General features: G+C 37.0%; 48 protein-coding genes (1 of these 48 running past the window's edge). 20 read left to right on the top strand and 28 right to left on the bottom strand.

Translation table 11 applies throughout. The features are described from left to right. A protein-coding gene (locus Q4503_RS14060) for an NCS2 family permease (RefSeq protein WP_303602645.1) crosses the window boundary here: on the bottom strand, nt 1–1031 show its 5' portion. It extends 409 nt beyond the left edge of the window; the window shows 1031 of its 1440 coding nt (coding positions 1–1031); it begins with the start codon at nt 1029–1031; its stop codon lies off the left edge, out of view. Between the two features lie 569 nt (nt 1032–1600). Between Q4503_RS14060 and Q4503_RS14055 the strand changes: the two genes are divergently transcribed. The 6 genes from Q4503_RS14055 to Q4503_RS14030 all read left to right on the top strand — a co-directional run bounded on the left by Q4503_RS14055 (nt 1601) and on the right by Q4503_RS14030 (nt 10504). Then, the gene (locus Q4503_RS14055; protein WP_303602644.1) at nt 1601–3073 is read left to right on the top strand and encodes an adenosine deaminase; all 1473 of its coding nucleotides are present in this window, start codon (nt 1601–1603) and stop codon (nt 3071–3073) included. Between the two features lie 10 nt (nt 3074–3083). Further along, nucleotides 3084–4055, top strand: coding sequence for a hypothetical protein (locus Q4503_RS14050; protein WP_303602643.1), 972 nt, complete (start codon nt 3084–3086; stop codon nt 4053–4055). Nucleotides 4056–4348: 293 nt separating this feature from the next. Beyond that, on the top strand, nt 4349–6763 hold the full coding sequence (locus Q4503_RS14045) for a TonB-dependent siderophore receptor (protein ID WP_303602642.1): 2415 nt from the start codon (nt 4349–4351) through the stop codon (nt 6761–6763). A 121-nt stretch (nt 6764–6884) separates the two neighbouring features. Then, nucleotides 6885–8006, top strand: a complete 1122-nt coding sequence (locus tag Q4503_RS14040; RefSeq protein ID WP_303602641.1) for a purine nucleoside permease — start codon at nt 6885–6887, stop codon at nt 8004–8006. Nucleotides 8007–8274: 268 nt separating this feature from the next. After that, nucleotides 8275–9150 carry a 5'-methylthioadenosine/S-adenosylhomocysteine nucleosidase gene (locus Q4503_RS14035; protein WP_303602640.1) on the top strand — a complete coding sequence of 292 codons (876 nt, stop codon included), beginning with the start codon at nt 8275–8277 and terminating at the stop codon, nt 9148–9150. Between the two features lie 52 nt (nt 9151–9202). After that, nucleotides 9203–10504, top strand: a complete 1302-nt coding sequence (locus tag Q4503_RS14030; RefSeq protein WP_303602639.1) for a nucleobase:cation symporter-2 family protein — start codon at nt 9203–9205, stop codon at nt 10502–10504. A gap of 267 nt (nt 10505–10771) precedes the next feature. On the opposite strand, the gene Q4503_RS14025 is transcribed toward Q4503_RS14030, so the two are convergent. The 14 genes from Q4503_RS14025 to Q4503_RS13960 all read right to left on the bottom strand — a co-directional run bounded on the left by Q4503_RS14025 (nt 10772) and on the right by Q4503_RS13960 (nt 27324). Next, nucleotides 10772–11398 (bottom strand): TetR/AcrR family transcriptional regulator, encoded by a 627-nt coding sequence (locus Q4503_RS14025; protein ID WP_303602638.1) that lies wholly within the window; start codon nt 11396–11398, stop codon nt 10772–10774. A 273-nt stretch (nt 11399–11671) separates the two neighbouring features. Then, on the bottom strand, nt 11672–12859 hold the full coding sequence (locus Q4503_RS14020; RefSeq protein WP_215971999.1) for a urate hydroxylase PuuD: 1188 nt from the start codon (nt 12857–12859) through the stop codon (nt 11672–11674). 182 nt (nt 12860–13041) lie between these two features. Continuing rightward, nucleotides 13042–14328, bottom strand: coding sequence for a guanine deaminase (gene guaD / locus Q4503_RS14015; RefSeq protein ID WP_303602637.1), 1287 nt, complete (start codon nt 14326–14328; stop codon nt 13042–13044). A gap of 54 nt (nt 14329–14382) precedes the next feature. Further along, nucleotides 14383–14889: an ureidoglycolate lyase gene (locus Q4503_RS14010; RefSeq protein ID WP_303602636.1), complete on the bottom strand. Its 507-nt coding sequence runs from the start codon at nt 14887–14889 to the stop codon at nt 14383–14385. A gap of 5 nt (nt 14890–14894) precedes the next feature. Further along, nucleotides 14895–15239 carry a hydroxyisourate hydrolase gene (uraH, locus tag Q4503_RS14005; RefSeq protein WP_252727373.1) on the bottom strand — a complete coding sequence of 115 codons (345 nt, stop codon included), beginning with the start codon at nt 15237–15239 and terminating at the stop codon, nt 14895–14897. A 7-nt stretch (nt 15240–15246) separates the two neighbouring features. Beyond that, nucleotides 15247–15747, bottom strand: coding sequence for a 2-oxo-4-hydroxy-4-carboxy-5-ureidoimidazoline decarboxylase (uraD, locus tag Q4503_RS14000; protein WP_215971996.1), 501 nt, complete (start codon nt 15745–15747; stop codon nt 15247–15249). A 19-nt stretch (nt 15748–15766) separates the two neighbouring features. Next, nucleotides 15767–16819, bottom strand: coding sequence for an allantoicase (gene alc / locus Q4503_RS13995; protein WP_303602635.1), 1053 nt, complete (start codon nt 16817–16819; stop codon nt 15767–15769). Between the two features lie 85 nt (nt 16820–16904). Beyond that, complete coding sequence (gene allB / locus Q4503_RS13990) at nt 16905–18275, bottom strand: allantoinase AllB (protein WP_303602634.1); 1371 nt, start codon at nt 18273–18275, stop codon at nt 16905–16907. A gap of 70 nt (nt 18276–18345) precedes the next feature. Further along, nucleotides 18346–19236, bottom strand: a complete 891-nt coding sequence (xdhC, locus tag Q4503_RS13985) for a xanthine dehydrogenase accessory protein XdhC (RefSeq protein ID WP_303602633.1) — start codon at nt 19234–19236, stop codon at nt 18346–18348. A 56-nt stretch (nt 19237–19292) separates the two neighbouring features. Further along, a complete protein-coding gene (xdhB, locus tag Q4503_RS13980) occupies nt 19293–21689 on the bottom strand; it encodes a xanthine dehydrogenase molybdopterin binding subunit (protein ID WP_303602632.1) in 2397 nt (798 codons plus the stop codon). Next, nucleotides 21682–23142 carry a xanthine dehydrogenase small subunit gene (gene xdhA, locus Q4503_RS13975; RefSeq protein WP_303602631.1) on the bottom strand — a complete coding sequence of 487 codons (1461 nt, stop codon included), beginning with the start codon at nt 23140–23142 and terminating at the stop codon, nt 21682–21684. The genes xdhB and xdhA overlap by 8 nt, the downstream gene beginning before the upstream one ends. 479 nt (nt 23143–23621) lie before the next feature. Continuing rightward, nucleotides 23622–24080, bottom strand: a complete 459-nt coding sequence (locus tag Q4503_RS13970; protein ID WP_215971991.1) for a thioredoxin family protein — start codon at nt 24078–24080, stop codon at nt 23622–23624. Between the two features lie 246 nt (nt 24081–24326). Then, nucleotides 24327–26720, bottom strand: a complete 2394-nt coding sequence (locus Q4503_RS13965) for a Lon protease family protein (RefSeq protein ID WP_215971990.1) — start codon at nt 26718–26720, stop codon at nt 24327–24329. A 118-nt stretch (nt 26721–26838) separates the two neighbouring features. Beyond that, a complete protein-coding gene (locus tag Q4503_RS13960; protein WP_215971989.1) occupies nt 26839–27324 on the bottom strand; it encodes a zinc ribbon-containing protein in 486 nt (161 codons plus the stop codon). Nucleotides 27325–27536: 212 nt separating this feature from the next. Between Q4503_RS13960 and leuS the strand changes: the two genes are divergently transcribed. The 10 genes from leuS to Q4503_RS13910 all read left to right on the top strand — a co-directional run bounded on the left by leuS (nt 27537) and on the right by Q4503_RS13910 (nt 39033). After that, on the top strand, nt 27537–30179 hold the full coding sequence (gene leuS / locus Q4503_RS13955) for a leucine--tRNA ligase (protein WP_303602630.1): 2643 nt from the start codon (nt 27537–27539) through the stop codon (nt 30177–30179). A gap of 1 nt (nt 30180) precedes the next feature. Next, nucleotides 30181–30729, top strand: a complete 549-nt coding sequence (gene lptE / locus Q4503_RS13950; protein ID WP_252727370.1) for an LPS assembly lipoprotein LptE — start codon at nt 30181–30183, stop codon at nt 30727–30729. A 36-nt stretch (nt 30730–30765) separates the two neighbouring features. Beyond that, the gene (gene holA, locus Q4503_RS13945; protein WP_215971987.1) at nt 30766–31830 is read left to right on the top strand and encodes a DNA polymerase III subunit delta; all 1065 of its coding nucleotides are present in this window, start codon (nt 30766–30768) and stop codon (nt 31828–31830) included. 75 nt (nt 31831–31905) lie between these two features. Then, entirely contained in the window at nt 31906–32577 is a 672-nt protein-coding gene (nadD, locus tag Q4503_RS13940) for a nicotinate-nucleotide adenylyltransferase (RefSeq protein ID WP_303602629.1), read from the top strand. A gap of 116 nt (nt 32578–32693) precedes the next feature. Further along, a complete protein-coding gene (gene rsfS, locus Q4503_RS13935; RefSeq protein ID WP_215971985.1) occupies nt 32694–33017 on the top strand; it encodes a ribosome silencing factor in 324 nt (107 codons plus the stop codon). 17 nt (nt 33018–33034) lie between these two features. Further along, a complete protein-coding gene (gene rlmH, locus Q4503_RS13930; RefSeq protein WP_215971984.1) occupies nt 33035–33505 on the top strand; it encodes a 23S rRNA (pseudouridine(1915)-N(3))-methyltransferase RlmH in 471 nt (156 codons plus the stop codon). 114 nt (nt 33506–33619) lie between these two features. Beyond that, complete coding sequence (gene mrdA / locus Q4503_RS13925) at nt 33620–35593, top strand: penicillin-binding protein 2 (RefSeq protein WP_215971983.1); 1974 nt, start codon at nt 33620–33622, stop codon at nt 35591–35593. After that, on the top strand, nt 35583–36698 hold the full coding sequence (rodA, locus tag Q4503_RS13920; RefSeq protein ID WP_215971982.1) for a rod shape-determining protein RodA: 1116 nt from the start codon (nt 35583–35585) through the stop codon (nt 36696–36698). The genes mrdA and rodA overlap by 11 nt, the downstream gene beginning before the upstream one ends. Before the next feature lie 131 nt (nt 36699–36829). Next, nucleotides 36830–37678 carry a septal ring lytic transglycosylase RlpA family protein gene (locus Q4503_RS13915; RefSeq protein WP_252727369.1) on the top strand — a complete coding sequence of 283 codons (849 nt, stop codon included), beginning with the start codon at nt 36830–36832 and terminating at the stop codon, nt 37676–37678. Nucleotides 37679–37836: 158 nt separating this feature from the next. After that, on the top strand, nt 37837–39033 hold the full coding sequence (locus Q4503_RS13910) for a serine hydrolase (protein ID WP_303602628.1): 1197 nt from the start codon (nt 37837–37839) through the stop codon (nt 39031–39033). Between the two features lie 95 nt (nt 39034–39128). On the opposite strand, the gene Q4503_RS13905 is transcribed toward Q4503_RS13910, so the two are convergent. From Q4503_RS13905 to Q4503_RS13885, 5 genes are all read right to left on the bottom strand, one after another. Next, a complete protein-coding gene (locus tag Q4503_RS13905; RefSeq protein ID WP_215971979.1) occupies nt 39129–40247 on the bottom strand; it encodes a beta-ketoacyl-ACP synthase III in 1119 nt (372 codons plus the stop codon). A gap of 146 nt (nt 40248–40393) precedes the next feature. Next, nucleotides 40394–40744, bottom strand: coding sequence for a ribonuclease E inhibitor RraB (rraB, locus tag Q4503_RS13900; protein WP_215971978.1), 351 nt, complete (start codon nt 40742–40744; stop codon nt 40394–40396). A 1-nt stretch (nt 40745) separates the two neighbouring features. Then, entirely contained in the window at nt 40746–41336 is a 591-nt protein-coding gene (locus Q4503_RS13895) for a 1-acylglycerol-3-phosphate O-acyltransferase (RefSeq protein ID WP_252727368.1), read from the bottom strand. A gap of 458 nt (nt 41337–41794) precedes the next feature. Further along, nucleotides 41795–42292, bottom strand: coding sequence for a YcxB family protein (locus Q4503_RS13890; protein ID WP_215971977.1), 498 nt, complete (start codon nt 42290–42292; stop codon nt 41795–41797). 268 nt (nt 42293–42560) lie between these two features. Beyond that, nucleotides 42561–43370, bottom strand: a complete 810-nt coding sequence (locus tag Q4503_RS13885; protein WP_303602627.1) for a crotonase/enoyl-CoA hydratase family protein — start codon at nt 43368–43370, stop codon at nt 42561–42563. 336 nt (nt 43371–43706) lie between these two features. Here Q4503_RS13885 and nagB point away from each other — a divergent pair, with 336 nt between their 5' ends. Beyond that, nucleotides 43707–44513: a glucosamine-6-phosphate deaminase gene (gene nagB, locus Q4503_RS13880; RefSeq protein WP_215971975.1), complete on the top strand. Its 807-nt coding sequence runs from the start codon at nt 43707–43709 to the stop codon at nt 44511–44513. Nucleotides 44514–44663: 150 nt separating this feature from the next. On the opposite strand, the gene Q4503_RS13875 is transcribed toward nagB, so the two are convergent. From Q4503_RS13875 to rppH, 5 genes are all read right to left on the bottom strand, one after another. Next, complete coding sequence (locus Q4503_RS13875) at nt 44664–45515, bottom strand: thymidylate synthase (RefSeq protein ID WP_215971974.1); 852 nt, start codon at nt 45513–45515, stop codon at nt 44664–44666. Next, on the bottom strand, nt 45515–46375 hold the full coding sequence (gene lgt / locus Q4503_RS13870; protein ID WP_215971973.1) for a prolipoprotein diacylglyceryl transferase: 861 nt from the start codon (nt 46373–46375) through the stop codon (nt 45515–45517). Before lgt ends, Q4503_RS13875 begins: the two co-directional genes overlap by 1 nt. Nucleotides 46376–46416: 41 nt before the next feature. Beyond that, complete coding sequence (locus Q4503_RS13865; protein WP_215971972.1) at nt 46417–47208, bottom strand: sulfite exporter TauE/SafE family protein; 792 nt, start codon at nt 47206–47208, stop codon at nt 46417–46419. Then, entirely contained in the window at nt 47208–49526 is a 2319-nt protein-coding gene (gene ptsP, locus Q4503_RS13860) for a phosphoenolpyruvate--protein phosphotransferase (RefSeq protein WP_303602626.1), read from the bottom strand. Before ptsP ends, Q4503_RS13865 begins: the two co-directional genes overlap by 1 nt. Nucleotides 49527–49604: 78 nt before the next feature. Then, complete coding sequence (rppH, locus tag Q4503_RS13855; RefSeq protein ID WP_215971970.1) at nt 49605–50132, bottom strand: RNA pyrophosphohydrolase; 528 nt, start codon at nt 50130–50132, stop codon at nt 49605–49607. A 138-nt stretch (nt 50133–50270) separates the two neighbouring features. Between rppH and mutH the strand changes: the two genes are divergently transcribed. Further along, nucleotides 50271–50960, top strand: a complete 690-nt coding sequence (mutH, locus tag Q4503_RS13850) for a DNA mismatch repair endonuclease MutH (RefSeq protein WP_303602625.1) — start codon at nt 50271–50273, stop codon at nt 50958–50960. Nucleotides 50961–51278: 318 nt separating this feature from the next. On the opposite strand, the gene Q4503_RS13845 is transcribed toward mutH, so the two are convergent. The 3 genes from Q4503_RS13845 to Q4503_RS13835 all read right to left on the bottom strand — a co-directional run bounded on the left by Q4503_RS13845 (nt 51279) and on the right by Q4503_RS13835 (nt 55546). Then, nucleotides 51279–52157: a D-hexose-6-phosphate mutarotase gene (locus Q4503_RS13845; protein ID WP_303602624.1), complete on the bottom strand. Its 879-nt coding sequence runs from the start codon at nt 52155–52157 to the stop codon at nt 51279–51281. 80 nt (nt 52158–52237) lie between these two features. Continuing rightward, a complete protein-coding gene (locus Q4503_RS13840) occupies nt 52238–54448 on the bottom strand; it encodes a patatin-like phospholipase family protein (protein ID WP_303602623.1) in 2211 nt (736 codons plus the stop codon). A 255-nt stretch (nt 54449–54703) separates the two neighbouring features. Next, nucleotides 54704–55546 (bottom strand): HDOD domain-containing protein, encoded by an 843-nt coding sequence (locus Q4503_RS13835; RefSeq protein WP_303602622.1) that lies wholly within the window; start codon nt 55544–55546, stop codon nt 54704–54706. Nucleotides 55547–55792: 246 nt separating this feature from the next. On the opposite strand from Q4503_RS13835, the gene yegQ reads away from it, so the two are divergent. Together yegQ and Q4503_RS13825 are read left to right on the top strand one after the other, a co-directional pair. After that, nucleotides 55793–57199 carry a tRNA 5-hydroxyuridine modification protein YegQ gene (gene yegQ, locus Q4503_RS13830; RefSeq protein WP_303602621.1) on the top strand — a complete coding sequence of 469 codons (1407 nt, stop codon included), beginning with the start codon at nt 55793–55795 and terminating at the stop codon, nt 57197–57199. Nucleotides 57200–57202: 3 nt separating this feature from the next. Then, nucleotides 57203–57451, top strand: a complete 249-nt coding sequence (locus Q4503_RS13825; RefSeq protein WP_215971964.1) for a YfhL family 4Fe-4S dicluster ferredoxin — start codon at nt 57203–57205, stop codon at nt 57449–57451. Nucleotides 57452–57671: the final 220 nt, after the last annotated feature.

Genomic DNA, 57671 nt, shown 5'->3' with positions numbered 1-57671 from the left:
CCAAAGGCAGTACCAATAACTGATGAGATAGAATCAGCCTTTAAAGATTTATTCAATCCTTGAATTTTACCGTTTTTATCCTGTAAATTGGCGCGTTCAGCAACCCCCATAAGAGTTCCAGCTGTATCAAAAATATTAACAAATAAGAAGGTAACGATCACAGGGATTAACGCAACTTGAAAAGCGCCAGCAATATCAGCTTTCCACAAAATAGGTTCAAGCGCTGCAAAATCAGGAATAGCTAACAAGCCGTTATAGCTCATAAAACCTGAAGTAGGAGCAAATGATTTAGCCGCTTCAGCAACAACAAAAAAGTCTGTTGGTAAAACCCAAGTCATTATAAATGCAACCAATGTAGTCACGGCAATACCAATTAATACAGCACCAAAAACGTTACGATAACTAAGAATAGAAATAAGTAAAAAACTTAAAAATCCTAATGCTGGTGCTTCTGGCCCAAAAGCACCAAAGCCAAAATGAGTTAAGTCTGCAATCGCTACAATATTATCAGGATCAGCAACAACTAGGCCGGTAAAACGTAAACCAATAAAACCAAGAAAGAGCCCAACACCAGCAGTCATCGCCAACCGTAAGCTCATCGGGATACTCTCTAGCATCCATTCTCTAAGCCGAGTAACACTCATTAACACAAAGAGCACACCTGAAAGGAACACTGCTCCTAATGCAATTTCCCAGCTGTATCCCATACTACCAACGACAGTAAAGGTAAAAAATGCATTCAACCCCATACCTGGTGCAAGGCCTACCGGCCAGTTTGCGTACATCCCCATTAAGATTGTCGCTATAGCAGCCCCAAGACATGTTGCTAAAAATAACCCATCAAAGGGCATGCCAGACTTAGACATAATTATGGGGTTTAAAAACATAATATAAGACATAGTTACGAAGGTGGTAAAACCTGCCATAACTTCTATTTTGACTGTAGTTTTATGGGAAGATAATTTAAACCATCGCTCTAAAAAACCGACACTTTTTACTTGTTTTTCATTAGTGTTACTAACTTTTTCCATAACTACAATTCTCTTATTTATTTGTAAAGAATATTTTATTTTTAAAGTGATTTTTTATTGCAAGGATAATTATAAAAGAGTAATTTTAGTTTAGGATCATTATATAAATGAATCTGAGTATAACTATCTTCTTAGTAACCGAAATAAAAATCAATAATTTATAAATACTCGTTAAAGTGCTACATAGCAAACCAATTCAGATGGCACTAAGAAATAAAATCTGATTAAGCAATGACTACTTATTAATAAATGCTCATGACTCATGTAACATGACGGGTGAAGTATCTACTTGTGAGAGTAGTAATCGACACAACTTAAGACATAACCATTGCTTATCCCACTAAGTAATCACAACAAAGTCACAAAATCTGACAAACATGTCAACATTTTTGTCGCGCAAACGAATGAATAATATTAACTTGTAGCATGAAATTAAATCACCTATAAACATTTATACACGTGATAACTTATCGAATACTATCCGGTGCTCGCAAATTAAATACTATACCGTGCCCAATATAAGTAAGTAACCAAGGTATAGTGCCTTAAAAAATAATTAAAGGAAAAATATGCATCCATCATTAAAAATATTAGCTAGCGTAATATTATTCACTGCACAATTAATACTTTGTCAAGAAAGCTCAGCTAAATCATGGGCTGAAGTAAACCAAAATAATGATAAATGGTTTGATGACTTCAAAAGCAAAGCAACAGATAAGCAACTATATCAATTTCTATATAATATGCCTAAAGGGGCTGATTTACATCAACACTCTAGTGGTAGTAACTTTCCTCGTTGGTGGTACGAAATCGCCACCAATAGTGAACTTAATGGTGGCTACAGTTATTACACCAAAGTCGCATTAAATTTATGCCAAGGTTATGGTCAAAATGCATTTGGTTTCAGCTCTCCTATGCTAACGTTCGTTAATATAAGTGCCCATACGTATCATCAGCTAAGTAAATGTGAGCAAAAAAATTATAAAGCTTTGTCATCATTAACAGCTTCCGAGAAAGAAGCATGGCAGCAAAGCTTATGGTTAGATAAAGATTTTGAAGGACGTGATGAGTTTTTTCAAGCTCACTGGCAACGCTTAAATGAGCTAACCAGTAACCCATATATCGCTGCTGAATTGTTTGTTCGTAATATGAAATCGTTTTCTGCAGAAGGTGTTATTTATCTTGAAAGTCAATTCAATGTATCTGCCTTTATGACGCCTGACGGTAAGCCACAAACACAAGAAAAAGCCCTAACAATTCTTAAACAACGATTAGCTCAAAAAGATGCGAAGGAAACAGGTGTCACAGTCAAATTGATCTATCAACTTTTACGATTTTCACCTATTGCAGAACAACAACTAACCGACATTTATAAGTTTGTTGATAAACATAGAGACATTTATGTTGGTATTAACATGGTCGGCAGAGAAGATAATGGAAAAGGCCATCCACTAAGGTTTTTATCGACTTTACGTGAATTAAGACAACAATACCCAGCCATTGCATTAACCATTCATGCAGGCGAAGTTGATGAACCCAATTTCCATATTAGAGATACCTTACTATTGGGCGCAGATAGAATTGGCCATGGTGTTAATTTATTAGGTGATTCCCAAACGCTACTGTTAATGCGTCATAACCATTACTTAATTGAAATTAATTTGATTAGTAATTTATTATTAGAATACATTGACGATTTTAAAAATCATCCCTTCCCTGAATACTTGCGCACTGGAATACCGGTTGCTTTATCAACAGATGATAGAGGTATGTTTCATTCAAACTTAACTGATGAGTTTTTTGTTGCGGTTAAATCGTTTAATTTATCTTGGCAGGAAGTTCTAAAATTGAGTAAAAATTCGCTTGAATATAGTTTTTTGAATATTGCAGACAAGCAACAAGTTAGTGATAAGTTTAACCAAAATATAAAATCGTTTGAGCAAAGCTTTAAAAAGGATGGTGTTGATAGTTTAACTAAACCAGCAGTCTTAAATGAATTTATTCGTCGTCAATACCCACAACTAAACAAATCTATCAATTAGGATCTTTTATATGTACAAGAGACTGCACTACAACAAACTAATTCTTAGCTTATGTTTTACCTTACTTTCATTTACGACTGTACAAGCCAAACAACCATATTCACAGGTAGTGGCTGCAGCAAAATTAACAGAAGTATCTGAGACCATTACTCTTAAAGAAAATAAAGCATCACAAAAAATAACAGGCAGCACTGAATATAATAGCGAAGAAGAAAAGTCAGCTATATTATTATCTAAACTAGGTTGTCTCCCCCAAAAAGAGGTCAATCAATTACAACAAAGCACTGCATTAGAAAATTGTGCTGCTCTTAAGCCGTTAACAATTGATTACCCAACAGTACCTACGTCACTGACATCATTATTGAATCAGCTATTAGCTGAAAATATAGTTGAAGGTTATAACATTAAAGCTCAAACAATGGCGACATCGAGTGACTCAGGTGACAATGTAATCCTTTACGGTCATAGTTCTTTGGTGCATGCAAAGCAACTCATTAGTTTATTAACCGTTAACAATGTTGACTTCACCTGGCAATTAATCGCAAAAAGTTCAGCCTTCAACATTCGTGAAAATTGGCAAGATACTAAAACAGAGGAAAAAACATCAAACATTAGAACAGCGCAAGAGTATGACTTAAGATTCAACTTCGCTAATCAAGCTGAACAAAATACTTTCATGCCGCTAATCAATCAATTTGCCAAAAAAAATAGTGAAGGTCAAACGGGCTTAATTATTGATGCTTGGTGGCAACCGTTTTATCGTACTTTTCATCCACAAGCCTCTTTTATTGCAGTAAAAAGGATATCGCTGCAAGCCGATGGGTTTATCGCTTCAACACTTGTATTACCCCCTAATGTAGATAGTGTACTTAAGAAAATTAATAACACCTTATCTCAAGCAAAAATGAACGTTTCGCTTTCAAGCGAGGATGTTTGGGTCAATCCTGCTTTTTATCGCTACCTTAATGGCGACTATAAATAGTAATCCCCTTTTATAAATTAACGGTTATCAAAACAATTGCACCAGCATAAGTTGGTGCAATTGCTCCAATCTAGTGCTGTATAAATTTCCCTCAATTGTTCATTACCCATAAAAAATTTCACAAATAAAATAAAATACAATAAAAACAATAGATTAAAGCGGGATAAAAAACTGACACTTAAGTCAACTACTTGGCATTAATTCTGCTTTATTAGTTCATATAATAATAAAAAATAAATACTGCTAATAATTGAATTAGCGTTCTGAACAAATTTTAAGGGAAACACTCTGACATGACACTACGTAACTACAAAACCACTTACCTTGCTTCTGCAATTGCATTAGGTCTTAGCTTAACTTCGAATGTATTCGCAGCAGATGAAGAAACTAAAAAAGTTGATGAGAATATTGAAAAAATAGAAGTAAGAGGTTCCCTAGGAAGCTTACCTGGCCAAGCAGTTGAATCTGTTTTTGGTTTTGGTGAATCAATACTAGAAACGCCACGCTCGGTATCAACAATTAGTAATCAGCAAATGGAACGTTTTGCTATCACTGATCTTGATGAGTTAGTTGCATTTTCACCTGGTACATTTACACAATCGTTTTTTGGCGTCGCTGGCTCTTTAGATGTTCGTGGTACACCTGGTGAAAACTACTTCAGAGGAGTTAAACGTCTTGATAACCCGGGTAACTTCCCGACCCCTATTGGTGCATCAAGTAGTGTTGATATTGTTAGAGGCCCTGCTTCTCCAATTCATGGCCCATCAAAAATTGGTGGTTATTTAAACTTTACCCCTAAGTCTTCTCGTGCCACTGGCGGACAATACTTAGATGAGAATAAAGGTGAATTTTCTATCACAACAGGTAGCTGGGATAAAAGTGTCATAACAGCTGAAGTTGGTGGCCCTGCCAAAATAGCAGGGAAAGAAATGGGCTTCTATCTGTATGGTGAAATTGAAAACTCAGGTAGTTTCTATGATAACTCTGGTACGGATCAAACTATATTTCAAGCCTCTTTTAATGGCGACATTACCGATAATTTCCGTTTTGAAGTAGGTGGCATGTACCATAAATACGATGGTAATCAAGTTGCAGGTTGGAACCGTTTAACACAAGACCTTATTGATAACGGTACTTACACTACTGGTACATCGAAACCTTTAGATACTAATGGTGATGGCTCTATTTCACACCAAGAATATGGTGCTGTTAACTTAGCCGGTAATAGCTTCTTTTATGTACCAGCAACTTCTTTTAATGACGCTGAAGTAACTGAAGCGATGATGTTAGAGAATGTAGGTACAGCAACATTATCACATAACCAAGTATTAACTGCAGCTGATGATCAATTAGCGAACATTGCTACTACATTATACTTAGATATGTTTTATTACACCGATAGTGGTTGGGAAATAAAAAACCAACTATTTTATGATGCCTACGACAATATCAATGAAAACGCATACGGCTTTGCTCAAAAACATGATAGTTATGTTGTCGAAAATAAACTCGTATTTTCAAATGAATATGAATTCGATTCATTGATCGCACAAGTACAAATATCACCTTCAGTTCGATACACCAACTTTAAACATGCTGATGATTTTACTAATGAGTATTTTAACCGTCGTGATCTAACCATGCCTTCTACTGCATTAGATCGTCGTTTACTCGCCACAAGAATTGATAAAGATTATGATAATTATGATATAGGAAGTTATACCGATTACGGTATTGCCGCTATGTCAAATTTAAGTTGGGATTGGGGTTTAAATGTTCTATTAGGCCTTCGTTATGACACTATTGATATTGACAGTACAAGCCTTGATTATAAATTATTAGGCTCTGCTGATTCATATGATACTTCTGATGTAAGCAAAGCAAGTAAAACTGAAGACGGCGTTTCTTGGAATACCAGTATTTCATACAAATCAGACTTTGGTTTAGTGCCTTATATTACTTTAGCTGAACAAGGAACACTGGTTGCAGGTCAAGGCGCAGAAATTGGTGTTGCTCAATTAGAAAGTGGTGCTTTTGATGTTTCAAAATTAACCGAATATGGTGTAAAAGGTAGCTTTTTAGATGACAGCTTATACTTTGCATTATCATTCTATGAGCAAGAACGTACTGATTTTAATGCTCAGTCAATAACCACTAACGCCACTACGCGTAATGAAGGAACAGAATTTGAATTACGCTGGGTATTTAACGAACAACTTGTGTTAAGTGCAGGTTATACAAATCTTAAAGTTTATAACTTAACAGCCATACAAGATGGCAGTCAGTTTGGCTTCTTAGGTGCTGAAGATTTAGTTAACTTAAGTGATCCGGCTCTTATCTATGGTGGTAATGTTATTGGTTTAACATTAGTTGGTGATGAAGAAGGCGGACGTAAAGCGGGTATGCCTGAAGATATATACAGCGTGACCGCAACTTATGATTTCCAAAATGGCTTTGCCGCAAATGCTAGTGTGGTTAATGCCAGCTCAACTTACTCAGGTTTCTCACAAGCAGTAGAACTACCTTCATATACATTAATGAATGCTGGTGTGTTTTATGATGCCGAAACTTGGACTGCAAGTTTTACCGTTAAAAACTTAACCGATGAAAAATACTACCGTGCTAACTTCCCAGATCTATTTGGTGGACAAGTAGTATTACCTGAACTTCCACGACATGTTCAAGCAAAATTCAGCTACAAGTTCTAAAATTAGCTAGCTCACAAAAATGTCGTAAAGACTCATACTCAGTATATGAATATGAGTCTTTTTTAAGTTTATATAAAGCAAACATATTCCTGTTATTTTATCTTTATCATAGAGAGACCCAATGAAGTATTTATTAGTTCCAATAACCTTACTCGGTTTAATGTTCACCCTATCTAGCTGCAGTGCAGTAAAAACAGCTACACAAAATTCTGCCACGCAAACCATAGAAGAAACTAAGCCAATTCAAGTAAAAGTTGTTGTTGTTAACATGTTTGAAATTGGTGAAGATTCGGGCGATAAAGCCGGTGAATTTCAGCTATGGAAAGAAGGACAAGCCTTAAATACCAAGTATGAATTTCCACAAGGTTTCCACGATTTATACTTAAATGAAGAAACAGGTGTTTTAGGTATGGTAACGGGCATGGGCACAGCGCGTGCAACTGCTGCTATTATGGCTTTGGGCTTAGACCCTCGCTTTGATCTTACTCAAGCCTATTGGTTAGTCGCAGGTATTGCAGGTGTTGATCCTCATGATGCTTCCATTGGCTCTGCAGTATGGGCAACATGGTTAGTTGATGGTGATTTAGCACATCAAATAGACGCTCGCGAAGCACCTAAAGACTGGGCTACCGGATACTTTCCTCTTTTTTCACATGGGCCATATAAAGATGAAACAGTGTCAGACACTAAACATCAGCCTGCTGGTGAAGTCTATAAAATAAATGGTGAGCTTGCTGAATGGGCCTATCAACTAACTAAAAACACTCCACTGACTGATTACCCGGCAATGCAAAAATTAAGAGCTAAGTATGTTAACTACCCTAAAGCTCAATTACCGCCCTTTGTATTAAAAGGTGATCACATGGCTGCTTCTACATTCTGGCATGGTAAATTACTTAATGAATGGGCTAATTCATGGACAAAATTTTGGAGTGACGATCAAGCAAACTTTGTTACTTCAGGTATGGAAGATACGGGTAGTTACCAAGCATTAACTTATTTAGATAGCGCCGGAAAGGCAGATAAAAACCGCTTTATGGTACTTCGCACGGCAAGTAATTACAGTATGCCACCAGACAGTTTAACTGCTGCTGAAAACTTAGCAATGGAAAGTGGTGAAGAGGGTTTTGCTGGCATGTTATCGTCTTTAGAGTCTGCTTATTCTGTCGGCAGTATAGTCGTTGACAATATAGTCGCTAATTGGTCTGTATATAAAGAGACTCCTCCTTATCAAACGAAATAGACTAACTAAGCTCAGGCTAATGAGTAAATTCTGTAATTAATAAACTCTATCGCCTGATGCAACAATAAAGACAGCAATGAATAAGTCTAACTATTGCTGTCTTTATATTATTCGTCAATGCAACTATTCAACGGTACAACAATATCAGTTGAACATAAATTAGCGTAAACCATGTCGCGCAATGTGCTTTGATATAAATTAAAAGTTTAAATAGTTCATCTTTATTTATTTTTAAGCATTATGCTACTGCCCCATTAAGGACTGCCCTATGAATAAACTACTTACCCAATTCATATTACTGTTTACAGCGCTATTCATTCAACTGAATGCTAACGCAACAACAATGAACAGTACGATTACAGAAAGTGCAGTGTTAGCACCACAACCAATTTTAATTGAAGCACCAATGCCAATTGAAGCCGAGTATCTAGCTAAAAGACTGTCAAATGTTCGAATAGAATACTCAGGTTATTTTACTTTTTATATTGGCACATTAGATAACTACCCTGTTATCGTCGCAGAAACAGGCAAAGGGCTAGAAAATACTGCCGCAGCAACAGCTATTGCCATAGAGAGATACCGGCCTTTAGCCATCATTAACCAAGGAACATCAGGCGGACATGATCCTGCGCTAATGGTTGGAGATATAGTGTTAGGTAAAAGAACCGTAAATATTGGTAACTTTAAAACATCACATAAAAAAAACGGCCAAGGCTCAGATCCATTTTCGTGGATACCCATGGATATTATGGCATCAAAAGGTAGTGCTGGAGAGGACTCTGGTGCCCAAGATGCTGAGAAAATACGTTTTTATGCGGGTAGCCCAACACTATTAAATTCAGCTATCGCCGTCAAAGGCTTATATAAAAGAGGCAAGGTTGTCGAAGGTACAATCGGCTCAGCTAACTTTTGGAATAATGAAATTGATAGAATTCTCTGGTTCCATAAAAATTTCGGTACCAGCGCGGAAGAAATGGAAGGCGCTGCCGCTGCAATGATTGCCAGTGAATATAACATTCCAATGCTAAGTATTCGTGTGTTATCAAATAACCTAACTAATGGCGGAAAATATGATCCTTCAACCGCCCAAGATTGTCAGCAATACGTTCTAAATACAGCAAAGCATTATATAGCAACACTATAAAACGGAAATCCTATAAAAAAACATTCACTTTATAACAATTCAAGTAGGCATTATGGACATTTTATATAACGTTGAAGATAAACCGCCACTAGGGACATCCATATTACTCGCAGCACAGCATTTACTTGCTGCACTAAGTGCAATTATTACAGTCCCACTAGTCATTGGCGGAGTGTTAAAGCTTCCTGTAGCGGATATTGTTGTCCTAGTTAACGCAGCAATGCTAATTTCGGGCGTGGTAACTATTATTCAATGTAAAGGGCTTGGTCCTGTTGGTATTCGATTACCTTGTGTTATGGGCACGAGTTTTACCTTTGTTGGTGTCTCTATCGCGATTGGTTTTGAATATGGTGTGGAAGGCATTTTAGGCTCGGCTTTGGTTGCGTCACTTGTAATGATCATTGGCAGTTTTTTTATGCCAATAATTAGAAAATTTTTCCCGCCTATTGTTACTGGCACAGTGGTGACTTTAATAGGTCTATCATTAGTACCCGTAGCAATTGATTGGTTTGCTGGTGGTCAAGTAGGCCAAGATGACTATGCTTCGCTGTCTAATTTAGCCATAGGTTTGCTAGTTTTAGCAACCGTGGTTACATTATCTATCTTTGGTAAAGGTATTTTATCTGCCGCTGCTGTCGTTATTGGCATGCTTGTCGGTTACCTTGTTTGTTTAGCCTTAGGGGTAATCGACTTTAAGCCAGTACAAAGTTCGCCATTATTTGCCTTACCCAGTCCTTTCCATTTTGGTTTAAGCTTTCCAATTAGCGGTATTATTGGAATGTCTATCGCTTACCTAGTAACAATAGTGGAATCTACCGGAGATTTTCTTGCACTGTCTAACGTAACAAAAACTAAATTAACCGGAAAAAAACTATCAAGTGGTATTTTATGTGATGGATTAGGTTCAGCGCTAGCATCGGTATTTTCAACGACGCCTTTTTCTTCCTTTTCACAAAATGTTGGTATTGTTGGGATGACAGGCGTTGCCAGTAGATATGTGGTTGCTATTACAGGTGCAATGTTAGTTCTGGCAGGTTTATTCCCAGTTTTAGGGGCTATGATTGTCTCTATACCTCTACCTGTATTAGGTGGTGCAGGCTTAGTTATGTTTGCCATGATTATTACTGCAGGGGTGAATATTTTATCTACCACTCAACATACGAAACGAAATGGCATGATTATCGCTGTCAGCATTGCTACCGGTATGGCAGTCACTGTTCGTCCTGAATTATTAAGTCACTTACCTGAATTTCTCAAAGTTATTTTAGCTTCAGGGATAACGACTGGTTCAATTATTGCTTTATTGTTGAATGTAATACTACCAAATGCCGATATCATTACGGATACTGAATAGTGAGCTAATACCAGTTTCATTAATTAAGTGAACAAATTTATACGTAGAAAAAATTGCCAAATACAAGGCGTTTATTTCAATAACTAGTTGTGCTAATTATTAAATAAATAACGATGTAGTTGGTGATTTTAGCAAGTAGAAATGATCACATAGTTAGTGAGATTGGTATAAAACGACTGTTCAATGGAAACTCAGTGATTAAATATCGCTGAGTTTCATAAAGCAAGGACAGGAAGCATTAGAAGTTAAGCAGCTTAAAAAACAACATTAACTGATGCCACAACCTTTAAGAATAACATGCGTTAATGTAGCAACAATGGCTTCAAAATCATCGTCATCCATAACACGCTTATCAAGTGCAGCAACAACTTGCACATTAAAGTCAGCATAATGTTGTGTAGAACTCCAAATTAAGAATAGCAAATGATGCGGGTTAACATCATCAATCAAACCTTCTTTTATCCAAGTCTCAATAACGACAACTTTACTGTGCAACCATACTTTAAAATCATTATTCAGGTAATCATGCAGAACAGGTGCGCCATGAATTAATTCACTAGCAAATATTCGAGAGGCATCGGGATCATTTTTAGAATGCATCACTTTAGATCTAATATATGCACTAAGCGCGGCTTTTGGCTCACTACTCGCATTTAACGTATCATAATCTCTGTTCCAAACTTCGATAATATTACTTAAAATTTGCTGATACAAATCGGTTTTATCTTTAAAGTAGTAATGAATATTAGCACGAGCAATCCCAGCCCGCTCTGCAATACGCTTGATCGATGCACCTTTAAAGCCATGAGTAACAAACTCTTTTTTAGCAGCTTTAAATATAAGAGCTTTATTCTTTTGTCGAATAGCCCCTTCTGTTTCTTTCACTTTTTTCACAAAAATCCCTATTTAAAAATCGCGAGTAAACAAATGTTAAAAAAACGAGTCCTAACACACAACTTTAGTAAATTTTATTTATAAACAATTGGTTATAAATAAGTTGTTATAAATAATCACTGGTTAAAAACAATATAATTTAAATAGCTTTAAATAACCTGTTCAAACCAATAATTATTAGATAATAAATATTGGTATTTTTCAACCAAGATCAACAACTTCAGTTATTATTTTACTTTTTCACTATTCAAAGCTTGCCTAGCTTAACTTCCTTTATTTTTGAGTTAACCAAATAGCTAAACGAGTCCGCTCATCTTTTGTCATGTTAGTTTTATTCATAAAAGGCATATCTTGAGCATCAATAACCCGAGCTTTTATACGTGGTGCCCATTGTTTAATTGAATTAATATCATTAAACACAATTCCTGCTTGTGCCGTTTTAAACATATCATCAGTGTTGTTATTTGAATGACAAGCGCTACAACGTTGTTCAATAATTTGCATTGCTTGTGTATCACTTACGGTTAATTGTTTTTGTGCTTCGTTTAACTCAACTGATTTAGGCGCGATTAGAAAAGCTAAAACAATCGTTGCGACCACAGAGCCAACCAACACTAAGGGCTTTTGCTTACCAAAATGACGTAATACGAAATATTGTCGCACTGAGGCAGTAATTAAAATAATCGCGATTAATACCAGCCAATTAGCACTATGGTTATAAGTCATCGGATAATGATTTGATATCATAATAAAAATGATAGGCAGTGTTGTATAAGTATTATGTGTTGAGCGAACTTTGGCATTTAATCCATAGCTAGGATCTGGTGCACGTCCTTCTTCAACCGCTTTAACTAAAGCTCGTTGCGACGGCATAATACCGAAAAATACATTACCTGCCATAATAGTGCCTATGATTGCCCCCATATGCATATAGGCACCACGTGCACTAAATATCTGCGTTAAACCATAAGATAAAGCCGTTGCGACGGCAATTAAAATCAAACCTAAAACAATGCCATGATTTCTTAACTTAGTACGTACTAAAAATTCGTAAATACCGACACCAACCACAATAGAGCCAAGACCTAATACAATCGCTTGTAATTGTGTTAAATCGGCAACCCGTCGGTCAATTAAGTATGATTCTGCACCAACATAAAACATCAGTGACAATAATAAAAAACCAGTAATCCACGTAGTATAGGCTTCCCATTTAAACCAGTGTAACGTAGTTGGTATTTTAGGTGGGGCAAGCTTATATTTAGCTACTTCATAGAAACCACCGCCATGAATGGCCCATAAATCACCGCCAATACCCTTATCCATTTTTTCTTGTGGTGGTGTTTCTAAATGATTGTCTAACCAAACAAAATAGAAAGAGGCACCTATCCAAGCGATACCAGTAATAAGATGAGCAAACCTGATAATTAGGTTTAACCATTCATTAATATACGGATCCATAAACTTCCTCATTTTTTATGTAAACACTTCTTATTAAAATAAGTGTTTTTATTGTGAACAGAGCGTTATATAACGCTTGCTTTGTATTTTTATCTCTTCATTTAAACTTGGTTTATAATCAACTTATGATAGCGCTAATTTATAGGAATATAATAAAGAGTAATGATAACTAAAACCGATAATTAAACTTTTTCCCCCATGATATAAGTTGCTTTTACGTGTCGTTCATCACCTAACATACTTAAAATAAAGAGTTTTTCAGATAAGTTTTTGCAATGGCTCATTCGTCTAGCCATTAAGGGAGTGGCATGACAATCAAGCACAACAAAATCAGCTTCAGCCCCCGGAGTAAAGTTACCAATAGTGCCTTCAAGATCTAAGGCAATCGCGCCACCTAATGTTGCTAAATAAAACGATTGAAATGGGCCAAGTTTATCGCCACGTAGTTGCTGTGTTTTATACCCTTCATTTATTGTACTTAGCATAGAAAAGGTTGTTCCTGCACCAATATCAGAGCCCAGTCCAACATTCACATTATGCGTTTGTGCTTGCTTAAGATTAAATAAACCACTGCCTAAAAATAGGTTCGAGCTAGGACAAAAAGCAATTGCTGAATCTGTTTCACTTAAACGCTGACATTCACTGTCATGTAAATGAACACCATGAGCAAAAACACTGCGACGGCCTAATAATTTACTTTGATCATAGACATCTAAATAACCATCACTGTCAGGAAAAAGATCTTTTACCCACGCAATTTCAGCTTTATTTTCACTTAAATGAGTGTGTAAATAAACACTCGGATTTTCAGCCAATAATTGCCCAGCTTTATTTAATTGCTCTGTTGAGCAAGTAGGAGCAAAGCGCGGAGTGATGGCATACTGTAAGCGGTCAGTATTATGCCATTTTTCGATTAATGCCTTACTGTCATCATAGCCACTTTGTGCGGTATCTGATAAATAATCAGGGCAATTTTGATCCATTAATACCTTACCACAAATCATGCGCAGCTTTTTCTGCTGAGCAATGGTAAAAAAGGCTTCAACCGACTCTTTATGCACAGTACCAAACACTAAAGCTGTTGTTGTTCCTGCATCAAGCAGCTGATCTAAAAAGAACTCCGCAACTTTCTTACCATGCTCAAGATCTGAAAATTGACGTTCAAATGGAAAAGTATAACTTTCTAGCCACTCAAGTAATTGTTCACCATAAGACGCAATCATTTCGGTTTGCGGATAATGCACATGCGTATCAATAAAGCCCGGTATGATTAACCCTTTTTGGTAATGAGTAACCTCAATATCAGCAGGCAAGGTCGAAAACAATTCAGCAAATTCACCTATTTTTGCCACCAAGCCATTTTCAATAACTAGTAATCCGTCTTCTATATATTGATAGCTCTCTTGTAGAGGGACTTTGGCAGGATCAGCCAAAAAGTGCAGTAATTCTCCACGAAATACTTTTAACATTTATTCTCACCTTGATTTATAACGTCTTACTTGTTTGTGTGTCATACTATGTATTTATGTATTGGCAATGACCAATGAACCATCGAGTTCAAGTACATCGCAGTTATCGCTTTCGCCGCCTCTATCAACCACTAAAAAGTCACTTTCTCCACCTAATGCTAAACAAAAATGGTGCCAAGTTCCTTTATGGTAATTAACGCCTTGATAAGATTTAGCAAGAAAAACTTTCATGCTATTTACATCAAACTCTCCTGCTGGTGCAACAACCACTAAATAATCATTGCTTCCCATAGGAATAAATGCCTGACTCCCTTTTGGGTGGCGTTCCATCATTTTGATAGCAATTGGTTGCACCAAAGGAGTTGAACGAAAAATATTGATTAGTGGATGCCCGTTATTATCATTTACATCAATTTTTGCTAGATCATGATAACGCTGAGTAAAGCCATCATTAATAGCAAAGTTATTTGCCTCTGAATTAGCTTCAATTACATCACCAAACACTGTAAAAGCATCTTTTGTTAATGGTTGTGGCGTCAGTATTTTTATATTGTCAGTCATTTGTTTTAGCTACCACGGTATGTTGAATAACCAAACGCAGTTAATAGCAATGGAATATGATAATGCGTGTTGCTACCATCAAGCTCAAAAACGATATCAACAAAAGGGTAAAAACCTTGTTCATTGTTCATGTCAAAATAAGTTTTGGTTGCAAAGTGCATACGATAAACGCCCGCTGGAAGCACAACATCATTAGCTAATAAATCGGTTATGCGTCCATCGGTATTTGTTATTCCCTTAGCAAGCTCTTGCCAACCATCTAGTGTTTGCGCAAAAAGGCTAATAGGTAATTTTTGTGCTGGTAGTCCGCGGGTAGTATCTAAAACATGCGTTGTTATTTGGCTCATCATTTTTGACTCATAGTAGTTTATCAATTCTAAGGTGGAAAATTTTACGCTGCTCTTCCGCTGCATTTGCTAATTCAGTTGCTCTATTATTGGGTAAGCGCTCGAGTAACAAAGCTAGCATTTCTGCAGCACTTTTACCTGTAGCACAAACAATAAAAATAAAACCAAACTTATCTAAGTAATCAGCATTACCTTTGGCTAAATCAACGAGCACTTGCTCACTTGCTTGATTTACTGAACTTTGTTCACCACTGGCTAATTCTTTTGTATTCGCGTATTTCGCTCGCAAAGTTGCCACATTGCCGATTTGAGGATGCCCTTCAAAGGCTTCTAAATAATCTTTTTCTTCTAACCTTTGCCATACTAAATCTGCTTGCGTCGCAATTGCTCTACTGTCGCTAAAAGGCCTTGCCTTCACCATAGCTTCAACCCAAGCAGAAGCTGTGCAACATTGCATAAAAGCATGCGTTGCTTGCTCAACAGACAAGGTATTTAATTCTTCTATATTCATATTTTACCCTATCGCTAAGCTAGACTTTCCCAAACACTCTCATACGAGAAATACCACCGTCAGGAAATATATTTAAACGTACATGGGTAAACTTTTCAGTGTTTGCCGGTATAATTTCATTTAAAAACAGATGTTCGCGATGTGCGTACAATTTAGTTTTAGCAATAATAGGTTGCCATTTGTCTGCTTGCTTACCATCAGTAAAATCATCACTGTCAGTTACCATGCCTTCTAAAGTAAAGGTATCCGGAAAGTTACCTTTAAAGTGACAGGTATCTACAATGACTTTTTCAATACTGCCCTTAGCCGCAAGTTTTACAATTGACCAATCTGGCCCCGGATCACGGCGTCGTTTAGTTTCCCAACCATCGCCCATATCTTTACCACGACCAGGCATAATAAGATTATTTTTATCACTAAAGAACATGTCACTAACAAGCAGCGCTTTACCACCATTTTTAATGTAGGCTAAATCAATTAACTCTCCATCAACAAAATTGTTCCAGTTAACGTCGGCTTCCCCATAAACACGAAAACGTGCAATACCACCATCAGGAAACATATTTAAACGCACATGCGTCCAAGCGGTATTATTATTAATTTCAAAAATATTCTGACTGTGAGCATTTACCGCTACTTCAGTTAAAATAGTCTGCCAAACCGTATCTTCATTAGGTTGAACATCACTTACACAAGCTTCTACTGACACTGTTTGAGGCGCGTTACCACGAAAATAATTAGTGTCGATATCAAAACCACGTATTACTCCTTTGATACCAAGACGAATAATGCACCAGTCGAATTCTCTGCCATTGTCACGGCCATAGCTGCGTCGAGATTCCCAACCGTCCATCCACTTGCCACGATCAGTAAACTTACCATCGATAAAAATACCTCGACCCGGTTTAAGCAAGTTTTCCATGCCGGCAAAAAAATCATCGCTACACGATAATGTTTCACCGCCAACCCGTTCGCTGGCTAAGTCAACACAGTTAGTTTTCAACTGAGTAACTAATGCTAATGAAGCACCTGTTAATTTGTTCTGCTCTTGTGTATTTATATCTAGCATCATTGCTTGTTGTTCCTACTTAAAATTTTTAATCGTTAACACGTATCGTCAAGGTTAATTGCTGACGTTAGTATAGTTAGCTACCAGCTTAAAGTTTCCCTTTAAGTAACGGACGGCCTTTGGGTGTGTTGATAAATTGATCTTGTTGATAAACATGGTGACCACGTACAAAGGTATGCTGTACCTGACCTGTCACTTTTCTACCCGCGTATGGTGTTATATTATGACGATGCTTAATCATTTCGTTAGTAATAGTGAATTCAACATTGGGATCAAATACTAAAAAATCGGCATGATTACCTACTTTTATTGCCCCTTTCACTGAGTCTAAACCAGCAAATTTTGCCGTTTCGGTCGACATCAAACGAGTAATATCAATTAAACTAAAACCACGTTCTTTGGCTTCAGTCCAAATTAATGAAATACCGAATTGTAGCGCTGAAATACCACCCCATGCTTTTTCAATATCACCGGTATCAATATGCTTTAATTCAGGTGTGCAAGGTGAGTGATCAGAAACAATAAAACTTAAACGACCATCACTAATTGCTTGCCATAAATGTTCACGGTTCTGGTTTTCACGAATAGGAGGACAACATTTAAATAAGGTTTTACCATCAGGAATATTTTCAGACGCAATGGTTAAATAATGTGGGCAGGTTTCTGCTGTAAAACGTAAGCCCTCACTTTTAGCTTGCGCGATAGTATCTAACGCTTCATCCGAAGATAAATGCACAATATGTACCTTACAATTATCTCCTTTCTGCTTAGATTCACGCGCCATATCTACCATTAGTGATATCGCATCGTTTTCCCATTTTTTAGGGCGCGACTCAAGAAAACTATTATATTTCTTGGTTATTTCAACATCATTAAAACCACCACAGTCTAGCTCTGCATGAATTAAGTAAGGTACATCATGTTTTGCTAAAATAGGCATTGCAGCACGAATATCTGTTGCTGATACATTAGGGAATTCTTCAATACCAGAGTCAATCAAAAACGATTTAACACCCAATACACCAGCATTAAGCAATTCGTCTAAATCAGCAATGTTTTGTGGAATCACACCGCCCCAAAAACCACAATCAACCCATAATTTATCTTCAACAGCGTCGAGTTTTTCTTGAAAGGCAGCCTTAGTAGTAGTAACAGGTATACAGTTTAATGGCATATCAACCAGCGCGGTAATTCCGCCAGCGGCAGCCGCTTGTGTTGCCGTATTAAAGCCTTCCCATTCTGTACGGCCGGGTTCATTAATATGTACATGAGAGTCAACTAACCCCGGCATAATAACGTATTCAGCATAATCTAAAACTTCACACGGTAACGTTTGTCCATACGGATGGATAGCATAAATATGCTCATTTTTAATTTCTACACAAGCAGGAATCATTGAAGATTCACCATTGTTAATGCTTACTATTACGTTTTTACTTTGTAAGGCAAAATGAGACACTTTGCTACTCCTGTTTAAACTGATCATATTGCTAATAAAAAATTACTGCTTGTTATGTAAATCTAAGTAACTATTGCGCAGTAAGTAACTGCTTAATTTCTTGCCAATGAACACCTTGCTGTGTTGATGGCGACTTACTACTTTTTGATGTATTTTCATTTAATTGATGCGCTTTTTGAGCTTGATAAATATTGATAATTTCGCCTGCGATAGAAACAGCAACTTCTATTGGTAACTTTCCACTGACTGCTTTCAATCCTATTGGGCAATTCATTCGCGCCACTTGTGTTGGATCAATGTCACGGTGTTTATAACGTTGCTGAAAACGACGCCACTTAGTATCAGAAGCAATTAACCCTAAATAGGTAAAATCCGCTCGCTTTAAAATAGCTTGCGATATGTCAAAGTCCATTTGATGATTATGGGTCATCACAATGTAATAACTATTCTCTGGCATATTGGCCACTTCACGTTCAGGCTCTTCACTTACCACTTGTCTTACATTCTGAAAAGTATCAATATTATTTGGAAACTGTTCATTGCGGCTATCAACCCAGGTGATATGACACGGTAATTGCGTCAGTATTGGCATTAACGCTTTTCCAACGTGACCAGCACCAAACAGCATGATATTAACGCCAACAGCGGCAAAGCATTCGAACAATACACTGGCATTACCACCACAGCATTGTCCTAAATTACGACCTAATTGAAAGTGTTCTAAATGTTGACCACTTTTACCCACAGCTAGCATTTTTTGTGCATACTTAATTGTTTTATGCTCAAGATGACCACCACCAATAGTGTCGTAAATGTCATCTTGGCTAATCACCATTTTAGTGCCACTATTTCTCGGTGTTGAGCCTGATACGCCGACAAGGGTTACTAAAACATAAGCTTGGCCTTGTTTACTTAATTGATATACTGCACTGTTCCAGTTTTTACTGGTGGAAATAGTCATACTACGTCTCTCACCCTTCGCTAATCATCACGTTTATCATCACGTTTATCACCACGTTAAGCTGTTGCTGATGACTGTGCTTTTACTGCTTCAACAGCCCAAAGCACGCGTTCTGGGGTTGCTGGCGTATCAAGTTCAGGACTAATTTTATAATCAGCAATACTTGAAATAGCATCTTTCAATGCACACCAAACCGACATGCCCAACATAAACGGCGGCTCCCCTACGGCTTTAGAGTTATAAATAGTATGCTCGCGATTAGGCGCGTCAGGCATCAAGGTCACACGGAAGTCTTGCGGTGTGTCATTAATCGCAGGTATTTTGTAAGTAGCCGGATTATTTGACAGCAAACGGCCTTGCTCATTCCACATCAACTCTTCAGTGGTTAACCACCCCATACCTTGAATAAACGCTCCTTCTATTTGTCCAATATCAATAGCAGGGTTAATTGAATGCCCTACATCTTGCAATATATCGGTACGTAACGTTTTATATTCACCTGTTAACGTATCGATTATCACTTCAGATACTGCCGCACCGGTTGCATAATAAAAGAACGGACGACCTTTAGCTGTGGCGCGATCAAAATGAATTTTAGGCGTTTTATAGAATCCAGTAGAAGATAAAGATACTCGGCCCATATAAGCAATCTGACAAAACTCTGCAAAACTAAACGTTTGCTCACCTACCACAATATTATTGTTTTCAAATATAACTTGCGATGCTGAAACTTGATATTTTTCACAAGCAAAATCAATTAAACGTTGTTTAATAATTTTAGCTGCAGCTTCTGCGGCTTTACCATTTAAGTCAGTTCCCGAAGATGCTGCCGTTGGAGAGGTGTTGGGTACTTTGTCAGTACGGGCAGAAGAAACAGCCACAGTATCCACATTTACTTTAAACTCTTCGGCAACAATTTGTGCCACTTTGGTATTGAGACCCTGCCCCATTTCACTACCACCATGATTTAAGTGGATAGTACCATCAGTGTAAATATGTACGAGTGCGCCAGCCTGATTTAAATGCTGCACTGTAAATGAGATACCAAACTTTACCGGTGTTAAGGCTATGCCTTTTTTCAAAATAGGACTATTAGCATTAAACACTGTAATGGCTTGACGACGTAATTGATAGTCAGAGCTTGCTTCAAGTGTCTCAATTATTTCAGATAAATTATTATGCTCTACCTTTTGATGATAATGAGTCATGTTACGTTCAATATCACCGTACAAATTTACTTTTCTAATCTCTAACGGGTCTTTACCTAGATGACGAGCAATATCATCCATAACCATTTCAATGGTCATCATGCCCTGAGGCCCACCAAAACCACGGTAAGCGGTATGAGACACCGTGTTTAATTTACATCGATTACCTGTAACGGTTGCTTGATCTAAAAAGTAAGCGTTGTCTGAATGAAACATTGCTCTATCAACAATTGCATCAGATAAATCAGGTGAATAGCCACAATTACCATTCACTTCAATATTAATTCCCTTAATTTGGCCATTGTTGTCAAAGCCAACCCGGTAGTTATTTTCAAAGGGATGACGCTTGCCCGTCATGATCATGTCATCCATACGACCTAACTTGAATTTAACAGGTCGTTTAGTTTCATTGGCAAGTAAGGCGGCAATACATGCCCAAGGTGCAGCTTGCGTTTCTTTGCCACCAAAACCACCACCCATGCGGCGCATATCCACTAAAACTTTATTTAATGGAATAGCTAACACTTCAGCGACTAATTTTTGTACTTCGCTAGGATGCTGTGATGAAGTGAATATTTCCATGCCACCATCTTCTGTTGGTACCGCAGTAGACACTTGACCTTCAAGGTACATATGCTCTTGTCCACCAACAACGATCTCGCCTGATAATTGATGTTCCGCATCAGCAATAGCAACGTCAGAATCGCCACGTTTCATCGTAAATGGCGGGCGAACAAAGTTCTGTTTTGCTAAAGCATCTTTTACAGTTAATACGGCTTCAAGCGCTTGGTATTCAATTTTTGCTAACTTGACCGCTTTACGCGCTAAGTCATAACTAGTGGCCGCCACCGCAAAAATAGGTTGACCAACAAACTCTACTTTACCAATAGCTAAAACGGGATCACCAGGAAATACCGGACCAATATCTGTATGCCCAGGAACGTCGTCAACAGTGATTACCGCAACCACACCTTCGGCTTTTTTTACGGCAGATAAGTCTATCGAAAGAATATTCGCATGAGCGTGAGTAGATTGACCAACCGCAGCATGTAATTCACCGCGTAATGAAGGTCGATCATCGACATAAATAGCTTCACCAGCAACATGCTTCTCTGCGCTTTCATGCTTTTTAGACCGACCGACACCACCTAAACCAACATTTTCTTGTCCATTAACAAGGTTTGCATCAGTATTTTTATGTACTTTGTTTGTATTCGCTTTTGCTACATCAATAAGACTACGCATAATTCACCACCCGTGTTTCTATCACATGACTTTGCAGCTCTAGGTAGCACTTCTCAATCAGGTTTTGCGCAACTTTCATACGATACTTATCTGATGCGCGTACATCAGACATTGGATTAAAATCAGTTAATAATGCGACTTTTGCTTGTTCAACAGATTCCTTAGTAAAGCTGCTACCTAATAGTGCTTTTTCAGCCAAAGATGCTCGTTTAGGTGTGGCAGCCATGCCACCAAAAGCTAAGCGAACAGTAGTGATTTTTTGCGCTGACTCTTCAATAAAAAAGGCTGCTAGTACCGCTGAAATATCATCATCAATACGTTTAGATATTTTATAAAGCTTCAAAGTTTGACCTACTGCAGGCTTAGGAATTTGTATTGATTTGATAAATTCCGATGGTTTAAGCACTGTTTTTTTGTAATCAACAAAATAATCTTCCACCAGTATTGTGCGTTCAACACCATTAAGATGTAATGTCATGGTGGCACCAAGAGCAATTAATGCTGGAGGCATGTCACCAATAGGTGATGCATTACCAATATTGCCACCTAATGTACCTGTGTTACGTATTTGCTTAGAGCCAATACGCTCAATCATGTCACCTAAATCAGGATAATAATGGTGTAATGTATCGATGAATTTACTGTATGGCAGTGCTGAGCCAATCACTATTTCAGACTCTGTTTCTTCTATGTTCATCAATTCATCAACATTACCGACATAAACCAGCTTATTAATGGTTGCTAAATTTTGAGTCACTGAAAGCGCTAAATCTGTACCACCAGCCACTAATGTTGATTCGGGCTCTACAGTTAACTCATATGCCAATTCATCGATAGTTAAAGGAGAAATATACTGATGACCATCACCCGCTAAGCTAGGTGCTGGTAACTTTTGTAGCTCAGTAAGCGTTGCAACAGTTTCTTGATAATGTTTAGCGAAAGAGTCTTCATCACTACCAACACTTGAGGTAATAGCAGCTTCAATAATTGAACGATAGCCAGTGCAACGGCATAAATTACCCGCTAACGCCTCTAGTACTTCCCCACGACTTGGTGTTTGATTATGCTTATGTAAAGCAAAAGAAGACATAACAAAGCCGGGTGTACAAAAGCCACATTGAGAGCCATGATTATCAACCAGTGCTTGCTGAGCATGATGTAAGTTATTGTTCTCTTTTAAATCTTCTACCGTAATCAATTGTTTTCCATGTAAATTACCGACAAAAGTAATACATGAATTAATTGATTTATAATGAAGTTGCCCCGTGTTGTCACTATCTAACTCAGCAACAACGACAGTACAAGCACCACAGTCTCCAGAAGCACAACCTTCTTTACTACCAGTACTAAACTGTATTTCACGTAGATACTGTAAAACAGTTATATTAGGGTCTATATTCTCTATACTGACAACGTTATTTTTAAATAAAAAACGAACGGTATTATTTATCATAATCTTTTCCGTAATTCCTTGTTACTTTTCGAGACAAGCGGTAATGGTCTCAATATACCAGAGTGAAAAACTGACACAAGTGTCAATTTTTCACTTATACCCTATCAATTAGTTAAACACTATTATTATTGTTATTCTCATTAAAGTTAACACAATGAAAAATATACAAATAGTAGTGAACACCTCATTTGTAGCACCTATATTTATTGTTATTTATAAAATAAGATTATGTTAATTTAGTGACACTATAATAAAAATATAGTCGGTATTAAGGTTGTTTTAAAGTTCAGGGTGACAAATCAGTCATCATTCCGTAGATCACTTAATACGGAACCCTAATAGTATGGTTGAATAGTAGTTAGGATAACGAATCCATCAACTACGCAGCATAACGATTGGGATCCTGAATCAAGCTCAGAATGACGACTTAGAGTTCAGGATCACGAGAAAGTTACAGGAGTGATATGAGCAAGTAGCATTTACAGGCTCTGAGTTAAGTCTTGCGCCAATGAGCCCGTTGGCTTTTCAATTACCCGAATTAGCTCTTTACCATTTTGTTTAACAATAAACGTAGGGGTGTATTGTAAATCGTTCGCCTCTGCTATACCGCCAGCATCACGTTTATCGTAATCCACAGCTACATAGTTAATACTTGCAAGCTTTACTTTAGACTCTTCAAGTAACTTAATTAGTTTTGGCACTTCTCGCTCACTGTCGTGGCACCATGTTCCAAATAATACAATAAGCTCTTTGCCTTTTAACTTTTGCATTAATGCTATATCTTGCGCTGTTGGCGTAAACGCTTTGTATTGCTCGCTAAATTTATCATAATCGTTCAACAGTACATCAGTTGTAATACCGCCCGAAAACGGTGCATTAGCGACACAACCTAGCAATGGCATACTTAAAGCACACAATAAAATTAATTTTTTAAACATAAGGTTACTTTTAAAATGAGTAATTTAACGACTATACCCAATATTTAGTACGGTGTGAATAAAGAAAGGATACTCGCTTATAAAAAAATTAGTTGTAAAGTATGTGTTGTTCAAGTTTTAAGATAACAAATCAGTCGTCATTCCGTAGATCACTTAATACAGAATCTCATAGAGTACACACACCGTAATTAAGACCCTGAATCAAGTTCAAGATGACGACTTTAGGCTTTTAAAATAACGAAAAAGTTATTCCTCTTCACCTTCTAACAGTTGAGCAAAATGAGATAGCTTCTCTAAAGCTAATCCATGAATTGATTGTCGAGGATAACGACCTGTACTATTCATTACGCCTGCCGTGTTTTTCATTAATAACTCTAATGCTTGATCAATCGTTTCTACTGCATAAATTGAAAACTCACCACGCTCCACCGCTTGTATAACTTCGTTATTTAACATTAAGTTAATAACATTGGTTTTGGGGATAATAACGCCTTGTTTGCCAGTTAATCCTTTATCTTTACAAAGTTGAAAGAAACCTTCTATTTTTTCATTAGCGCCGCCAATTGATTGCACTTCGCCATGCTGGTTAATAGAGCCCGTAATAGCTAAGCTTTGATCTATTGGTAATAAAGTAACCGCTGAAATCAATGCACACAGCTCTGCCATTGAGGCACTATCCCCGTCGATATGACCATAAGATTGTTCAATGGCAATATTAGCCGAAATAGCGACAGGAAAACTTTGACCATACTTATGCCCTAAATACCCTGTTAACAACAAAACACCTTTAGAGTGAATAGATTTACCTAAATCAACTTCACGCTCAATATCAGTTACACCTTGGCTACCAGCATAAACGGTTGCCGTGATACGTGCAGGAGTACCAAAAACACTATCACCAATTTCTAATACTGTTAAGCCATTTACTTTTCCAATGAACTCACCTTCCGTATTAATTAGTACTTGTTGCTCTTTAATTTCATCAAGCCAAGTTTCGCTTAATCTTCCTGTACGACGTTTTTTAGCTGCTAATGCCATAGCAACATGCTCAGACTTTAAAGTACCGTTTGCACCACTTTTATTCCACCAATAGTTCGCTTCATCTAATAAGTCATTTACTTGCACAATATTGGCAGAAATTTTATGTTGGTGCTCAGCTCGTCTTAACGAGTAACGAACAAGCTCAAGTACTGCTTCATCATCAATTTCAGGATAATTGTGTTGAAATGCACGTTGACGAATCAAATTACCGAAAGCAATTAAGTTATGATCTGTTTTCTCTAAATGACGATCAAAGTCAGCTAATACTCGGAATAATTCGGTAAATTCTTGATCGTAATCTTGCAGAGTGTAATAGATTTCAGCATCACCTAATAAAATAACCTTTACACTTAGCGGTATTTTTTCAGGCTGTAAACTGTACGAACCAGGTTGGCTTAACTCTGAGTAAGGATTCTCTATTGTTATTTGCCCAGTTTTCAACGCCAGCTTAAGACGAGACCATACTAAAGGCTGTGTTAATAACTTATCAGCATCAAGTAATAAATAACCACCGTTCGCTTTATGTAATGCGCCAGGACGAATTAATCGATAACTAGTATAAGTACTGCCTTGAAAGCTAGAATAATCTACATGACCAAATAAATTTTGATATGTTGGGTTTTGCTCATAGACAACAGGTGCGCCATCAGTTTCATTTCTAGGCACTAATAAATTGGGTAAAAAGCGTTCAACCATAAGTTTACGCAGTTCTTTATCATTAGGTGCATCATCTTCATTATTGACTAGAATTTCTAACGATACATCAACGACATGATTACTAACCTTGCTGAGGTATTTTAATATCCCTGCATTTTCACTAAACTCTTGTTCTAGTTCTTGTAAATAGGGTTTTATTGCTTGCTCTGCCGTTTCAATTTTCAGTTTACGTAATAAATCTGATGATTCACGTTTCCATAATGGCAACTCAATTAATTGTTCAGCCAGTGCAATTTCTAATTCGCCTAGCAATTTATAAAACTGAGCTCTTTCAGTTTCATTAATATTAGCAAATTCTTTATCATTTAATGGCTTACCATCAACTAAAGGAGCAAAACCTACTTCGCCATTTTCTTCATATAAGGAAACATTGTTTTTCAGCGCTATTTTTTCAACAGTAGAAATAGCTTCATCATATTTTTTATTAAAATCACGATCGATAGCAGACTTATATCGTTGATAGCCTGGGTTATCAAAAATTTCAGGGAATAAATCCATTAATTCATCAATAAACTTATTCATGCGTGATAACAACTGTTTACCATCACCTGGATTAACGTAAAGTTTATAAGGTGCATGACTTTCATCAAAGTTATTGATGTAACACCACTCAACAGGAGTCGCTTGTTCTTTTGCTAATTTAGCTAACAACTGCTTAATTAATGTTTGTCTTCCTATGCCATGTTCTCCCATAGCAAACACATTAAAGCCTACAGACGACATTGAAAGACCAAAATCTAATGCCTCTTTAGCCCGCTCGTGGCCGACAAAAATTTGTTTTATTTCGCTAGCATCTTTTTTTTGAGAGAAAAGTTTGGCAGATAGAGTAGAGCTAAGTTGTTCAGCAGTAATTTTACACTGCAAAGCAGGTGTTGTTATCATGTATGTCCTTGAGAATATTACTTTTTAAAATAGAGCAAGCGAGATAAAGCTATAGCGTTAGTGTACTAGTTAAGCGCTTAGCTAACAATATAAATGCTTACTCTAGCTTAAAGATACTTTAAGGATCTAATGGTAAACGGGTAAAGCTATCTCCACCACATTTAACACATTCCGTCACTTCACTAAAATGCACAATATGCTGTTTATCACCACATTGTTGGCAAGCCAATTCACCAAAACCAATAAAATCACCCACTTTGTATAATCCATCATGCTCAAAATCTTCCACTAATTCAGCCCATTCAACTTGCGACTTATCGGTTAATTGAGCAAGCGTCGACCATAGTGTTTCATTGAGTAACCCTAAATAAGTAGAATCCTTAGCCTCTGATTGATTTTGCAAATAAAAATCATGTAAATCGTGTTTTAAGTTATCTGTAAATTGATTTACTTTTTCCTCTGACATCTCTTCAGCTGCCTTGGCATATAATTTCGCTTGCTTCACTAATTCAATAACTTTTGGCTTTTGTGACTCAGTCATTTCTTCCAGCCAATTACTGAGATCTTGGTAAATTTCTACAAGATAGTCTTTTTGATTTGCCATTACCTTTTCCTTTTCTCATTATATTTATGAATACACTTACTAACAGTATAGACAAAATTGCCAATATAAGCTTGTTGTTAGCACGCTAGATAAGGTATTCTATCACGATAATTTAAACTCAAGTTTATTGCGTGTTCCACCTGTTTTTTATTATAATCCAAGCAGATTAAACACCCTACAATAACATCTAAAATAGCGTTAGAGACCCCCTAATGGAAGCCATTTATAATCCCCAATTGATTGAAGCATCAGTACAAAAATTTTGGACTGAAAACGATACATTTAAAGCTGTTGAAGATGACAGCAAAGAAAAGTTCTATTGTCTTGCCATGTTCCCATACCCTAGTGGCCGTTTACATATGGGACATGTACGTAATTACAGCTTAGGTGACGTAGTTTCTCGCTATCAACGCCTACAAGGCAAAAATGTAATGCAACCTATGGGTTGGGATGCTTTTGGTTTACCTGCTGAGAATGCCGCGATTAAAAATAAAAGCGCACCAGGAAAATGGACTTATCAAAACATTGACTATATGCGCAACCAGCTAAAATCTTTAGGTTTTGGCTATGACTGGGGACGAGAATTAGCAACCTGTAAACAAGATTACTATCGTTGGGAACAATGGTTTTTCACTAAGCTGTATGAAAAAGGCCTAGTCTATAAGAAAAATGCCACGGTAAATTGGGATCCGGTTGATCAAACCGTATTAGCAAACGAACAAGTCATTGACGGCCGCGGTTGGCGCTCTGGCGCAATCGTTGAAAAGAAAGAAATTCCTCAATGGTTTATAAAAATTACCGGTTACGCACAAGAATTACTTGATGACTTAGATCAACTAACAGGATGGCCTGAGCAAGTTAAAACGATGCAGCGTAACTGGATTGGTCGCTCACAAGGCGTTGATATGACCTTTCAAGTTGATGGCTTAGTTGAAGGTAAACAAGAAAGCTTTGATATTTACACTACACGTCCTGATACCTTAATGGGCGTTACTTATGTCGCCTTAGCTGCTGAGCACCCATTAGCACTAATTGCTGCAAAAAATAATGCAGAAAAAGGCAATACAGCATTAGCAGACTTTATTCAAGAATGTAAAGGCAACCAAACCACAGAAGCTGACATGGCTGCGATGGAAAAGAAAGGTGTTGATACTGGATTTAAAGCTATTCACCCGCTTACAGGTAAATTAGTCCCTGTTTGGGCAGCTAACTTTGTTCTAATGGATTATGGCTCTGGTGCGGTAATGTCGGTTCCTGGTCATGATCAACGTGATTATGAATTCGCTAAAAAGTATGGTCTTGAAATAATTCAGGTGGTGACTACTTCAGCAGAAAATGGAGAAGCGGAAGACGATATAGAAAAAGCAGCGATTACAGAAAAAGGGATTCTAATTAATTCTGGCGAGTTTGATGGACTGAATTTTGACCAAGCATTTGCTGCAATAAGCGAAAAGTTAGCTAGCGAAAACAAAGGAAAAGTAACAACTAACTTCCGCCTACGTGATTGGGGTGTATCGCGTCAACGTTATTGGGGTACACCAATTCCAATGATTAACCTTGCAAATGGTGAGTCAGTGCCAGTGCCTGAAAATGAGTTACCTGTTGTTTTACCAGAAGATGTAGTAATGAATGGCGTTACATCACCTATTAAAGATGATCCTGAATGGGCAAAAACGACCTTCAATGGTGAACCAGCTTTACGCGAAACTGATACTTTCGATACCTTTATGGAATCTTCATGGTATTACGCACGTTATTGCTCACCAAACGATGATACTCAAATGATCGACCCAGCTAAAGCAAATTATTGGCTGCCAGTGGATCAATATATTGGTGGTATTGAACACGCTATTTTACATTTACTTTATTCTCGTTTTTTCCATAAATTGCTACGCGATGTTGGTTTAGTTGATTGCGACGAACCTTACAAAAAATTATTATGTCAAGGCATGGTGCTAGCAGATACATATTATCGAGAAGCTGATAATGGCGGACAAGAATGGATTGCACCTACCGATGTAACCGTTGAGCGTGATGAAAAAGGTCAAGTAACCTCTGCCATTAGTAATATTGATGGAAAACCCGTTATTTCTGCTGGCATGAGTAAAATGTCAAAGTCTAAAAATAACGGTATTGACCCACAAGAAGTTATTAATAAATACGGCGCAGATACTGTGCGTTTATTTATTATGTTTACCTCACCACCAGAGCAAACATTAGAATGGTCTGATTCAGGCGTTGAAGGAGCACACCGTTTTGTTAAGCGTGTTTATAAACTGGTACATGACTTTATTGAGATAAATGGAGAGTCAACAGCAGTCGATAATATTAACTTGAATGCTGACCAGAAAAAACTCCGTCGTGAACTACATAAAACAATTGCTAAAGTAACGGATGATGTAGGTCGTCGTAATACTTTCAATACGGCAATAGCTGCCATAATGGAGTTAATGAACCATTTAACTAAGGCACCAATGACCACTGATGAAGACAAAGCAGTAATGCTTGAAGCGCTTCGTGCGGTAGTTATTATGTTAACACCTATTACACCACACATGTGTCACTACCTATGGAACCAATTAACGCAACAAACCGAGGTTGATAACAACAACGCGGTTGAAAATGCACAATGGCCTGTAGTTGATGAAAGCGCGTTAGTTGAAGATGAGAAATTAATTATTGTTCAAGTAAATGGTAAATTACGTGCAAAAATTACCGTTGCTGCTGATGCGACTAAAGAGACCGTTGAAGCACTAGGCTTAAACAATGAACATGTACTGAAATTTACTGAAGGTAACACTATTCGCAAAGTTATCTATATACCTGGTAAATTATTGAATATAGTGGCTAACTAAGATGAATTTTTCACTAATGCAGTATGTAAGCCGTCGGGCTATTAAGCAACGGAGTTGTATTTTTCTTGTAATATTGTCCACTAGCTTTTTAAGCGCTTGTGGCTTCCATCTGCGTGGTGATTATTTGCTTAGTGATGAATTGCAAACCTTATACGTAAGCTCTAGTGATGTACATGGGGAGTTGACCCGCTTGTTAAAACAACACCTTTCGCGCAACCAGGTTAATGTACTAAAATATAAAAGTGCACAAAAGCCTGAACTGCGCATACTCTCTGATACGCTAGATAGAAGAACCTTATCAGTATTTCAAAACGGTCAAGTAGCTGAATATGAACTCATTTATACAGTTCATTATCAGTTACAATTTGGCTCTGCAGATGGTGAAGCACCTGAAGAGCCTCAAAACTTCAGCTTTGAATTAAACCGAGACTACCAAGATGATCCTAATCTAGCATTAGCAAAATCTCGAGAGTTATCACTATTGTTAAGCGAAATGAGAAAGTCTGCTGCCGATAAAATTTTACGAGATATGGCAAGAATTCAACGATAGCATCGACAATTTTCGCTAATTTAAAACAAGGCATCCATGAAGATTTACCACAACCAACTACAGCAAACACTAACACAAGGCTTTAAACCGGTGTGGTTGGTTTTTGGGGATGAGCCTTGGCAAAAAAATGATAGCTTAGCAACAATTAGAAATCATGCCTTGCAACAAGGTTTTAGTGAAGTAATTCGCTTTACTAGTGATAATAGTTTTGATTGGCAGCAGCTTATTGATGAATATCAATCAATGAGCTTATTCTCTAACCAACGTATTATTGAAGTAGAGTTAACTACGGTTAAGATTGGAGATCATGGTAATAAAAGCTTACTTGCATTGAGTGAAGTGATTGAAAAAAATGTCGCATTACAAGATGTCGTGTTTATTTTTCATGGCCCTAAACTTGATGGACCTAGTGCGAATAAAAAATGGTTTAAAACCTTCACCCAACTAGGCTGCTACCTGCCAATATATGATATTGATACCAAAAGCCTACCTCGATGGCTACAACAGCAAGCAAGAAACTTGAATATCAACCTAGCACCTGAATTATCGTCATTATTAATTGAGCTATGCGAGGGAAATTTACCCGCTCTAGAACAAGAGCTGCAGAAACTTTCACTACTATTCCCGACTAATAATCAACTAATTAGTTTAAATGAAGCAGAAAAACTAGTCACCAAACAGGCTAAGTTTAATCCATTTCAAATTATTGATGCATTATTACTAGGTAATTGCAAAAAGTGCGTTGTGATGTTGGATCAGTTACAACAGGAAGGCGCAGCTACCGGACAAATAATTTGGGTCTTTCACAAAGAAGTTAGCCAGTTATACACCATGCTAAGTAAGTTAGCACAAGGAACACCACTCAATGACTTATATAAAGAATATCGTATTTGGGATAAACGTAAACCTTTATATCAGCATGCACTAACACATATAAGCTTGAAAAATGCCAAACGAGCGGTGTCACGACTGGCCGATATTGATTTAATCAGTAAAACAAGCAGTGAATTTAACGCTTTTATATTATTAGCAGATCTATGTATCACACTTTATCACGGCGAGACTACTCAGCACTTTTCACTGAACTATGAATATGGTTAATCTACATTTAACTTAAGCTAGTTAAGTAGAATAAAGAAGATAAAGAGTAAAAGATGATAAATACAGCAAATGTGAGTGCAAAGAACAGTGAATGATATTGGCATTTTAGGTGGTACCTTTAACCCCATTCATCTTGGTCATACTTTACCCGCCAAGGCAGTCGCGGAGCATTTGTCATTAGATAAAGTGCTAGTTATTCCTGCAAGCATTCCCCCTCATAAAGCAACGCCTAATGTCAGCGCCAAACAACGAGCTACCATGGTAAAGTTAGCCTGTGAAAGTGAATCTATCTTTAGTTGTGATGAACGCGAATTACACCGTAGTGGCTATTCTTATACTGTCGATACTTTAAAAGAATTAGCATTATCATATCCCAATTCACGTTTATATTTCATCATGGGCCTAGACTCTTTATTAACTTTTACGCAATGGCATAAGTATCAAGAAATATTATCGCTTTGTCATTTAGTGGTAAATACCCGACCAAACTATCAACTAGAGAACCTCAACCACGCGACTCAAATACTACTCAATGAACACCAAGTTTCGGATGTACATGCATTGAAACAAAAAAAATATGGCGGTATTTTATTACTCCCTTGCAGCCTACCAAACAATGAAAAACACTTAAATATCAACCTTTCTTCTAGTGAAATAAGACAACGTTTAATTAATAAACAGAGCTGCCAAAAGTTATTAAATCCAAAAGTATTAGATTTAATCAACAAAAATATGCTTTATCGTTAACGGCTTCATCAAAAAGTGTTACTATTACCAACTTATATGGTGCGTATTTTAACGCAGCTATTATCGGTGCTTTAATACCGAGCTTAACAATAAACCTAACTCTAGGAAGAACAACCTTGCAAACTGAAGAACTTAATAAATTTGTTATAGAAAAACTTGATGATATGAAAGGAAGAGATATTGTTTCTCTTCATATTACTAATAAAGCAAGTTTTGCTGACTATATGATTATCTGCTCAGGTAACTCAAAGCGTCACGTAAAATCCATCGCCCAATCTGTTGCAATGGAATGTCGCGCTGCTGGCTCTGCTCCTCGAGGAATAGAAGGTAACGATGTTGGTGAATGGTCATTAGTTGATTTAGGCGATATTATCGTTCATGTGATGACAGATGAAGAACGCGATAAATATAATTTAGAACAGTTATGGGCAGAAGAATAATTTAGCTGGGCTTAATAATGAAACTAACTTTATATGCCGTCGGCACCAAAATGCCTAGTTGGGTCACTCAGGGCTTTAGCGAATATTCTCGTCGCTTTCCTCGTGACTTACCATTTGAGTTAGTCGAAATATCAGCAGGAAAGCGTGGCAAAAATGCAGATATTGCCCGTATTTTAGAAAAAGAAGGTGAGCAGTTACTCAACGCTATTCCCAAAGGAAACCGAATAGTCACTTTAGAGGTGGAAGGTAAACCTTGGGATACGCCACAACTTGCCAAACAACTTGAACGTTGGCAGTTTGACGGTAGAGATGTCGCATTATTGGTAGGTGGTCCAGAAGGCTTATCTCCTGCTTGCATCAAAGCCAGTGAACAAAAATGGTCTTTATCGTCATTAACCTTACCACACCCTATGGTAAGAATTCTCATTGCTGAAAGCTTGTATCGCGCTTGGAGCGTTAATACTAATCACCCTTATCATAGAGAATAGCTGTGACGACTTATTGTATAGCTGGACAAAGCTTTCTTTATAAAATTATTTACAATAAGTGTGCTAATAAAAATATATTCGCTGCTAAAATAGTATGGCTTAAAGGAAATAATTGTGGCTAAACGTCGTATTACGATGCGTAATCATAGCGCAGAAGCAAACTTATTTGCTCGCCGTACCTTTATTATATTTATGGGTGTATTAATACTTATATTAATATTGTTTAATAATATTTATTCACTGCAAGTAAATTCATTCGAAAAATACCAAACACGTTCTAACTCTAATCGAATAAAACTATTACCTGTTGCCCCGAATCGCGGTCTAATTTATGATCGAAATGGTGTCATTCTTGCTGATAACAAACCAGTTTACAGCCTAGCAGTTATACCTGAGCAAACTGAAAATTTACAAGAGAGTATCGACGAAATTAGTACGTTACTTAACATAAGTGATGATAGAAAAAAAAGCTTTTTCAAATCGGTTAAACGTAAACGCCGCTTCAAACAAATAGAGTTACACCCTCGCTTAAGCGAGCAACAAGTTGCCCTTTTCTCCGTTAATCAGCATAAATTCCCCGGTGTTTTTGTCGATGCTCGGCTAAAACGTTATTACCCTTTTGGTAAGTTAACAACACATAACTTAGGTTATGTAGCACGCATAAATCGTAAAGATGCTAATCAACTTGAAATTGATGGCAAGTCTGAAAACTATGCAGCAACGCATGGCATAGGGAAGCTAGGTATTGAAAAATATTATGAAGATATTCTGCACGGTACCATCGGCCATCAAGAAGTTGAGGTAAATAGTCGAGGTCGAGTTATTCGAACATTAGATTATAAACCGCCAACACCAGGTAAGGACTTAACGTTAACACTCGACATTGAGTTACAGATGATCGCTAAACGTGCTCTGGCAGGAAAACGTGGTGCGGTAGTTGCGATGGATCCACGTACAGGCGATATTTTAGCAATGTACTCTAACCCTAGTTACGATGGTAATTTATTTGTCCATGGTATTAGCACTAAAGATTGGAATAAAATACGTAATTCAAAAGATTTACCCCTAATTAATAGAAGTGTGCAAGGTTACCCGCCAGCATCAACAGTAAAACCCTTCTTAGCATTAACAGGGTTAGAAGAAGGTATTATTACACCTGAAACCCGAGTTTGGGATCCTGGCTGGTATCAACTTAAAGGTTTACCTAATAAATACCGTGATTGGAAAAAGTGGGGCCATGGCTGGGTTGACTTAAATAAAGCAATTGAGCAATCCTGTAATATCTACTTTTTTGATTTAGCTTTTAAGCTCGGTATCACCAAAATTAGTACCATGATGGAACGCTTTGGTTTTGGAGATTACACTGGCATTGATATACATGAAGAAAGTAGCGGTATCATGCCTAGTGTCGAATGGAAGCGTGCTCGCTACAATAAAGCTTGGTATACAGGTGAAACCTTGTCGGTTGGTATTGGACAAAGTTATTGGACCGTTACCCCATTACAATTAACCCAAGCATTAACAACCTTAGTAAATCGCGGCAAACGCAGAGTACCACACTTGCTTAAATCAACTAAAGAACGCAGCAGAGACTCAGATATTGAAGAAGAAGTCATTTATGAAGAGCAAGCACCTTTAGTACTAAAAAATGACAAGCATTGGGACTTAATACTTAACGCTATGCACCGAACAGTTCAAGAAATTAGCGCAACAGCTCATGCACCATTTAAAGGTGCAAAATATGATGCCGCAGGAAAAACCGGTTCAGCACAGGTTGCGCGTATTAAACAAGACGAAAAATATGATGCAGAAAAAACAAAAGAAAATCAACGAGACAACGCAATGTTTATCGCTTTTGCTCCCTATAATGCACCTGAAATAGTCGTATCAGTGGCAATAGAAAACGTTTCAAAAGGTGGCGGTGGCACCAATGCAGGCCCTGTAGCAAGACAAATTATGGATCAGTACTTTGGCAACAGAGAAATTGCATCTAGCTATGGAAGTTCAACTATCGATACAGATGATGTTGCTCATCACCATACTCACTCGCCATTACAACACAATTTGAGCACTAGTCATGCGGAATAATAACGAAGCGCAAGAACAAACCTATAGTATATGGCAAAAATTGCATATCGATTTAGTTTTACTGCTCGGCATATTATCACTTATGGCACTAGGATTATTTATTGTCTACAGTGCTGGCGGGCAAGATATAGACATAGTTTACCGTCAAGCGATTCGATTAGGCGTTGCTTTAGTTGTTATGGTAGCCGTTGCTCAAATTCCTCCCCTCTCCTATAAAAAATGGGCAGTACCTGTTTTTGTAATAGGAATATTATTACTCGTTTCCGTATTACTTTTTGGCCATGTAGGTAAAGGGGCACAGCGTTGGTTAGATTTAGGTTTTATGAAGTTTCAACCATCTGAAATAATGAAGCTCATTGTCCCTATTATGATTGCTTGGTTTATTAGCCAAGAAAGTCTTCCCGTAAAAAAAACCACGATGTTTTTCGCTTTTATTTTAGTATTAATGCCAACGCTTTTGATTGCTAAGCAGCCTGATTTAGGCACATCATTATTAATCGCTAGCTCAGGTATTTTTGTCATATTCCTTGCTGGTGCAAGCTGGAAACTCATTGGTGTATGTGTTGGTTTAGGCTCAGCTTTTGCTCCTATTTTATGGATGTTTTTGATGAAAGATTATCAAAGACAACGCGTAATGACCTTTTTAAACCCTGAACAAGACCCGCTTGGCTCAGGCTACCATATTATTCAATCTAAAATAGCAATTGGCTCAGGCGGCGTTACCGGTAAAGGCTGGTTACAAGGTACACAGTCACAACTCGAATTCTTACCTGAACGACATACCGACTTTATTTTTGCCGTTTTCAGCGAAGAGTTTGGTTTAGTTGGCGTCGGCATATTACTCGCAGTATACTTACTTATTGTAATGCGCGGGTTATGGATTGCTACGCATGCTCAAGATGCATTTACAAAGTTATTAGCCGGTAGCATAACTTTAACCTTCTTCGTTTATGTCTTTGTAAACATAGGTATGGTATCAGGCTTATTACCAGTGGTTGGCGTACCACTTCCCTTAGTTAGTTTTGGAGGTACTTCAATGGTGACTTTGCTCGCCGGTTTTGGCATGCTTATGGCTATCAGTACACATAGGCGATTTCATGTATAATATTCAGTTATTTCGTCTTAATTTATTATCAACATAGCTTAACAGCGAACATAAGATATTACTTTTTACTAAAACCATAATAAATATACTGCAACTATAACAATCAAACGTTTTATACAATGAGTCAATTCATGAGAATTCTACAAACACTTTTCTTAATTATTTCGGTGCTTCTCGTCGCATCCTGTAGTAATGGCCGTTATCAAGATAAGCACGATAGTATCCCAACTCGACTGCCAAACCAAAGCGAACAACAAGATGCTATTGCACGTGCCGAGCCATACAGTAGAGGGGGGAATAAAGACTATCAAGTACGTGGTATCAATTATAAAGTATTACCTAGTGCAGAAAATTTTGAACAAATCGGCACAGCTTCTTGGTACGGTAATAAATTTCATGGTCATTTAACGTCCAATGGCGAAATTTATGATATGTATGCCATGAGTGCAGCACATAAACATTTGCCTTTACCGACATATCTTAAAGTCACTAATCTTGCGAATAATAAATCAGTTATTGTTCGTGTCAATGATCGTGGACCTTTTCATCAAAATCGTATTATTGATTTATCCTACAGTGCAGCCTATAAGCTTGATATGCTAACAAGTGGGACTGCAGAAGTAAAAATCAGTGCGATTACTGAATTTGGAGAGAAGGTAACAGCAATGAGCCCACCTATCCCCAAAAAAGAAGCTGAAGCCAAGCCAGTCGTCAGTAAAACCATTGCTGACCATTTACTTGAAAAGTCACTAACGAAAGAAAAAGATCATATTCAAGTCTTTGCTACGAGTAAGCATGAACTTGCACAAACAATAGCGAAAGAAATCTCAGCTAAATATTCTCAAACAGTTAAATTTCCTAAAGAAAACGGTATATATCGCATTCAAATAGGCCCTATAGCGAATACAACAACCTTAAATAACCTCTTGCTAGAACTAAAAAAAGGTAGCTACCCAAATGCCTATTTAAAGGCTTTATAATAGACAAAATAATGCAACCGTTAAGATATTAATACTAATTGTAAATCGATTTTTACAATTTACTTAATATCAACCATAGCCATGTAAATTAGAGCTGTTATACTTTCCTCTAGCTTTATATTAATTCATCACTCTATCGAACCTAACATTAAATAATTATGCCTATAAAATCAAAAAATATCATACGTAATTTTTTCAAAGTAATATCAACTTCCTTACTTGGAACGACTTTAGCTTTTTCATCGATAAGTCATGCAATAACAATTATTCCTGAAGCACCACAAATTAATGCTAAAGGCTATATTTTAATGGATTTCACTACAGGCAAAGTTATTGCTCAAAGCAATGCTGATATGCAACTAGCACCTGCCAGTTTAACCAAAATGATGACAAGTTATATCATAGGAAAAGAGTTAAAAAGCGGTAACATATCCAATGATGATAAGGTAACAATCAGCGAAAATGCTTGGGCAAAAAACTTCCCTGACTCATCAAAAATGTTTATTGAGGTCGGCACAGAAGTTTCAGTTGAACTGTTGAATAAAGGGATTATTATTGCATCAGGTAATGATGCTTGTGTAGCTATGGCAGAGCACATTGCCGGTAGTGAAGGTGCTTTTGCCGATTTAATGAATGCTCATGCTGAGCAATTAGGTATGTCGAGTTCATTTTTTGAGAATAGTCATGGTTTAGATAGCTCATCACATATGACTACACCTCGCGATATGGCAACTTTAGCAGGTGCAATCATTCGTGACGTACCTGATGAATATGCTCTTTATAAACAAAAGTCTTTTACATACAACAATATCAAGCAATATAACCGTAACTCATTGTTATGGGATAAAAGCTTAAATGTAGATGGCATGAAAACAGGCCACACATCAAATGCTGGCTATAGCCTAGTCACCTCGGCAACAAAAGGCAACATGCGTCTTATTACCGTAGTAATGGGTACTGAAAGCGAGCGTGCACGTAAAGTAGAAAGTAAAAAGTTACTTAATTATGGTTTCCGTTTCTTTGAAACATTCACGCCATACCAAGCTGGTGAAGTGTTTGCCACTAACCGTATTTGGATGGGTGACAAGAAAGAAGTAGATTTAGGCATAACCATGGATATTCCTATTACTATCCCTCGTGGTCAACGTAAGAATTTAGAAGCAACATTTGAATTAGATCAACAATTGAAAGCGCCGATAGCTAAAGGCACAATTGTTGGTAAATTGTTCCTACAGTTAGGAAATGAAGAGATTGCACAATACCCACTGGTTACGCTACAAGAAGTTAATGAAGGTAGTTTCTTTTCTAAAGTTGTTGATTACATTAAATTATTCTTTGCACAGTTTTTTGAATAAAAACGTTACTTAAATAATTTACATAAAAAAAAACCACAGGTAATATATAACCTGTGGTTTTTTTGTTTTAATGTCTACTTCATTTTACACTGTCTTTAAACATACTCTAAGATTAAACAACACGCTGAATAACCTGCACCAAAAGAGCATAACACTGCTTTATCTCCAGAATTGAAACCATCATGATGCTTATGCAAAGCAATAATACAACCTGCCGAACTTGTATTAGCATACTCATCTAAAATGATAGGAGCTTCTTCAGGAGTAGGATCGCGACCTAAGACCTTCTTACCAATAAAGTTATTCATATTAATATTAGCTTGGTGTAAATAAAGACGCTTAATATTTTCTGGTGCTAAGCCAACCTTATCCATTTGCGATGCTATTAGGTTCGATACCATCGGCAGTACTTCTTTAAATACTTTTCGACCTTGCTGAATAAAATATTTATCCACATCATTCTCAGTGTCAGGGCTACATTGATTCATGTAACCAATATTACTTCTAATATTATTTGAAAATTGTGTAATAGGCTGCTCTGCAATGATTTTAAACTGATGCTCTCCTGTCGCAGTAGAAGAGTCTTCAACAATAGATGCAGTAGCAACATCACCAAAAATAAAGTGACTATCTCTATCGCGATAGTTAATTTGTGGTGTCAGTATTTCAGGGTTAATCACTAATACGGTTTTAGCTGTACCACTACGAATAGCATTAGCCGCATTGATAATCCCGAAGGTTGCCGCAGAACAAGCAACCAACATATCAAATCCCCAACCTGAACAGCCTAGCGCTTGCTGTATTTCTATCGCCATAGCAGGGTAAGAGCGCTGTGTATAAGCACAAGCAACAATAATAAGATCAATATCTGCCGCGGTTTTATTGGCTGCAGCCATAGCCTGTTTCGCTGCAGCAACACCAATTTCGGCTTGTAAGGATAATTCGTTATTGGGACGTTCAACAAATGTCGGTCTCATAACATCAATATTCAATATGTCTGACTTAGACATAACATAACGGCTTTTGATACCTGAAGCTTTTTCAATAAAAGCGCTACTCGAATGAGCTAGCGCAGTAATATCACCGCTTTCAATAGCTTGTTTATTACTACTATTAAAGTGATCAACATAACGATTAAAACAAGTGACTAACTCATCATTGGAAATACTTTCGGGAGGAGTAAATAACCCCGTCCCACTAATTACAACAGACATAAAATTCTCTCAAACTTACAAAGAAGGTATGACCACTAGTGTATTTTATTTGATAGGTTTTGTCGATTATTCGCCTACTTATTAAAAAGTTCTTCCGATATAGCGATAATTATATATAAAGATAAATTATCTTAGATAATAAAAGCTTACTCTTCAAAGTAAGTGCCCCAGCCGTCATAGTCTACGTTGCATTTCTGTGCTAATTCAAACATCGCTTTGGTTTCTTTTCGTAGTAACTCAGCATTGAGCATTTGCTCGGTTACAATATCAAAGGCAAAGACTTTGTCGCCATTTTCAAGCTCAGCTTCTTCTGGCTCTTCAATTTCTAATCCAAGTTTAAATGCAGCTATCGCGGCTTTCTCAAGTAAATCAAAATTCTCACTAGCAAAATGATGCTCAATAGTATGATATACCTCTTCGTTCGTTCCATCTGATAGTAACTCACCTACAAGTGCATCGGTATGCTCCAACCAACCTTCTAATTCTTTATCAATCATTTTATTTACCTTCTGCTAGTTCTTTATCAAGTTGACTAATTTTTTCTTTCATTAATGCGTGTGTTTGCTCAGCGATATTACGTGCACTGACGCTATCATCATTAGGAATAACAATAGGCTCTAATAGCTCAATAAGAATTTTCCCATTATTCCAACGGCCCAATTTAATTGTTCCTATTTGATTGCTAACACAAATAGGAATTATAGGAACATTAGCTTGCATTGCCGTACGAAAAGCCCCTGTTTTGAAAGGTAAAAGCCCTCGCCCTTTACTCCGAGTACCTTCAGGAAACATCAAAATAGAAAGTTTATTTCGAATGATTTTTTTGACGGTAACATTCATTGTGCCCATCGCTTTATTCGAGTTTTTACGGTCAATTAATATATTTCCTGTTAGCCAGTACATTTGACCAAAAAAAGGGATCCATTTTAAACTTTTTTTACCTAGCGTGACCGTACCTGGTTGCACTGCATTAGCGACGGTAAATATATCATAATTGTCTTGATGATTAGCCACATAAATAGCAGGGCCGACAGCCTTAACTGACTCAGGAATTCTTACTTCAACATCAAAGCCTAATAACTTACTCATCTTGCCTAAATATTTAGACGTATGGTAAACATTATTTCGATGAAAAGGCCTTATCAAACAATACGAGCAAGAAACAATGCAAATAAATAGAAAGATAAAAGCCATCAAAATAAAACGAAAAAGAGTTAACAATAAAGGAATTCCTAGCAAAATTTGAGGTGGCGAGTATAGCAAGTTGCCATACTCAATAAAACAATTACTATCTTCAAGATAGCGATCAAAGACGTAATTTTCCAATATAAAATTAATAAAAACAAAGTAAAGACAAGATAGAATTTTAGCGCATAGCAATAAGTTCACTTTCTATAAGCGCATAAAAAACACTCTTAGGGGGGATCGCTTTAGAGAGCAAATAACTAGAGAGCAAATAACTAGAGAGCAAATAACTAGAGAGAAAAGAATACGATTAAGATTAGTTAACCTTAAGTTAATAAACTTAAAGTTAACTAATGTGGCATTTAAGTAATTTCTGCCATTTTAATTTTAATATAAGATTGGGCATCACTTGATAGATGAGACTTAGATAAGTAGCTTTTCCCTGTATTTTTTCCTGCCTTAAAGTGCAAAACATACCCTAAGTCAGTTTCTGTTATGGTAGTAACGTCTTGCCATAATATTCGACCGGTATGATAAAAAGACTCACTAAGAACACCTTGTTCATCAACCGTTAATGTCACTTCGCTGTTAGAGGCTTTACTAAGCATTTGTCTAACAACCCACCAAGGTTGACTATAGTATAAACTTAGCGCTTCAAGTATCCCCAATGCTACAACAAACCAAGCAGCATACGCATTTACTGGGGTAAATATCAAAATAATTAAACCAAATGACATTAAAACACCTGATTTTAAAAAGGTCTTAGCAGAAAGCTCTAATGTGCTTGACTCACTATAGCACTCATTAAAATATGCTTTATCTAATATAAATTTACTTGTAAAAGAAGGAGATGGTTTCATTAAAAAAACTAACAATAAATAAAAATAATTCTAACAGAAATTTTTCACGAAGTAATGAAGGTAATTAAAGTTTCATAGTTATATCAACTAGATTAAATCTATTCTCTACTCAAGAGCATAGTTAATGTACAAGAACCAGGCCAGCGGGCTACTTTAGAGTCATTCCAAAGCCAATAAAACCAATGATATACGCGCGTATTGTGCAAGCCGTCAAAAGACGACCTTTAATGTATACTGTGTCATCAAAACTATATATTTAGCTAGAATGTTAAAAACTACTACGATCAACAAATGGCTTTGGCTCTTCATTTTTAGATAAACCATTCTTCATTGCTATCTTTTGGTTTTTTCGTCCTAACAATCGTAACTGAACTATTCTTTCCCAAAATAATGCCGCTCTGGTATCTTTTTTCCAAGTCTTTTTAAATAAATATTTTGCAGCAGCAATAGCATCAGGACTTTGTTGACAAATTTTTTCAGCCAACGCTTTCGCCTCAATGATAGGCGTTTCACTAACTTTTGAAACTAAACCATATTGCTCGGCTTCAACCCCTGAGAAAAATCGTCCTGTCATTGTTAATTCTTGGGCTATATCTAGGCGAGTTAATCGAGATAACGTGACCATACCACTCATATCTGGAATTAATCCCCATTTCATTTCTAGAATCGATAGATTTGCATCAGGAGTCGCTATACGATAATCACAACCTAATATGATCTGCATCCCCGCCCCAAAACAATTACCATGCACAACAGCAATAACAGGCACTGATAAATCTCGCCAAACGTGTGCTACACGTTGAAACATATTATCTTTGCGCCAAGGCAGTTTGAAAAAGAACTTACCAATCATTGACGGGTTTTTAGCAACATAATTAAAATCTAATCCAGCACAAAATGAAGCACCTGCACCTTGTAAAATGACACAACGAATAGCACGATCTTTATTAATTTTTTTCGCTACTTGCACTAGTTCAAGTATCATTGGTTTATCTAAACCATTATGTTTATCCACTCTATTTAAAGTGACATAAGCAATGTTTTGCTCAACGTTAAATTTCACTCTTGCATTAGTCATAAAATTTACCATCTCCAAGTTAATCTTTTCTTGAGTGTGCCATAATTAAACTGGTAGTACCACAAGGCAAGATTATTTAGCCTTACGTGGTAATTTTCAGATCAAAAATGTGCATCTTTTTCCTGAACTTTACCAATATATCGGATAATTTTGTGGTAAAGTTACTAAACGCACCTAGATTAATGTCATTGCAACAATAAAACAGCCTCAGGTTGATAATGTTAAAAATAAATAACATGCAATGATTACTGATACTTTCAGATGTCTACTATTTCAGACGTCTGCCCTTGGTATACCCTCTAAGGGATAATAGTTTAATTTTTCTAAGGAAATAACATGCAAGTTATTATTTTTGACGATGCACAACAAGTTGCCGTTAATGCTGCCGAATGGGTAGCTGAATTACTTACTAAGAAAAAAAATCCTGTGTTAGGCCTAGCGACAGGCAGCACTCCGATTAGCCTTTATCAACAACTTGTAAATAAATATAAAGCAGGTGAGTTAAGTTTTAAAAATACAACAAGTTTTAATTTAGATGAGTATTTGGGTATTGATGCTGATAATGCACAAAGCTATCGTCACTTTATGAATCAAAATTTATTTAATCATGTTGATATTAATATAGACAATACCTTTTTACCTACTTGTAACCAAGGTGAAAACCCTAGAGAGCAAGGTTTAGCATATGAAGAAAAAATCAAACAGGCTAATGGTGTTGATTTACAAATCTTAGGCATTGGTGCAAATGGACATATTGGTTTTAATGAGCCAACATCAAGTCTAGCGTCACGCACACGAATAAAAACATTAACACAACAAACCCTTACTGATAATTCTCGTTTATTTGATAAAGATGAATTTCAACCAACACTTGCTATGACCATGGGTATTGCAACTATTTTAGATGCGAGATATGTCCTGTTAATGGCAACAGGTGAGAGTAAAGCACAGGCAGTAAAAGACATGGTAGCTGGCCCACTTTCAGCTATGTGCCCAGCTTCAGCTTTGCAAATGCATGAAAACGCCATTGTATTATTAGATAAAGCGGCAGCAAGTAAGCTAGAAGATCAAGAATATTACCATTGGGCAAATAATCAAAATATTAAAGTAAATGAAGAGTTTGGTTTATATCACAACTATTAGTTTAGATAGTTTTCATTTAAGATGATATTAGCTTAGATAATTACCTACATTAACAATAAAAACCGACATTATGTCGGTTTTTTTATACCTGTTTAATTAAGTAAACAATTTTATATAGAGAACAAAATAGCTTAAGGTTAAAAATATCGCTTATACAGCAAACGGATATTTTATTGCTTCATGGCTCTGATAACCTTCCACTGAGAAATCATCCATTGTGACCCAGGTTTCTAAGTCTTTTAACGATTTAATATCCGGATTTATAATCAATTTAGGTAACGGCAACGGCTCACGTTTAAGCTGCACCTCTTTCATCAAGGCTAATTGATCCTCATAAATATGTGCATTTACTATTTTATGATAAGCAATACCAGGCTTTAATCCTGTAATTTGCGCCATGATAGCCAAGAAAAAGAATACCTGTACTTGGTTGAAATTTAGTCCTAGAGGTACATCACACGAACGTTGAAAACTGGTTAAATAAAGTGTGCCATCTAATACTGAAAAATTGTGAGTATGCATGCAAGGCCTTAAACACCCCATATGAAATTCACCAGGGTTATAAAACGTCAGGATTTCAGCACGATCGTCGATACCTTGACTTAAGTTATCAACTATTTTTTGGAGCTGATCAATAGTGCCACCATCAGGTTTAGCCCAAGCTCGCCCCTGAACGCCATAAACACGCCCCATATCATCCTCACCTTTACGATGAACATTGTTTAACCAAGCATCATTTAAATTAGCATTCGCATCCCAGGTTTTTGTACCTAGTTTTCTAAAGTCAGCCGCATTATCATAGCCACGAATATAGCCAAGAAATTCAGCAATAGCCGATTTAAAAAAACTTTTTCGGGTCGTTATCATCGGAAATTCGTTATCGGCAACATTGTATTCCAAATCAGCATTAATAACGGTTAAACAACGCTTCCCGGTTCGACTATTTTCAACCCAAGTACCTTGGTCAACAATACGTTGACACAAATCTAAATATGCACGCATTATACTTTACCTTTATTAGCAGATGTTGTTTTGCTTCCTGTACGCTTTGTATTAGATATTGCTTCTTTTTCTTGAATTAAGTAACCCAAATAAATAATCAAAACTCCACCTAAAATCATCGGTAGACTTAAAATTTGCCCTTTAGTAATAAAAGAAAAATATAAGCCTAAATGAGCGTCTGGCTCTCTAAAGAATTCAATAATGGTTCTAAACACACCATACCCAATTAAGAAAGCGCCTGAAGCTAAACCTAAACTTCTAGGCTTACGTGTAATAACGTATAAAATAGCAAATAATACGACACCTTCCAGGAAGAATTCATACAATTGTGATGGGTGGCGTGGTAATTGTAATGGGTCGGTTGGAAACACCATAGCCCAAGGTACATCAGTTTGTCTTCCCCATAATTCAGCATTAATAAAGTTACCTAAACGTCCCATACCTAAACCAATAGGTACAAGCGGTGCAACAAAATCACCTACGGTTAAAAATGCTTTATTGGTTTTACGTGCAAATAGGTACACCGCAGCAATAACACCGAGCAATCCGCCATGGAATGACATACCGCCAGCCCAAATTTTGAAAAGGTACAATGGCTCGGCTAAAAAGTAGTCGAATTGATAGAAAAATACATAGCCTATTCGCCCACCTAAAATTACACCAAGAAAGCCATAAAATAATAAATCACTTACTTGTTCACGAGTCCACTCGCCACCACTTTTATCTGCGGCTTTATTTGCAATAAACATTGCACCCAAAAACCCGACTAAGTACATCATACCGTACCAACGAAGAGCAACCGGCCCAATACTAAAAATAATAGGGTCAATAATGGGAAATTGTAAAAACTGGTCTGTCATTTTCTATCCAAATAAAGCTTCGCTTAAAAATGCGAAGAAAGTTAAGTTAACATCATTTTCATTGCCACAATAATGAGAAAAATGGCAAATAATTTTTTTAAAGTTTGTACGGGCACCTTAGCGGCATATTTTACGCCAACAGGCGCAAATAATGAAGATGTTAGCGCGATTCCGCTCAAAGCGGGTAAATAAACATAACCAAGACTCCAAGCTGGCAATAATTCATTACCAAATCCTGAAATGATATACCCCAAAGAGCCAAATAACGCCACCATAACGCCACATACAGTAGCAATACCGATACAATGTCTTAATGGCGTACCAAAGTACGTTAAAATTGGCACTAAAATAGCCCCACCTGCCATGCCCATTAAACTCGCAACAACACCGGTGAGTAAACTAATAAATTGTAACTTAATCTTTGACGGCATTTCTTTATAGCGCTGCAACCGAATAGATAGCAACATATAGGAGGCAAGTATTACAACCGCAATAGCAAAAAAGCTTGTTAATGCTTGAGCTGACAAATGATCAGCAATAAAAGCCCCTACTAAGGCCCCAAAAGCGACAATGAACATCAGTGGTTTCGTTATATTCCAAGGAATATTTCTATTTTTATGGTGCGCCAATGTGGCACTAGATGAAGTAATCACAATTGTCGATAACGAGGTTGCCAACGCCATTGGCATGATCACTTCATTACTAATACCTAGTTGAGGTAATAAGTAAACTAAAGCAGGCACTACAATTAAACCGCCACCAATACCTAATAGTCCAGCTAAAAAGCCGGTAATAGCGCCAAGGAATAAACAGCTAATAAAAATTAGAAACATTACAATCCAGCGCGAATAAAACCGCCCAAACCTAATTGTTCGAGTTGCTCATTTAAGTATGTATGCACTTGCTTCGCAGTAATCAATTTTAAGGTGTGAGATAAAATCAATTCTGCTCTTTGAAAATCAACATGGCGAATAACCCATTTAATACGCGCTATATTATGTCCATTCATACTGAGTTTATCAAAACCCATTGCTAATAATAACAAGGCACCCGCAGGTTCACCAGCCAACTCCCCACACAAACTTAACGGTATTGAATACTTTTTAGACTCTTTGGCAATCGTATACAATGCTCTAAGTACCGCGGGGTGATAAGCATCGTGTAAATCAGCCACTTGAGCATTATTACGATCTACCGCAAGTAAATACTGTGTTAAATCATTACTACCAACAGAGAAAAAGTCAACTCGTTGAGCTAACTCTTCAAGTTGAAATATCACAGAAGGCACTTCTAACATGATACCTATTTTGGGACGCGGAAGCTCCTTAATCTGCATGTCGTTGCCATGTTTATAAGTTATATCACTTTGCCGCTCGCTATTTATCTCAATACCCACTTCTAAATGCGCTTGATTAATTAAACGAATAGCGTCATCTACTTCATTAACATTTGAAATCATCGGTAGCATAATTGCTAAATTATTATACTCATGATTAGCCCGAATCATGGCACGCACCTGAACTAAAAATATTTCAGGGTGATCTAAGGTAATCCTGATCCCACGCCAACCTAGAAAAGGATTATCTTCGGTAATAGGGAAGTAAGGTAACGATTTATCTCCACCTATATCTAACGTACGCATGGTAACAGTTGCTTGAGAAAACTCTTTTAATGTTTGTTCATATAAAGTCGTTTGTTCTTGCTCTGATGGAAAATAATGCCGATCCATAAAAGGTATTTCTGTTCGATATAAACCTATACCTAAGCTACCTAAATTTTCTGGTCGTTCAAAACCGGCAGACAAACCAGCATTTAATTGTAGCTCTATAGCTTGACCATCTTGCGTGATAGTTGGTAGATGAACCTCTTGCTGAATTTTACTGATCAATTCACTTTCTTGAGCAATTAAATGCCGATATTCACTTATCAATGCATCATCAGGATTAATAAACAATTCACCACTATAACCATCAACAATAGCTTGTTGATGGTTAAACTGAGCAATTGGAATGTTTGTAATTCCCATTATTGCCGGTAATTCAAGCGCATGCGCTAAAATAGCAGCATGAGAGTTAGCTGAGCCAGACAAAGATACAATGCCTTTTAAACCTTTATGTTGATATTCAGCCAGCATAGAAGCCGTTACATCTTCCGCCAGCAAAATAAAGGCTTTAGGCAATTTTACTTTTAATGATTTTTTCTTTTGTAAATTCAGTAATAAGCGATTACCTAAATCTCGAATATCGGTAGCTCGCTCTTTTAAATAACTGTCATCTATTGCTTCAAATTGAGTCACATAATGATCAATGATAAGCTTAAGAGCGCTTTCTGCTTGCCAGCCTTCATTGATTTTTTTTATCACGCCCTGACTAATATCAGCTTGGTCAAGCAATTGTATGTAAACATCAAAAATAGCTAAATTATCATTAGTAATAATATTACTTAATTTTTGACTCAGCTGTTCAAAGTCAGCTTTGGTTTTATTAACCGCAGTGGTAAAACGCAGCACTTGTTTACTTTGTTGAGCGACACTCACTTTTTGTAATGCTAGCGTAGCAAGCTCAACCTTAGGCTGATGTACAATAATCTCGCTCAGTGCTATCCCTGGAGCACCAGCAATACCCAACAACTGTTTTACATCTTTACTTTTTTCTGATTCCGTAAATAGATTTTTCACTTCAGCACTCGCTAGCGCATTAGCTAATTGAGCGGCTAACGTAACTAAAAAGGCTTCCTCATTTTCTGTAAAGTTCCTCGCATGCTTTTGTTGAATAGAAAGGATCCCCAACACTTTACGTCGGTGAATAATAGGTGTGCCTAGAAAAGCATTGAAATCATCTTCTTCAACTTCGGGGGCATGCATAAAATGTTGATGATTTCGCGCATCGGCAATATTTATTGGCTCTTCTCGTTGTCCTACTAGTCCAACTAAGCCTTCAGAAAACCTTATCGCGGTTTGCCCAAACGACTTTTGTGCTAAGCCATCGGAAGCCATTAATAAAAAGTGTTGTTGAGCGTGGTCAGCTAAATAAATTGAGCAACAGTCAGTATTTAGTGAATTTTTGATTTGGCTAACCATACGCTCTAATGCTATTTGCAGCTGCATTTCTTGACTAAACTCAAGCACAATACGACGTAGCGTGGTTAACATAATTTCCTTATTGAACGTATAAAATGAATAAAAAAGCCCACGTAAGTAGGCTTTTAATAAAATAACTCATAGTAATAATTACGCTTGGCGTTTACCTCGATTAGGCCGCCTATCAGGCCTTTTTTCATATGAAAAAGATAAAGCCTGTACGGCAAACTCTTTCATAACTTTACGATAAACATCGCGCTTAAATGACACTACTTGTCGAACTGGATACCAGTAACTCACCCAACGCCAATCATCAAATTCAGGATGAGAGCTATGTAGTAAATTGACCGATGATTCAGGTGCAGTTAATTTTAATAAAAACCACTTCTGTTTTTGCCCAATACAAACAGGTTTACTATCGTGCCTTATATAACGTTTTGGTAATTTATACTTTAGCCAGTGTTTAGTTGAAGCAACAATTTTAACATGTTCTGGTTTTAATCCTACTTCTTCATATAACTCTCGAAACATGGTTTGCTCAGCAGTTTCACCTTCATCAACACCACCTTGTGGATATTGCCATGAATGTTGCCCAAACCTTCTAGCCCAAAATACTTGTCCCCTGCTATTAATTATTACTATGCCGACATTGGCTCGGTAGCCTTCGGCATCGATCACAGGAACTCCTGAAAACTAAAAAATACTTGTGTAGATTCAACCATAATAACGCCAATGGAGCAAATGATTACTTTGATTTTTTTACCTAATAGCAAGATAATGGCTTTTTATTTACCAAGCATTAATGATTAATACTACATGAATATTCCCGCTTCTGAACAAGAGTTACTTGAAAGAGTGCATAACTTAGCTGGCTTAACCCTCGCAGAAGTTGCTTATGATGCGAAAATTGAAATACCTGTAGATTTAAAACGGAACAAAGGTTGGATAGGATTATTGCTTGAACATGTGCTTGGCGCCAGCGCAAGCTCAAAACCTGAACCTGACTTTCCTACACTTGGTATTGAATTGAAAACCTTGCCTATAAACTGTCAAGGTAAGCCACTTGAAACGACTTTTGTTTGTGTTGCGCCTTTAACAGGTTTAGTCGGCGTTAATTGGCAAAATTGTTGGCTTAAGCAAAAATTATCAAAAGTTCTATGGGTTCCTATCATTTGTGACACCCCTGACAACAAAAAAATTCCTTTAGCAGAGCGCCGAATTGGCAGCGCTTTCCTTTGGTCGCCTTCTGCTGAAGAAGAACAATTATTAGCAATGGACTGGCAAGAGCTAACCGATATGATTGTTTTAGGCGATGTTGAAAATATTCATGGTAAACATGGGCAAGTACTACAACTTAGACCAAAAGCTGCCAACGCTAAAGCGAAAACACAAGCTTATAATCGCCATGGCAAACCATTTATGACCTTACCTCGTGGCTTTTATTTAAAGATTCCTTTCACTCAAGCGCTATTAAATAAAAACTTACGTATCAATGATGGTGCTTGACTTGTTAACACCGTCCCCCTGAAGCGCCCTCGCCTTCCGTATTAAATCACCTACGGAGTGACGGCAGATCGTCATTCTGAACTTGATTCAGAATCTCAAACGTTATGCTGTGTAGTTTATATGATCCAGTATTCTAAGTACTATTCAACCACACGCATGGGATTCCCTATTAAGACACCAACGGAATGACGGAACTGGTGACCTACAAAACGAACAAACCACAAACAAAAAAACAACCAAGGGATGAATGATTTATAAACAACCATGAGTGATTGATGAACAATTGAATGATTAAGTATCAAACAATAAAAACAATAATTACCCATGGTTTACAATTGATATTTCTTGGGTAATTGTTTTACTTACACCCGCTGGGAGCAATTGCATTTCAGTGGTTGCTGCTTCTAAGCAAACAAACTCCTGTTCCCCATTAGGGTGAACGTCGGCCATTTTATTAGCTGCCTCAACACCTGGATTCCAAAAAACCCACTGCTTTGTATTTTGTGATTTCAGCTCAAGCGTTCGGCCCCAAGCATAATCCACTAGACTCAGATCTTTATTGCTATGGTAAATACGGTCAACAGGGCCTACACCATTTTTAAACACTTGTGGCTTACATAACTGTTCAGTTAACTTATCATAATAATCAGCTTGCCCTAGCGCCGCTATTTTTATTTCTGCAGGAGCACTCACCCGGAAATAACTATGCAGAGCACCAGTGTAGTATGCATCGGCATCACCAAGATTAGTCATTTGTAACGTTTGCTTAAACAAACGGCCAAAAAACAATACTTGTTTTAATTGACAAGCATTTGGCCATAGCTCGTTCATTGCTTCTCCCTGCCAACTCAAGGTGACTTCAACCCCCTGCTCGCTAATATCAATACTAACGACTTGCCATTGCTGCATTCGCGCAAAGCCATGATTACCGGCAGTGTGAGCATTATCATTTGGATGCGCGCCAAACCAAGGCCAACACAAAGGTATACCGCCACGAATTGCTTTTCCTTGCTCAAAAAGGGAATCTTTTGATAGCCAAAAAACTTCTTTTTCACCATCAGGATGCCAGCTCAGTACTTGGCCACCATATAAACTAACCTTTGCTTTAACGACTGTATGCTCAATAGCTAATACAGATAAATCTTGAGCTAACTTGGTTTCAAGCACTTGGCCAAATTCGTTTTTAACTAATAACACTATATAAATACCTTATTTATTTCTATATATTAATATGTCAGCGCGTCCAAAATAAAACTAACGGTAAACGGAAGGTAAACTTAAAAGTTTTTACCTAATGATAAAAACACCGTATTTTCACCACCAGAAGCAAAGCCAAAACCAAAAACAGCGGGACCAAAATCAGTATCTGTCCCCAAATATAAGCTACCAGAACGTACCAAGTCGTCCATGGCAATTGATTCACTCACTTCCCACACGTTACCGGTTTCAAAACTAGCGCCTAAATATAACGGTAAACTTGCTTTTCCAAAAAGTTCTCGTCCTAAATCATACTGATAAACAACAGCAGCAAAAACTTTGTGTGCCCCAATTAAGGCATCTTTTTGATAACCAGACAGATTCAAAAAACCGCCTAATTCAGTAACATGCACAGTAAAGTCACTATCATTATTAACCGTTGCAAATGACGCTATGCCAACAAAAGAATGATTATTAACGTTAAAAGCACCACGCCAGTCTAACTGCACTTCTAATGATCTATCTTTAGGCTCAGTCCCTTCAATGTCTTGATAATGATCATTGCGCCAAAACATATTCACAGATAATTTATTACCATAGGTAGGGAAATTAATACTATTTAAACTGTCATAACTAAATGATAAGTAAGCACCATAAGATTCATAATCAAGTGATCCTCCTTGGTGATTTTCAAACGCAAGTTTTCCTGTTTCGCCAAGGAAGCCAAGCTCTATAACACCATCATTTAAGTAATCAAAACCTAATCCTAACTTAGCCAAATAATTTTTATTAATGAGCTCAACTCTATCATCTGTCGCTTCCCATTTATCCTGACTATATTGGATTCTTGTTCTAGCAAAATAATGTTGGCTTTCTGATAATGGTTGATACAGCTCTGTTGCCAATAATGACTCCCAACCTAACTTTATTTCATTAATCCACATACCGCCATACGGCGTCACATCATTTAAAATATAAGCTAAATCAAGATCAATAACAGAGCCTTGTTTAAAATCACTTTCTAATTTAAAACCTAAGTGTAGGTAATTAGGCCCCCAAGATTGAGCACGGGTGGTCACTATCAGTTGCCTCCCTTCAGCTAGATCCAGAAATTCAGCATCAACATACTCAAACTTATCTAAGGAATAAATTCGTTCAATAGCTAATTGCAACTGCTCTTTACTAACAATATCTCCGATATTAATCGCCAACTTTTCCTCAATAATAGCCTGACTCACGGTTGAGTTATTCTGATATTCAATGCTCGTAATAGGTTGGGTAAAAGTATTAAACCAAGTAAGGGCTTTTTGCTTTTTTTCTTGTTGATACGTTGAGTACTCTTGCTCACTAACACCTAACAGCTTTAACGCGGCTTCGCTTTGTAATGCTGCTTGCTCACCTAGCTCAAGCGCTTGTGTCATAATTGAAAAATCTGTGGTACTTAAATAGTCAATTTTTGGACGGATTAATATATCGCTAGTCGATAAATACCGCATTTGAGCCTGAGTGGTATTATTCGTGATAATGGTTGATAACTGGTTAAATACATCAAACGTGCTATTAATATTTTCTTTTGGAAATAACGCTGAACCAATATCTACGGCGATAACAATATCAGCTCCCATCGCTTTGATAACATCAATAGGCATATTATTAGCAATACCACCATCAACTAATAATCTACCATCAATAGTTACTGGCTCTACGACACCAGGAACAGCGGCAGATGCTCGCATCGCCTTTGTAATACTTCCCTTATTAATCACCACCGCTCTAGCTGTTACTAAGTCTGAAGCAATTGCACGATAAGGAATAGCCAAATGATCAAAGTTCGCAAATTTCGCAACTACATTAGTTGACAATTTCAATAAACTATCTGCTGATTGCCCTAGCAAAAAACCATTGGATGACTTTAATTGCCCATCACGAATCCCTATTCGCATGGGAATATTATATTTATCTCTTAAGTTTTTATTTTCAAATGATAAAAACGCTCGAGGAATATAATCAGAGTAGCTCCGCTCCCAAGGCAGGTTGAGCATAGTATTTTCGATTTCATCAACGCTATAACCTAGTGCATATAAGCCGCCAACATAAGCACCAATACTGGTACCAACAACATAATCAATAGGAATGTTATTTTTCTCAATAACCTTTAGCACGCCAATATGAGCTGCTCCCTTAGCACCGCCCCCACTGAGAACTAAACCAACTTTAGGACGTGATTCTGCATAAAGTAATGGGCTTGTTAACGTAATACTGAAAATTAGAAAAAGAAAAGTAAGTCGCATAAAGTTAAAAAGGTTATGAGGAATGGAGACGTTACAAATATACAGTGTTATTTCTTTCTGTTCACCTTTAATTAAAAGTAGGATTAAAATTAAGCTAACATTGGTAAACTAAGCGCGAGTTAAATTCAATGTAAAATATAACTCACCGCTATAGGCAAGAACTTACTGTTGAACAATAGAAGGTTTATTATAGAATGAGCTATAATAAACCCTGCATGAAAAGTCAGGCTTGATGACAATAAATAATCAATAACGTTAGATAAACATTGATTTAACGTCGGCACACCTTGCTTTAAAGTCTTCAGTATCCATAAACGCAATATCAGGTAAAATACCTTTTTTCACATAACTCGTTAATAAGACTTCTTGCGTTGCTTTATTCTTAAAAATATTGTGATAAATAGCACCAGCTCGAATAAAATCTAGATAATGAATCTCGGTTGGTAAAATAGTTAAATCCCCCCAACTTTCCGCTAATTCAGTTAACTCTGCAGAAAATCCCCATGCACGTGTGACTTCTCCACCAATTTTACCTGAAAGCTTAGCAATAGCTTGCTGTAAAAAAGTCGGATTAGCAAAGGTATCTGGATATTGCTCAGCTTCAGTTAAAATAGGTAAAACACCAATATTATGTACTAAAGAGCCTAAGGTAAGCGTATCTAAATTTAATGCCGTATGCTTATTATTTTCAAGATAAATTCCCATTAAACTAATTGATACAGAAGCGACATCAACTGTTTTTTCCCAAGACTTTTTCATGTAAGTAGCTACAACTTCATTTTTAGAAACAAACACTTGTTCAAGTGCCATCGCCGTAGCAATACCCTTAATTTGACGCAGCCCAATACGAGTTACGGCTTGAGACACACTCTCAACCTTAACCGTTCTTCCTAATAACGCGCTATTAGCTACTTTTATTAAGCCTAAAGAAAGCGCAGGATCTTTCGCGATAATGTCACTCATGTAATGTAAATTAACATCAGGATCGTCAGCCGCCTGTCTGACTTTAAATGCAACCTCTGGCAATGTAGGTAATACCAACGCCTCTTGATTGATTTTTTCCGTTAAAATCGTGTATAACGCACTTTCAGCCGCCATAAGAAATCCTCTTTATATTTACACTATCATTTTAACATAGCACAATTTTCTTTAACTCAATGGATTATTTACTTTTTTTGACTAAATATTTTTCACTTATAATAGTCGATAGGTCAATTAATAAGTATTTAACCATTTTCTTTGTTCTAGAACATACTTATCCCTGTTTTGGATTGTCCGTATTCACACTTTTTTTTATAATGCGCCCCCATTTATTCTGTACATAAATCAAACTAATTAAATTTTATGCTAAGACCTGAATTGCTTTCCCCTGCGGGTAGTTTAAAAAATATGCGATATGCTTTTGCTTATGGCGCTGACGCTGTTTACGCTGGACAGCCACGTTACTCTCTTCGAGTTCGAAATAATGAGTTCTCTCTCGAAAACATTCAAATAGGCATTAATGAAGCACACGCATTAGGCAAAAAGTTTTATTTGGTTAATAACATTGCGCCTCACAATGGTAAATTGAAAACTTTTTTAAAAGATATCTCTCCTGTCATTGCAATGAAGCCAGACGCTTTGATCATGTCAGATCCAGGTTTAATAATGATGGTACGTGAAAACTTTCCAGACATGCCTATTCATTTGTCTGTCCAAGCGAATGCGGTAAATTGGGCTACTGTAAAGTTTTGGCACCAACAAGGGGTTGAACGGGTAATACTATCGCGTGAGTTGTCGCTTGATGAAATTGAAGATATCCGCCTACACTGTCCTGAAATGGAGCTTGAAGTTTTTGTGCATGGCGCCTTATGTATGGCTTATTCTGGCCGTTGTTTATTATCGGGTTATATTAACAAACGTGATCCAAACCAAGGCACCTGCACCAATTCATGTCGATGGAAATATGACACACATAAAGCAAAAGAAACTGAAACAGGTGACATTATTGCAGTAGCTCCTTCGCCAGAAATATACACACCAAACAATAATATTATTACACTTGAGCAAGGACATGCTCAAAATCAGCCAGTCGACGACCTAGTATTACTTCAAGAGGAAGGCCGTCCTGGTGAATATATGCCGGCATTTGAAGATGAGCACGGCACATATATTATGAATTCAAAAGACTTACGCGCTGTTGAGCATGTCGAGCGTTTAGTAAAAATGGGAATACATTCATTAAAAATAGAAGGTAGAACTAAGTCGTTTTACTATTGTGCTAAAACTGCTCAAGTTTATAACCAAGCTATTAATGATGCTATGGCCAACAAGCCTTTTGATACTAATTTAAATTCTGAGTTAGAACATTTAGCTCATCGAGGTTATACCGAAGGCTTTTTAAAACGTCACCGTCCCTCAGACACACAAAATTATGACTATGGGTATTCAAAAAGTGATACACAACAATTTGTTGGCGAAGTATTAGGAAGAAACGAAGATTCAGGATTAATTGAAATTGACGTTAAAAATAAATTTCTCATCGGCGATAAGTTAGAATTAATGACACCAAAGGGTAATATCAATTTTACTTTAACGAACATGATAAACAGTAAAACAGGTGAGGTAATAACCGATGCAAAAGGCTCAGGTCATAAAGTAGCTATTGCACTAAATACCGAATTAGATTTAACCTTTGGCATTATTATGCGCTACTTAACTGATGGTGGTACAACAAGACATCCTTTCGCCCAAAACCAAGTAAGTGAATAAATAGTGGCATTATATATTGAAGACAGTTGTATCAATTGTGATATGTGTGACCCTGAATGCCCTAATGAAGCAATAACATTAGGTGAACACATATATGAAATTGATACTGATAAATGTACAGAGTGCGTAGGTCATTATGATAAGCCAACCTGTGTCAGTGTTTGCCCTATAGATTGTGTAAAGCCTGATCCTAATCACGTTGAAAGCGAAGACGCGTTATTAGCTAAATTTATCAAGATGCATGTTGCTTAATTTTATTGTTAATTAAGCGACTTCAGTCACCTGAACACAATACACCTCAATAACATAGGTATTATATTACACATCATTATTAGGCGAATAAATTCGCCCCTACGGTGATGGTAATACCAATTCCGATATTTTTATGATCTAACAAAATATCAATTTCAACAGTTTTATGATCTAATATAAGCTCAGACGAGGAACTATATATGGCTCATAACTTAGCAAA

Source organism: Colwellia sp. 6_MG-2023, assembly GCF_030547765.1.
Classification (GTDB): domain Bacteria; phylum Pseudomonadota; class Gammaproteobacteria; order Enterobacterales; family Alteromonadaceae; genus Colwellia.
The sequence above is the reverse complement of the archived record's forward strand: the minus strand, read 5'-3'. Positions and strand labels throughout refer to the sequence as shown.

Excerpts from the sequence above, each read along its gene's own strand:
- Q4503_RS14055 (WP_303602644.1), top strand. The coding sequence starts at position 1,601 with ATGCATCCATCATTAAAAATATTAGCTAGCGTAATATTATTCACTGCA.
- Q4503_RS14050 (WP_303602643.1), top strand. The coding sequence starts at position 3,084 with ATGTACAAGAGACTGCACTACAACAAACTAATTCTTAGCTTATGTTTT.
- Q4503_RS14045 (WP_303602642.1), top strand. The coding sequence starts at position 4,349 with ATGACACTACGTAACTACAAAACCACTTACCTTGCTTCTGCAATTGCA.
- Q4503_RS14040 (WP_303602641.1), top strand. The coding sequence starts at position 6,885 with ATGAAGTATTTATTAGTTCCAATAACCTTACTCGGTTTAATGTTCACC.
- Q4503_RS14035 (WP_303602640.1), top strand. The coding sequence starts at position 8,275 with ATGAATAAACTACTTACCCAATTCATATTACTGTTTACAGCGCTATTC.
- Q4503_RS14030 (WP_303602639.1), top strand. The coding sequence starts at position 9,203 with ATGGACATTTTATATAACGTTGAAGATAAACCGCCACTAGGGACATCC.
- Q4503_RS14020 (WP_215971999.1), bottom strand. The coding sequence starts at position 12,859 with ATGGATCCGTATATTAATGAATGGTTAAACCTAATTATCAGGTTTGCT.
- guaD (WP_303602637.1), bottom strand. The coding sequence starts at position 14,328 with ATGTTAAAAGTATTTCGTGGAGAATTACTGCACTTTTTGGCTGATCCT.
- Q4503_RS14010 (WP_303602636.1), bottom strand. The coding sequence starts at position 14,889 with ATGACTGACAATATAAAAATACTGACGCCACAACCATTAACAAAAGAT.
- uraH (WP_252727373.1), bottom strand. The coding sequence starts at position 15,239 with ATGATGAGCCAAATAACAACGCATGTTTTAGATACTACCCGCGGACTA.
- uraD (WP_215971996.1), bottom strand. The coding sequence starts at position 15,747 with ATGAATATAGAAGAATTAAATACCTTGTCTGTTGAGCAAGCAACGCAT.
- alc (WP_303602635.1), bottom strand. The coding sequence starts at position 16,819 with ATGATGCTAGATATAAATACACAAGAGCAGAACAAATTAACAGGTGCT.
- xdhC (WP_303602633.1), bottom strand. The coding sequence starts at position 19,236 with ATGACTATTTCCACCAGTAAAAACTGGAACAGTGCAGTATATCAATTA.
- xdhB (WP_303602632.1), bottom strand. The coding sequence starts at position 21,689 with ATGCGTAGTCTTATTGATGTAGCAAAAGCGAATACAAACAAAGTACAT.
- xdhA (WP_303602631.1), bottom strand. The coding sequence starts at position 23,142 with ATGATAAATAATACCGTTCGTTTTTTATTTAAAAATAACGTTGTCAGT.
- Q4503_RS13970 (WP_215971991.1), bottom strand. The coding sequence starts at position 24,080 with ATGTTTAAAAAATTAATTTTATTGTGTGCTTTAAGTATGCCATTGCTA.
- Q4503_RS13965 (WP_215971990.1), bottom strand. The coding sequence starts at position 26,720 with ATGATAACAACACCTGCTTTGCAGTGTAAAATTACTGCTGAACAACTT.
- Q4503_RS13960 (WP_215971989.1), bottom strand. The coding sequence starts at position 27,324 with ATGGCAAATCAAAAAGACTATCTTGTAGAAATTTACCAAGATCTCAGT.
- leuS (WP_303602630.1), top strand. The coding sequence starts at position 27,537 with ATGGAAGCCATTTATAATCCCCAATTGATTGAAGCATCAGTACAAAAA.
- lptE (WP_252727370.1), top strand. The coding sequence starts at position 30,181 with ATGAATTTTTCACTAATGCAGTATGTAAGCCGTCGGGCTATTAAGCAA.
- holA (WP_215971987.1), top strand. The coding sequence starts at position 30,766 with ATGAAGATTTACCACAACCAACTACAGCAAACACTAACACAAGGCTTT.
- rlmH (WP_215971984.1), top strand. The coding sequence starts at position 33,035 with ATGAAACTAACTTTATATGCCGTCGGCACCAAAATGCCTAGTTGGGTC.
- rodA (WP_215971982.1), top strand. The coding sequence starts at position 35,583 with ATGCGGAATAATAACGAAGCGCAAGAACAAACCTATAGTATATGGCAA.
- Q4503_RS13915 (WP_252727369.1), top strand. The coding sequence starts at position 36,830 with ATGAGAATTCTACAAACACTTTTCTTAATTATTTCGGTGCTTCTCGTC.
- Q4503_RS13910 (WP_303602628.1), top strand. The coding sequence starts at position 37,837 with ATGCCTATAAAATCAAAAAATATCATACGTAATTTTTTCAAAGTAATA.
- Q4503_RS13905 (WP_215971979.1), bottom strand. The coding sequence starts at position 40,247 with ATGTCTGTTGTAATTAGTGGGACGGGGTTATTTACTCCTCCCGAAAGT.
- rraB (WP_215971978.1), bottom strand. The coding sequence starts at position 40,744 with ATGATTGATAAAGAATTAGAAGGTTGGTTGGAGCATACCGATGCACTT.
- Q4503_RS13895 (WP_252727368.1), bottom strand. The coding sequence starts at position 41,336 with ATGAGTAAGTTATTAGGCTTTGATGTTGAAGTAAGAATTCCTGAGTCA.
- Q4503_RS13890 (WP_215971977.1), bottom strand. The coding sequence starts at position 42,292 with ATGAAACCATCTCCTTCTTTTACAAGTAAATTTATATTAGATAAAGCA.
- Q4503_RS13885 (WP_303602627.1), bottom strand. The coding sequence starts at position 43,370 with ATGACTAATGCAAGAGTGAAATTTAACGTTGAGCAAAACATTGCTTAT.
- nagB (WP_215971975.1), top strand. The coding sequence starts at position 43,707 with ATGCAAGTTATTATTTTTGACGATGCACAACAAGTTGCCGTTAATGCT.
- Q4503_RS13875 (WP_215971974.1), bottom strand. The coding sequence starts at position 45,515 with ATGCGTGCATATTTAGATTTGTGTCAACGTATTGTTGACCAAGGTACT.
- lgt (WP_215971973.1), bottom strand. The coding sequence starts at position 46,375 with ATGACAGACCAGTTTTTACAATTTCCCATTATTGACCCTATTATTTTT.
- Q4503_RS13865 (WP_215971972.1), bottom strand. The coding sequence starts at position 47,208 with ATGTTTCTAATTTTTATTAGCTGTTTATTCCTTGGCGCTATTACCGGC.
- ptsP (WP_303602626.1), bottom strand. The coding sequence starts at position 49,526 with ATGTTAACCACGCTACGTCGTATTGTGCTTGAGTTTAGTCAAGAAATG.
- mutH (WP_303602625.1), top strand. The coding sequence starts at position 50,271 with ATGAATATTCCCGCTTCTGAACAAGAGTTACTTGAAAGAGTGCATAAC.
- Q4503_RS13840 (WP_303602623.1), bottom strand. The coding sequence starts at position 54,448 with ATGCGACTTACTTTTCTTTTTCTAATTTTCAGTATTACGTTAACAAGC.
- Q4503_RS13835 (WP_303602622.1), bottom strand. The coding sequence starts at position 55,546 with ATGGCGGCTGAAAGTGCGTTATACACGATTTTAACGGAAAAAATCAAT.
- yegQ (WP_303602621.1), top strand. The coding sequence starts at position 55,793 with ATGCTAAGACCTGAATTGCTTTCCCCTGCGGGTAGTTTAAAAAATATG.